General features: G+C 47.6%; 44 protein-coding genes, 2 tRNA genes and 1 rRNA gene. 35 read left to right on the forward strand and 12 right to left on the reverse strand.

The window, feature by feature from the left end; all coding sequences use genetic code 11:
• Positions 1–136: 136 nt before the first annotated feature.
• The 4 genes from rrf to KNP74_RS14040 all read left to right on the forward strand — a co-directional run bounded on the left by rrf (position 137) and on the right by KNP74_RS14040 (position 2,973).
• Positions 137–252: ribosomal RNA gene (rrf, locus tag KNP74_RS14025) — 5S ribosomal RNA — on the forward strand.
• A gap of 109 nt (positions 253–361) precedes the next feature.
• Positions 362–1,234 carry a GNAT family N-acetyltransferase gene (locus KNP74_RS14030; protein WP_214764620.1) on the forward strand — a complete coding sequence of 291 codons (873 nt, stop codon included), beginning with the start codon at positions 362–364 and terminating at the stop codon, positions 1,232–1,234.
• A complete protein-coding gene (locus KNP74_RS14035; RefSeq protein WP_214764621.1) occupies positions 1,227–2,165 on the forward strand; it encodes a coiled-coil domain-containing protein in 939 nt (312 codons plus the stop codon). Before KNP74_RS14030 ends, KNP74_RS14035 begins: the two co-directional genes overlap by 8 nt.
• Before the next feature lie 160 nt (positions 2,166–2,325).
• Positions 2,326–2,973, forward strand: a complete 648-nt coding sequence (locus KNP74_RS14040; protein ID WP_214764623.1) for a uridine kinase family protein — start codon at positions 2,326–2,328, stop codon at positions 2,971–2,973.
• On the opposite strand, the gene KNP74_RS14045 is transcribed toward KNP74_RS14040, so the two are convergent.
• Positions 2,968–3,747: a sporulation protein gene (locus KNP74_RS14045; protein WP_214764624.1), complete on the reverse strand. Its 780-nt coding sequence runs from the start codon at positions 3,745–3,747 to the stop codon at positions 2,968–2,970. The genes KNP74_RS14040 and KNP74_RS14045 overlap by 6 nt on opposite strands.
• 139 nt (positions 3,748–3,886) lie before the next feature.
• Between KNP74_RS14045 and KNP74_RS14050 the strand changes: the two genes are divergently transcribed.
• The 7 genes from KNP74_RS14050 (at position 3,887) to KNP74_RS14080 (ending at position 7,327) form a co-directional block, all read left to right on the forward strand.
• Positions 3,887–3,963, forward strand: a tRNA-Met gene (locus tag KNP74_RS14050).
• 25 nt (positions 3,964–3,988) lie between these two features.
• Positions 3,989–4,065, forward strand: a tRNA-Met gene (locus tag KNP74_RS14055).
• A gap of 105 nt (positions 4,066–4,170) precedes the next feature.
• Positions 4,171–4,620: a tRNA (adenosine(37)-N6)-threonylcarbamoyltransferase complex ATPase subunit type 1 TsaE gene (gene tsaE / locus KNP74_RS14060; protein WP_214764625.1), complete on the forward strand. Its 450-nt coding sequence runs from the start codon at positions 4,171–4,173 to the stop codon at positions 4,618–4,620.
• A complete protein-coding gene (gene tsaB / locus KNP74_RS14065; RefSeq protein WP_214764626.1) occupies positions 4,617–5,273 on the forward strand; it encodes a tRNA (adenosine(37)-N6)-threonylcarbamoyltransferase complex dimerization subunit type 1 TsaB in 657 nt (218 codons plus the stop codon). Before tsaE ends, tsaB begins: the two co-directional genes overlap by 4 nt.
• Complete coding sequence (gene rimI, locus KNP74_RS14070) at positions 5,266–5,751, forward strand: ribosomal protein S18-alanine N-acetyltransferase (RefSeq protein ID WP_214764627.1); 486 nt, start codon at positions 5,266–5,268, stop codon at positions 5,749–5,751. Before tsaB ends, rimI begins: the two co-directional genes overlap by 8 nt.
• Positions 5,723–6,745: a tRNA (adenosine(37)-N6)-threonylcarbamoyltransferase complex transferase subunit TsaD gene (gene tsaD, locus KNP74_RS14075; protein ID WP_214764628.1), complete on the forward strand. Its 1,023-nt coding sequence runs from the start codon at positions 5,723–5,725 to the stop codon at positions 6,743–6,745. Before rimI ends, tsaD begins: the two co-directional genes overlap by 29 nt.
• Before the next feature lie 18 nt (positions 6,746–6,763).
• Complete coding sequence (locus tag KNP74_RS14080) at positions 6,764–7,327, forward strand: hypothetical protein (RefSeq protein ID WP_251130204.1); 564 nt, start codon at positions 6,764–6,766, stop codon at positions 7,325–7,327.
• 50 nt (positions 7,328–7,377) lie between these two features.
• On the opposite strand, the gene KNP74_RS14085 is transcribed toward KNP74_RS14080, so the two are convergent.
• Positions 7,378–7,785 (reverse strand): hypothetical protein, encoded by a 408-nt coding sequence (locus KNP74_RS14085; RefSeq protein ID WP_251129721.1) that lies wholly within the window; start codon positions 7,783–7,785, stop codon positions 7,378–7,380.
• On the reverse strand, positions 7,782–9,683 hold the full coding sequence (locus tag KNP74_RS14090) for an ABC-F family ATP-binding cassette domain-containing protein (protein ID WP_214764629.1): 1,902 nt from the start codon (positions 9,681–9,683) through the stop codon (positions 7,782–7,784). The genes KNP74_RS14085 and KNP74_RS14090 overlap by 4 nt, the downstream gene beginning before the upstream one ends.
• A 149-nt stretch (positions 9,684–9,832) precedes the next feature.
• On the opposite strand from KNP74_RS14090, the gene KNP74_RS14095 reads away from it, so the two are divergent.
• The 6 genes from KNP74_RS14095 (at position 9,833) to KNP74_RS14120 (ending at position 16,218) form a co-directional block, all read left to right on the forward strand.
• A complete protein-coding gene (locus tag KNP74_RS14095) occupies positions 9,833–10,489 on the forward strand; it encodes a redox-sensing transcriptional repressor Rex (protein ID WP_029596207.1) in 657 nt (218 codons plus the stop codon).
• Positions 10,489–10,707, forward strand: a complete 219-nt coding sequence (locus KNP74_RS14100; RefSeq protein WP_034781411.1) for a twin-arginine translocase TatA/TatE family subunit — start codon at positions 10,489–10,491, stop codon at positions 10,705–10,707. The genes KNP74_RS14095 and KNP74_RS14100 overlap by 1 nt, the downstream gene beginning before the upstream one ends.
• A gap of 3 nt (positions 10,708–10,710) precedes the next feature.
• Positions 10,711–11,499: a twin-arginine translocase subunit TatC gene (tatC, locus tag KNP74_RS14105; protein ID WP_034781413.1), complete on the forward strand. Its 789-nt coding sequence runs from the start codon at positions 10,711–10,713 to the stop codon at positions 11,497–11,499.
• 140 nt (positions 11,500–11,639) lie between these two features.
• A complete protein-coding gene (locus KNP74_RS14110) occupies positions 11,640–14,279 on the forward strand; it encodes a hypothetical protein (RefSeq protein ID WP_214764631.1) in 2,640 nt (879 codons plus the stop codon).
• 106 nt (positions 14,280–14,385) lie between these two features.
• On the forward strand, positions 14,386–14,679 hold the full coding sequence (locus tag KNP74_RS14115) for a YesK family protein (protein WP_214764632.1): 294 nt from the start codon (positions 14,386–14,388) through the stop codon (positions 14,677–14,679).
• Positions 14,680–14,871: 192 nt separating this feature from the next.
• Positions 14,872–16,218: an FAD-dependent oxidoreductase gene (locus KNP74_RS14120; RefSeq protein ID WP_128124273.1), complete on the forward strand. Its 1,347-nt coding sequence runs from the start codon at positions 14,872–14,874 to the stop codon at positions 16,216–16,218.
• Positions 16,219–16,250: 32 nt separating this feature from the next.
• Here the strand turns inward: KNP74_RS14120 and KNP74_RS14125 are convergent, their stop codons facing one another.
• Positions 16,251–16,433 (reverse strand): PspC domain-containing protein, encoded by a 183-nt coding sequence (locus tag KNP74_RS14125; protein ID WP_214764633.1) that lies wholly within the window; start codon positions 16,431–16,433, stop codon positions 16,251–16,253.
• Positions 16,434–16,605: 172 nt separating this feature from the next.
• Here KNP74_RS14125 and KNP74_RS14130 point away from each other — a divergent pair, with 172 nt between their 5' ends.
• Positions 16,606–17,802: a cation:proton antiporter gene (locus tag KNP74_RS14130; RefSeq protein WP_214764634.1), complete on the forward strand. Its 1,197-nt coding sequence runs from the start codon at positions 16,606–16,608 to the stop codon at positions 17,800–17,802.
• Between the two features lie 90 nt (positions 17,803–17,892).
• Here the strand turns inward: KNP74_RS14130 and KNP74_RS14135 are convergent, their stop codons facing one another.
• Complete coding sequence (locus KNP74_RS14135) at positions 17,893–18,828, reverse strand: ABC transporter substrate-binding protein (protein ID WP_214764635.1); 936 nt, start codon at positions 18,826–18,828, stop codon at positions 17,893–17,895.
• 128 nt (positions 18,829–18,956) lie between these two features.
• On the opposite strand from KNP74_RS14135, the gene KNP74_RS14140 reads away from it, so the two are divergent.
• From KNP74_RS14140 to KNP74_RS14160, 5 genes are all read left to right on the forward strand, one after another.
• Positions 18,957–19,934 carry a FecCD family ABC transporter permease gene (locus tag KNP74_RS14140; RefSeq protein WP_251130205.1) on the forward strand — a complete coding sequence of 326 codons (978 nt, stop codon included), beginning with the start codon at positions 18,957–18,959 and terminating at the stop codon, positions 19,932–19,934.
• Entirely contained in the window at positions 19,931–20,977 is a 1,047-nt protein-coding gene (locus KNP74_RS14145; RefSeq protein ID WP_214764637.1) for a FecCD family ABC transporter permease, read from the forward strand. The genes KNP74_RS14140 and KNP74_RS14145 overlap by 4 nt, the downstream gene beginning before the upstream one ends.
• Positions 20,974–21,786 (forward strand): ABC transporter ATP-binding protein, encoded by an 813-nt coding sequence (locus tag KNP74_RS14150; RefSeq protein WP_214764638.1) that lies wholly within the window; start codon positions 20,974–20,976, stop codon positions 21,784–21,786. Before KNP74_RS14145 ends, KNP74_RS14150 begins: the two co-directional genes overlap by 4 nt.
• 90 nt (positions 21,787–21,876) lie before the next feature.
• Complete coding sequence (locus KNP74_RS14155) at positions 21,877–22,350, forward strand: hypothetical protein (RefSeq protein WP_214764639.1); 474 nt, start codon at positions 21,877–21,879, stop codon at positions 22,348–22,350.
• 16 nt (positions 22,351–22,366) lie between these two features.
• Entirely contained in the window at positions 22,367–22,951 is a 585-nt protein-coding gene (locus KNP74_RS14160; RefSeq protein ID WP_214764640.1) for an NADPH-dependent F420 reductase, read from the forward strand.
• Positions 22,952–22,990: 39 nt separating this feature from the next.
• Here KNP74_RS14160 and KNP74_RS14165 read toward each other — a convergent pair whose 3' ends face one another.
• Positions 22,991–23,350, reverse strand: coding sequence for a TM2 domain-containing protein (locus KNP74_RS14165; RefSeq protein ID WP_034781421.1), 360 nt, complete (start codon positions 23,348–23,350; stop codon positions 22,991–22,993).
• Positions 23,351–23,467: 117 nt separating this feature from the next.
• On the opposite strand from KNP74_RS14165, the gene KNP74_RS14170 reads away from it, so the two are divergent.
• From KNP74_RS14170 to bsh, 3 genes are all read left to right on the forward strand, one after another.
• Positions 23,468–23,626: a hypothetical protein gene (locus KNP74_RS14170; protein ID WP_029596201.1), complete on the forward strand. Its 159-nt coding sequence runs from the start codon at positions 23,468–23,470 to the stop codon at positions 23,624–23,626.
• Complete coding sequence (locus KNP74_RS14175; protein ID WP_214764641.1) at positions 23,623–24,027, forward strand: hypothetical protein; 405 nt, start codon at positions 23,623–23,625, stop codon at positions 24,025–24,027. The genes KNP74_RS14170 and KNP74_RS14175 overlap by 4 nt, the downstream gene beginning before the upstream one ends.
• 118 nt (positions 24,028–24,145) lie before the next feature.
• Positions 24,146–25,120, forward strand: coding sequence for a choloylglycine hydrolase (gene bsh, locus KNP74_RS14180; RefSeq protein WP_214764642.1), 975 nt, complete (start codon positions 24,146–24,148; stop codon positions 25,118–25,120).
• Positions 25,121–25,153: 33 nt separating this feature from the next.
• Here the strand turns inward: bsh and KNP74_RS14185 are convergent, their stop codons facing one another.
• The 4 genes from KNP74_RS14185 to KNP74_RS14200 all read right to left on the reverse strand — a co-directional run bounded on the left by KNP74_RS14185 (position 25,154) and on the right by KNP74_RS14200 (position 26,962).
• Complete coding sequence (locus KNP74_RS14185) at positions 25,154–25,432, reverse strand: hypothetical protein (protein ID WP_214764643.1); 279 nt, start codon at positions 25,430–25,432, stop codon at positions 25,154–25,156.
• A 92-nt stretch (positions 25,433–25,524) separates the two neighbouring features.
• Positions 25,525–25,956 (reverse strand): hypothetical protein, encoded by a 432-nt coding sequence (locus KNP74_RS14190; RefSeq protein WP_214756781.1) that lies wholly within the window; start codon positions 25,954–25,956, stop codon positions 25,525–25,527.
• Between the two features lie 129 nt (positions 25,957–26,085).
• Positions 26,086–26,295, reverse strand: coding sequence for a YdiK family protein (locus KNP74_RS14195; RefSeq protein ID WP_131472784.1), 210 nt, complete (start codon positions 26,293–26,295; stop codon positions 26,086–26,088).
• Positions 26,296–26,311: 16 nt separating this feature from the next.
• Positions 26,312–26,962: a CPBP family intramembrane glutamic endopeptidase gene (locus KNP74_RS14200; protein ID WP_214764645.1), complete on the reverse strand. Its 651-nt coding sequence runs from the start codon at positions 26,960–26,962 to the stop codon at positions 26,312–26,314.
• A gap of 258 nt (positions 26,963–27,220) precedes the next feature.
• On the opposite strand from KNP74_RS14200, the gene groES reads away from it, so the two are divergent.
• The 6 genes from groES to KNP74_RS14230 all read left to right on the forward strand — a co-directional run bounded on the left by groES (position 27,221) and on the right by KNP74_RS14230 (position 36,288).
• Entirely contained in the window at positions 27,221–27,505 is a 285-nt protein-coding gene (groES, locus tag KNP74_RS14205; RefSeq protein ID WP_021065365.1) for a co-chaperone GroES, read from the forward strand.
• A gap of 43 nt (positions 27,506–27,548) precedes the next feature.
• Positions 27,549–29,189: a chaperonin GroEL gene (groL, locus tag KNP74_RS14210; protein WP_214764647.1), complete on the forward strand. Its 1,641-nt coding sequence runs from the start codon at positions 27,549–27,551 to the stop codon at positions 29,187–29,189.
• 211 nt (positions 29,190–29,400) lie between these two features.
• Entirely contained in the window at positions 29,401–29,691 is a 291-nt protein-coding gene (locus tag KNP74_RS14215; RefSeq protein WP_214720087.1) for a hypothetical protein, read from the forward strand.
• A 283-nt stretch (positions 29,692–29,974) separates the two neighbouring features.
• Positions 29,975–31,987 (forward strand): type I restriction-modification system subunit M, encoded by a 2,013-nt coding sequence (locus tag KNP74_RS14220; RefSeq protein WP_214764648.1) that lies wholly within the window; start codon positions 29,975–29,977, stop codon positions 31,985–31,987.
• Entirely contained in the window at positions 31,984–33,282 is a 1,299-nt protein-coding gene (locus KNP74_RS14225) for a restriction endonuclease subunit S (RefSeq protein WP_251130206.1), read from the forward strand. Before KNP74_RS14220 ends, KNP74_RS14225 begins: the two co-directional genes overlap by 4 nt.
• A 15-nt stretch (positions 33,283–33,297) precedes the next feature.
• Positions 33,298–36,288, forward strand: coding sequence for a type I restriction endonuclease subunit R (locus KNP74_RS14230; protein ID WP_214764649.1), 2,991 nt, complete (start codon positions 33,298–33,300; stop codon positions 36,286–36,288).
• Positions 36,289–36,356: 68 nt separating this feature from the next.
• Here the strand turns inward: KNP74_RS14230 and drmB are convergent, their stop codons facing one another.
• Positions 36,357–38,111, reverse strand: coding sequence for a DUF1998 domain-containing protein (gene drmB, locus KNP74_RS14235; RefSeq protein WP_214764650.1), 1,755 nt, complete (start codon positions 38,109–38,111; stop codon positions 36,357–36,359).
• On the reverse strand, positions 38,098–41,508 hold the full coding sequence (gene drmA / locus KNP74_RS14240) for a DISARM system helicase DrmA (protein WP_214764651.1): 3,411 nt from the start codon (positions 41,506–41,508) through the stop codon (positions 38,098–38,100). The genes drmB and drmA overlap by 14 nt, the downstream gene beginning before the upstream one ends.
• A gap of 65 nt (positions 41,509–41,573) precedes the next feature.
• On the opposite strand from drmA, the gene KNP74_RS14245 reads away from it, so the two are divergent.
• From KNP74_RS14245 to KNP74_RS14255, 3 genes are read left to right on the forward strand one after another with little or no spacing between them, the layout of a single operon-like run.
• Complete coding sequence (locus KNP74_RS14245) at positions 41,574–43,901, forward strand: hypothetical protein (RefSeq protein ID WP_214764652.1); 2,328 nt, start codon at positions 41,574–41,576, stop codon at positions 43,899–43,901.
• 29 nt (positions 43,902–43,930) lie between these two features.
• Positions 43,931–44,629: a CBS domain-containing protein gene (locus tag KNP74_RS14250; protein ID WP_214764653.1), complete on the forward strand. Its 699-nt coding sequence runs from the start codon at positions 43,931–43,933 to the stop codon at positions 44,627–44,629.
• 18 nt (positions 44,630–44,647) lie between these two features.
• The gene (locus KNP74_RS14255; protein ID WP_214764654.1) at positions 44,648–45,718 is read left to right on the forward strand and encodes a hypothetical protein; all 1,071 of its coding nucleotides are present in this window, start codon (positions 44,648–44,650) and stop codon (positions 45,716–45,718) included.
• Positions 45,719–45,788: the final 70 nt, after the last annotated feature.

Raw genomic sequence — 45,788 nt, forward strand, 5'->3', positions numbered from 1 at the left:
AAGTAGTTGGGGGTCTCCCCCTGTGAGGATAGGACGTTGCCAGGCCAACGCGAAGGACGATCAAGCATCCGCTTGGTCGTTCTTTTTTTCATAAAAGTGTTGACGAATGGGATATATAATGCTAATATAAAAATTGTCTAGTGGCGATAGCGAAGTGGTCACACCCGTTCCCATGCCGAACACGGAAGTTAAGTACTTCAGCGCCGAAAGTAGTTGGGGGTCTCCCCCTGTGAGGATAGGACGTTGCTAGGCCAACGCGAAGGACGATCAAGCAGATGCTTGGTCGTCCTTTTTTGTCGTTTCCTTTGAAACTTTTCATCTAATCTTCTCGTATGAAGAGACAGAAGAGGGGGAGTCAAGTATGCAAATCCGTGAAGCGACAGTCTCAGACTACAAGGCGTTCACTGAGGTTTCACGAGCGAGTTTTAAACAAGAGGCAGATCGTCTCCGATTACCATATCGGGACTTAAATATTGAACCACCGGGTTATGATGACGAGGCGATGAGCCTGTATTTGATTGAACAATTGATGTGTTATGTCATCGAACATGAAGGACAAGTCGTCGGGGGAGCCGTCGTGACGTTGACAGGGAAAGATTACGGACGGATTGACCGCATCTTTATTCATCCATACAGACAAGGTAAAGGGATTGGAAAACGGGTACTACAGTCAATCGAGAAGCTTCATCCGACTGTACGAATTTGGGAGTTGGAGACATCAGCAGCCCAACCCCACAATGTGGCATTTTATCGGGCAGTCGGTTACCAATCCGTCTTCGAATCAAGCGAAGAGGTCTGTTTCGTCAAACGAGTAAAGCAACCCGTAGATGAAGCAATCACATTGCGATATGAAGAGCGCTCGATCAAAGGTGCCCAAGCGTATGGAATGGATGCGAGTCAAATCGCCATCACGAATAGTAACGTCTCAGAACTACGGGCCAGCAATTGTAATTTCACGAGGAGCCAATTCCGCAATATTAACTTCAGAGAAACCGAGTTCGACGACTTGAATCTTTCCGGCTCACAATATCGATTCGTCACCATGTACGAGTCAGGACGGGCGACGACGTTCTTCCATACAAACCTGACGAACACGATTATGAAAAACTGTCGGCTTGATGGGGTCCAGATCGAGGATTCATCGATTGACGGCTTAACGATTGATGGGGTACACGTCAAAGACCTGTTAGAACATTATCGAAAAGAAACTGGAGGAATGAAACGTTATGAGTGATCTCTACCAAACCCAACACGACTTACAACAACAGATGGCAGAACGGGACCGACTCGCCCGGAAATTAAAAACACTCGACAAGCAAATTGCCGAACATGAAGCTGTACGAAAGCAACTTCTCAATTCGTTTACGAAAGAACAACGCGATGTCTATGACTTAGATTCATTCTCGCTCGTCAACGCATGGCGTAAACTCAGGGGAACATTCAACGAACAAAAAACGATTGAATTAGAAGAGGCGGCCCGGGCCGAATTGAAGTTACGAGAACACGAGGCAATGGTCGATGAGTTAGGGCTTGAACGTCGTGATTTATATGAAACCTTTGAGAGGTATAACGGGATTGACGCAGAGTGGGAAGCGTTTGTCAAAGAGAAAGAAGCCCACTTGAAGCAAGATCCTGAGGTCAGAGAAGCGTTATATCGACTCACCAATCAACAAGTAGAGACGAATGAGGTGCTTGTTGAATATAAAGAAGCTATCGGTGCTGGACATTCAGCACGGACGGCCATCTCCAAAACACTTAAACATCTCGACAGTGCGAAAGGTTGGTCGACATATGATACCTTCTTTGGAGGGGGCTTGATTGCGACAGCGATGAAACATGATGCCATCGATGCTTCAGAGCGGAAGATGCATGAACTTCAAGCCGCACTCGAGCGATTCTCGCGGGAGTTGGCTGATGTGAAAGGCGTCGTCAGCGGATTACAGATTGAACGCGGATCACTGATCCAGTTCGCTGACTATTTCCTCGACGATATTTTTTCGGAATGGACGATGCACGGACGAATCAACGAGTCACTGGATAAAGTGAACGGGCTCGATCGCGAAATCGCTAAACTAATCGAGAAAATGACAAGAGAAGTCGAACGTTTGGAACGACAACTCGAAGAGATTGAAACAAAACGAAAACAGCTCATCCTCACGCGATGAGCTGTTGGTCATTCTGATTGTTTCTGGACGAAGACGCCAGAGCCGACGTGAGCAAGACGATTCGTTGTGATGGATCAAGCTGTGGATGACAAAATGGACAAGTGGACATTGGATTGGTACACTTCCTTTCTATATGAAGTGTACCAAAAGGGGGATTCAAATGAATGATTTGATCGATTATATCGTCGACGAAGTCGGGCAAGAAAGACATACGGTCATCGGGATTTCGGGACACGGAGGTGCCGGCAAGACGACGTTCGCTGATGCTTTACGTGCGCGTCTCGGGGACGTGAACTATATCAATACCGACCCTTACATCACGGATTCGATGTTACGGAAGAGTGCCATGCTCGACTATACGGTCGACGGTCAAACGCATCACTACAAGATGACGGCCTGTCATCCTTCCGCGCATCACTTGCTGTCACTCGAGCGTGATGTCCGGATGGTACGGGAAGGCATCGGCTTTTATACGATCGACGTTCCGTATCTTGAACGAACTTGGATCGATCCAGCAAAACGAGTTACCATCATCGAAGGGATGAGTGTCGCCTTCCTCGAACCTCACTATTTCGATGTATCGGTCTATTTGTATACGGATAGCGACACTGAGTTCGCCCGTCGTTCTGTCCGAGACATCCAAGAGCGTGGGATGGACCTGGACTACTTGAAAGCCTCGCACGACGAGCGTCGGTTTCAATATGAACTGTTCATGCATCCGCATCGTGAGAAGTTCCAGACGGTCGTCTCGACAAGCGATAATGTTTGGACGATTGAGCGGAGCCCACAAAAAAACCGCTCATCATGAGCGGTGGCTGCGTAACGTTTCTTGGATCCCGATCCCGAGCCGATCTTGTTCGCGCTCGAGTTGGTCCCACGTAAGCGAGCGATGGCGTAACGTGACGTCGTTCGCAATCGATCCAAGTGTGCGTTGCTTCTCGATGTTGTCGAGCCAGTAATAGACGTCGACCCCATCCTCATCGATGCGCCAGAACGATTTGACGACTTCGAACTCGTCGGCCCAGTCGCCGACCGGCTTAAACCCATACTTCTCGACGAATGGATACGGTCGTTCTTCTCCGAGCGGGTCGATGACGTTGCGGACGAACATGAGCTCGAGGCCTGCATGTTCGGTCGCCTCTAACAAGCGTTTCAAAGCGGGGAGCGGTTCGACTTCGACATTCTCGACAACATCGAACCAAACCCGTTTGCCGTCCGTGTCCCAGACGGTCGCTTCCACACTATACGGAGCGCCCGCTGTCGACGGGGCATACATCGTTAAATCAAACGTGAACGGGATATGCTCTTCAGTACCTGGTTCGAGGACGACCGATAGAGGGATTGGGACTTCTTGAAGATCGGCCTCGCGGTTGAACTCATTGCCTTCGAGCGTGATGTCTTTGAAGGTCGTCAAAAAGTTAAGCGTCAACTCTTGCAGCCGCACGACATGTGAAGTGGTGTTCGACACGCGTAACGTTCCATGGACGGTTTCGTTCGGGAGAAACGGTACGGTGTGAAAATAGACGGATGCATCCAGTTCGGAAAAGAACCATTTTTTAAAGCGATTACCCCATTTCGACATGACGGTCGCGCCCCTTTTCTCTAGTAAGTTACACTCCTTATCATGTTCCCGATTCCAATTCTCAAAAAACATTTAGAAAAAGGTTGCATTTTATAACTACTTCACTTATTATAGAGGATGTCGAAACAATTCAAACCATCGCGGGGTGGAGCAGTCTGGTAGCTCGTCGGGCTCATAACCCGAAGGTCGTCGGTTCAAATCCGGCCCCCGCAACCAATTTTTATTTAATTTCATATGTCGTCGCGGGGTGGAGCAGTCTGGTAGCTCGTCGGGCTCATAACCCGAAGGTCGTTGGTTCAAATCCAGCCCCCGCAACCAATTTTTTAAATGAGATAGCGAAACGATGACGTTTCGTGTTTTTTTTTGCGCAAAATTGAGTGTACAATGAGTACGTATCGCTAGAACTACTAAAGGAGAAACATCATGTATACATTGATTACCCACTCCGCGGCCGAGACGCAAGCGGTGGCAGAAAAACTCGCCACGCTCGTCAAAGCCGGGACGGTCATAACGTTGGATGGGGACCTCGGTGCCGGTAAGACGACGTTCACCCAAGGCTTTGGCAAAGGTCTCGGTGTCACGCGTAACGTCAACAGCCCGACGTTCACCATCATGAAACAATACCAAGGGCGCTTGCCGCTCTATCATATGGACGTCTATCGTCTCGAAGACACGGGGGACGATATTGGCCTCGAGGAATACATCAACGGTGATGGTGTCGCTATCGTCGAATGGTCGAACTTGATCGAGTCGTCACTTCCGACGGAACGGCTCGCCATCACAATCGAGCGAATCGGGGACGAGGAACGTCAGTTGACGTTCGCGCCTATCGGCGACACGTACGATGCACTTGTGAAGGAGGTGCTCGCATGAAACAACTCATGATTGACACGTCGACGACACGTCTGTCTGTCGCCTTGAGTGAGCACGGACAAATCCAAGCCGAGGCGACGGTCATGGTCTCGAAAAACCATGCCGTCACGCTCATGCCGATGATCGAACAACTGATGAGCGCGGTCAAATGGACACCGACCGAACTCGAACGCATCGTCGTGACGACGGGACCAGGTTCATACACGGGGATTCGCATCGGTGTCACGACAGCGAAGACGCTCGCCTACACGCTTCAGATCCCGCTCGTTGGGGTCTCGGCGCTCCGTCTTATGGCGGCGGCCCCGAATACGGAGCTCCCAGTCGTCGCGCTCATCGATGCCCGCCGAGGGAATGCCTATATCGGGCATTATCAACAGAACGAGGCCGTCACACCCGACCGTCACGCCTCGGTCGCCGCTTGGCTCGAAGTCAATATCACAGGACCGTTCGTCGTCGTCGGCGACGTGGAGCCGTTCCGTGACGCACTCGCGTCTTACGACTATACCGAAGCACCGGCCGCGCATAGCTACGGCCGGGCGAGCGATCTCGTCGCCTTAGGTGAAGTCACGAATGATGTCCATGCGTTTGAGCCCGAGTATCTTCGTCTCGCTGAAGCGGAAGCGAAATGGCTCGAGGGACAAAACAATGGCTGATATTAAAATCCGGCGCATGACATGGCTCGACGTCGAAGAAGTGACCAAGGTCGAGGAAGCCTCGTTCGCTATTCCGTGGACGAAAGAAGCGTTCATGAACGAGATGCTCAAGAATGATCAGGCCGTCTATTTCGTCGCTGTCCATGAACGTCGCGTCGTCGGATTCGTCGGCGTCTGGCAAATCGTGGACGAGGGACACATCACGAATATCGCCGTCTTGCCAGAATACCGTGGGCAAGGCATCGGCAATCTGCTGTTGACGCAACTCGTTGCATTCGCCCGCTCGAAGTCACTGGCGGCGCTCACGCTCGAAGTGCGCGTCTCGAACATCGGCGCCCAAAAGCTGTATGAACAGTTCGGTTTCGAAAATGCCGGACGCCGGAAACGCTACTATCAAGACAATAATGAAGACGCCTATATCTATTGGGCGAAGTTAGGAAGTGAAACAGATGGACACATCGCTCATCCTCGCGATTGAGTCGAGTTGTGATGAGACGTCGGTCGCGCTCGTGCGTGACGGTAAGACGCTTTTATCGAACGTCGTCTCGTCGCAGATTGAAAGTCATAAACGGTTTGGCGGGGTTGTGCCCGAGGTCGCCTCGCGTCACCACGTCGAACGGATCACCTACGTCATCGATGACGCCCTCAGTGAAGCGGGTGTGACGATGCAAGACGTCGACGCCGTCGCGGTCACGCAAGGGCCGGGTCTTGTCGGTGCACTCCTCGTCGGAATCAGTGCGGCCAAAGCGCTCGCTTTCGCCCATAGCAAACCGCTCATCGGCGTGCATCACATCGCCGGACACATTTACGCGAACGAACTCGTCGAGGAGATGGAGTTCCCGCTCGTCTGTCTCGTCGTATCGGGCGGCCACACGGAGCTCGTCTATATGCCGGAGCACGGTGTGTTCGAAGTCATTGGGGAGACACGTGACGATGCGGCCGGAGAAGCATATGACAAAGTCGCACGGACGCTCAGTCTTCCTTACCCAGGTGGACCTGCTATCGACCGTCTCGCGGCCGATGGAGAAGACACGTACAAGTTCCCGCGGGTTCGGCTTGAAGCGGGAAGTTTCGATTTCAGCTTCAGCGGGCTCAAGTCGTCGGTCATCAACGCCGTCCACAACGCCGAACAGCGCGGGGAGACGGTCATCCCTGAAAACTTGGCGGCCAGCTTCCAAGCGAGCGTCGTCGAAGTGCTCGTCGAGAAAGCGATTCGTGCCGTGAAAGAGAAGGGCGCGAAGCAACTGCTCGTCGCGGGCGGTGTCGCGGCCAACCGTGGACTCCGTGCTGCGCTTCAAGAAGCGACGGACCGTGAAGGGATCCGTCTCGTCATCCCACCGCTCGATCTATGCGGAGACAACGCCGGTATGATCGGGGTCGCGGCCCATCACGCGTATGTGCGCGGCAAGCGCGATACACTGGCGATGAATGCGGTTCCTGGGTTATCCTTAGAAGAGAGCATGACAGTCTAGGGGGAAAATATACAGATGATGAAACGCATAATCATTGGAGGTCTGGTCGTACTGCTCGTCGTCGCGACGTTTTTGCAAGTACGAGAGATTATCCGCGCTTATAATATCGCTTATCAAGAAGAAATCGTGCCGGAAGCGACACGCGTCCGGTCGCTCACGGGAGCGGAATCGCTCGAAGGCATCGGCCGGGTCACGGGTGAGAACACGCTCGTCGAGACGTTGTACGGCTATAAGAGCCTAGACGATCAAGACATCGAGAGCGTCATCGTCGTCGACCGCAACCTCGGCGTTCAGCCGAAAGCGAGCGACGCGTATTACGAGATTGCGCCGGGACGAGAAGCGACCGAAGAAGAGGCGGCGAAGTTCGAGGACATCGTCAACGAGTTTGACGAAGAGCAATTGTTCGCTCAAGTCATCTCGACGCATGAGGCAAAATATGTGACGAACGACGAAGAGGCGCTCACATTCTACAAAGTGTTCGTCCGTGACGTCGATACGAACGAGTACGTGTTTTTTATCACGGAAGACGGCATCAAGCTCGACTTCCACACGCGCGGTTTCCAACCGCTGCGTTATTTCTAAACGTAAAACAGGGAAGCTGACCTCCACAATGGAGTGCGGCTTCCCTGTTTTTATACTTCTGGATGATGTTTCTTTTGTTTATACCACATATTCACTCGGCTCACGACATAGACGATCAAGGCGAGCACCCACATGAGGAGCGTCGACTGATAGAAGTGGCCCCATACCGAGCCGGGCGTGTAAAAGCTGTGCACGGTCACATCGACCGGCCAGACGACGAGGCGGATAAAGAGCGTGCTCATGAGCAGACCGCTCAACAAGCTGATGACAATCCCGCTCCATCTCTGGATGATGAAGCCGATGACGACCGGCAGGAAATAAAACAGGAACGACGGGACGACGGTCGGTTCCCCACGAATCAGTTCGGATACGTACTCCGTCCCGGTCGGCACGATGTAGGCGAGACCGGTCAGGAAGGCGTGCATCCACTCGATTCGCATCGCACGAAATCGCATCATGAATGGAGCTCCTCCCATTCTGCATACAGCGCCGTGATCGATTCTTTCGTCGCATCGGACTCGATCGACAGTTCCTGTGCCCGAGCGAAGTTGTTGAAGACGTCCGGTTCACACAACAGCTGCTCGATTTCCTCGAGCCGGGCCTCGTGTTGCTCAATCGTGAGCTCGATTTCCTCGATCCGTTGTTTCATCCGGCGCTCCTCGCGTTGCTGCTCCTTGTCGGCGCGCTGTTTCTTGACGATGACTTGTTTCGTCTCTTCGCGAGCGAGTCGGGCCAGTTCTTCGAGTTCTTCTTTCTTCTCGACATAGTACGAGTAATCACCGAGGTATTCGTCGATGCCGTTCGGCGTGATCTCCAAGACGCGCGTCGCGAGCCGGTCGATGAAGTAACGGTCGTGGGAGACGAACAAGATCGTGCCCGGGTAGTCGACGAGGGCGTTCTCGAGGATCATCTTCGAGTCGAGGTCCAAGTGGTTCGTCGGCTCATCCAAGATGAGCAAGTTCGGTTGCTCGAGCTTCAACTTGGCGAGCGTCAAGCGGGCCCGCTCTCCACCCGACAGTTCATGGACGCGCTTCATGACGTCGTCACCGCTGAACAAGAACTGACCAAGCAGGCTGCGGACTTCTTGTTCACGCATGAGCGGCCAGTCGTTCCAAATCTCGTCAATGACGCGGTTGGCATCCGACAAGTTCTGTTGCTCCTGGTCGTAGTAGCCGATCTCGACGCCGGTGCCGTAGCGGATGTCACCGGTAAGGGGCGGCTGTTGTTTCGTCAACACTTTCAGGAGCGTTGATTTGCCGACTCCGTTCGGGCCGACGAGGGCGACCGATTCGCCGCGCTGCAATTGGAAGCGGAGCTGTTGGGCGATCGGTTCTTCATAGCCGATGGCAAGATCGCTCGCACTCAATACGTCGTTCCCGCTTTGACGTTTGATTGAGAACGAGAGGACGGCACTGCGCTCATCACCGTCCGGCGCTTCCATACGGTCGACTTTCTCGAGACGTTTGCGGACGCTCTGAGCCCGCTTCGTCGTCGTCGCCCGGGCGATGTTACGCTGGATGAAGTCCTGCATCTTGGCGATCTCTTCTTGTTGGGACTCGAACTGCTTCTTCTCTTGCTCGTAGATGGCGGCCTTCTGTTCGAGATACTTCGTATAGTTGCCGACGAAGCGACGGCTCCGATGGCGTGACAACTCATAAACGACCGAGACGACACGGTCGAGGAAGTAGCGGTCGTGGGAGACGATGAGGACGGCGCCTTTATAGCCACTCAAATACTTCTCGAGCCAGCCGAGCGTCTCGATGTCCAAGTGGTTCGTCGGCTCATCCAAGATGAGCAGGTCTGGACTTTGCAGGAGCATCTTCGCGAGGGCGAGACGTGTCCGTTGTCCACCGGAGAGCGTATCGATACGGCGCTCGAAGTCGTCCGGATAGAAGCGCATCCCGTGAAGCACAGAGCGGATCGTCGCCTCGTATTGATAGCCGCCGCGGTCTTTGAACGTATGTTGTTCTTCATCGTAAGACGACAGCAGGCGCTCATAGGCGGCCGGGTCGTTCAAGATGCGTTCAGAACCCATGTCTTGTTCCATACGGCGGAGCGTCTTCTCCTGTTCGATCAAATCGGTGAAGACGGTGAGCATCTCGTTCCACATCGTCTCGTTCGACTCTAACCCTGAATCTTGGGCGAGATAGCCGATCGTGACATCTTTCGGCTTCATGATGTCGCCCGAGTCGTAGTTGTATTCCCCGGCGATGACTTTGAGCAATGTCGATTTGCCCGCGCCGTTCCGGCCGACGAGGGCGACGCGTTCGCCTTCTTGAATTTCGAGTTTGACGTTCTCTAAAATCGGCTCGACGCCGAATGATTTCGATAAGTTATTGACTTGCAGTAGGATCAAGTGAAAAAACCCCTTTCTCTCTATTTAGTATACTTTATTTCTTCCCCATTTCAGGTATATTCATTGAGTGGTCATGTGAATTCGTTTACAATCAAGGTGTATGAAATTAGATTCGTTTGAAACGCGTCGTAAAAAGGAGGCTCTTTCCGTTGAGTCAAAACGAACCAAAGATTCCGCAAGCGACAGCCAAACGGTTGCCACTATACTATCGGTTTATCCAAAGCCTACATTCATCAGGAAAACAGCGTGTCTCTTCTGCTGAACTGAGCGAGGCGGTCAAGGTCGATTCGGCCACGATCCGTCGCGATTTCTCGTACTTCGGTGCGCTCGGTAAAAAGGGATATGGCTATAACGTACAGTATCTGTTAGACTTTTTCCGTAAGACACTGAATCAGGACGAGATTACGAACGTCGCCTTGGTCGGGGTTGGTCATCTCGGGACAGCTTTCGTCAACTATAACTTCCTTAAAAACAATAACACACATATCGTCGTCGGGTTCGACGCAGACGAGACAAAAGTCGGCACGACGATGTCCGGTGTCCCGATTCATCACGTCGATGAGATGGAACAGATTATGAAGCAAAACAAGATTGACGTCGCCATTTTGACGGTGCCGTCTGCCTATGCACAGCCTGTCGCGGATGACTTGGTCCGCTTCGGTATCAAAGGCATCTTGAACTTCACGCCGGCCCGTCTCACGGTGCCGGATACGGTCCGCGTCCATCATATCGACTTGTCGATCGAACTCCAGTCGCTCATTTACTTTATGCAACACTATCCATCTGCTGAGGGGGTCCACCAATAATGGAATTACTATTATCGTCACTCGTCGTCGGTATTCCAGGCGGAGCAAGTCTGTTTGTCATCGCGATTATCGCGCTTATCATCTTCGGGCCGAAGAAATTGCCTGAGTTCGGCCGTGCCGCCGGACAGACGCTCCGTGAGTTCAAAAACGCCACGAGTGGCATGATGAACGAGCATGACGAGAAAGACAAGAAAGAAATTGAGAAGAAAGAGCAGTAAGCGATGAGCCATCAACCTGATCAAGAACGGGCACTGTCCGACCACTTGACAGAGCTGCGGAGACGACTGATGCTGTCGGCATTTGTCGTCTTTGCCTTCTTTTTGATTGCTTTGCCGAGTGTCAAATATGTGCTCGCCTATCTCCAGGCCGACCTCGTCGAACGAGGCCTTGAACTGAACGCCTTTGGGGTCGCGGACCCGCTCATGATTTACTTGAACTTGGCGCTCGTCATCGGGCTCGTCGCGGCTGGTCCGTTTCTACTGTATCAACTGTGGGCGTTTGTCGCACCTGGTCTGCATCCGAACGAGCGGAAAGCGACGCTCGCTTATATTCCGATCATCTTTATCTTGTTCCTCGTCGGTTTAGCGTTTGCCTACTATTGGTTGTTCCCGCTCGTCCTCGATATCTCGACGGACCTCGGGCAAGACCTTGGTCTGACGCAAATCATCGGGGCGTCGAACTACTTCACGTTCTTGCTGCAACTGACCATCCCATTCGGACTGTTATTCCAGTTGCCGGTCGTGACGATGTTCTTGACGCGCATCGGTGTCGTGACTCCGTACTTCCTGTCATCGATTCGGAAGTACGCCTACTTCGCCTTGTTCGTCGTCGCGGCTTTCATTACGCCGCCGGATTTGACGTCGCACCTCATGGTGTCACTGCCGCTCTTCTTCTTGTATGAGATTAGCTTATCAATCTCACGCATCACGTACAGGGGCGTGCTCCGACGTGAGAAAGAGGCGATGGTGAAAGAACAGATGGATTTGATGAAACAAATGAATGAGAAGTGAACACCATGTCATGCGACGTGGTGTTTTTTTGATTTTAGGGCTATTCAATTTTGAAAAAACAACTTAAAATTAGGAGGGTTAAATCAAAAAATGGATTATTTTTGAAAGTTATGCATTCATAAACAGAAATGAGGAGAGTAATGAACAAGTGGTTATGGAGCATGCTCGTGGTGCTCGTCATGATGGTAGCACCGGGAGTTGAAGTCCGAGCAGAAGACTATGCCAAACCGGAAATCATTCCGGCAGGAGAAGTCGTAGGAGATAGTGGGTATGTGTGGCGTTCGGGAGATCCGGAGACGCTAGTTCACATTGAGACCGGTGAGGAATATACGTTACCGATTCGCGTGTCTGCTGCTTATAATATGTATGCCATCGGAGACGGCCGATTTATGTTAAAAGGATGGCCGGAGTGGGTGATGTGGGATATACGTACGAATGTGGCGACAACATTCCCAATCGAAGCAGGAAGTGAGAATCGACTCGTCTCAACGAATATAACAACAGGAATGATGTTATGGGCTGATGACGAAAAGTATATCATCACGTCGACGTCAGGTGATATTCTCGGATCGCTCACGAAAGGCAGCGATCCGGTATACAGTCTGCTCGATGATGGGAACGTCCTCGCGTTCGCCGACGGTCAAGTGACGAAGCGGACGGTTACAGGAGAAGTGCTTGAGACAATCAGTTCCTATTCAGGACAGGTGAGGTGGGCCCGTCACATGAAAGAAGCGAATCAATGGTTCGTGATCAAAAGTGATGACTCGGAGCACATGTTTATTTTCGATTTGGCGACGAAACGATGGATTGAGAAAGATGCGCCAAACGTAAGTAACCTTACGTGGAAAGACGGCACCTACTACTTCATGACGCGAGAAATGTATACGACATTCTATGTCAGTTATAACGTCAGCACGAATGAGTGGAAAGAGGCACCGATTGATGATGCTGACATTCGACAACACGGTCCGTGGTACGTCTTTGGTATGAAGAAGACGGAAGTGTACACGCCGGAGTCTTTATGGAAAGCACCATGGCAACTGAATGTCAATGTGCCGAAAACGACGAATCGCTATGAGGTAGGTCGTCCATATGACGTCAACGGAACGGCCACGCTCGTCGATGGTACGGCCTTACCGATTCCAGCGACTGAGCTGACGGCACGTTTAGCCTATCAAGACGACCCGTTCGTTTGGGAGCAAGGGAAACTGACGTTACAGACGAATGAGTCGTATGACATGATTTTTAAGTGGAACGATTTTGAGCGCCGGTTAGACTTATGGGCATCGAACTATGTGCCGCTCACGCTCGACCCGCCAACCGGTGTCTTAGGTCCGATTAGCGGGAAGACGACACCGAACACGCCGGTGTTTGTCAGTGTGACGAAAAACTTGTATCAATCGAACTCATCGGATTCATTGTTGAACTATCAATCGGCGACGGTCCAATCGGATGAGTCGGGGCGTTACACGTGGCAACCGGCGCGGTGGTTCACACCTGGATCGCGTGTGACTGTGAAAATCGGTAGTGGGTCAGGTGTTTACGCCGATCCGATTGAACTTCAGACGGTCAAAGAAAGTGACGATACTTCATCAAATGGTATCTCGGTTCTGACGAAAACGGTCACTTCAGGTGTCACATTGAAAACGACGCCGAACGCCGCAGTGGATGTGTTGATTCGCAGTGGCAAATACTACGAAATTTCGAACGAGCAGGCAGATGAAGACGGACTCATTTCGATTAAAGAGTTCAATACGATGCCTGTAGACATCGGAACAAAAGTCTACTTTAAATTGAAAGAGGCACCCGCTTCAGCGTTCCGGCTCACAACCGTGGATACAAGAGTGGAACCGCCTGTCTTTACGTGGACTCGGACACCGTTGATGTACGACAAATCCATCAACGTCACATCGAGTACCGATCAAGCCTATCGCATCTATCGAAACGGCACGCATGTGGCGACAACCCGCACGATGCCGTACACGTTCGAGACGCCATTAAAAGAAGGGGAAGTCATCCTCGTCACACGCTCGAACGGCGATGCGACGTACGAACTCACGAAAACAGTTCGTGCGTTCACACCGACGCTCAGTGTGACGGATACGTTGATGACAAAGACACAAGCGACGCTCACGATCAAGAAGACGAGCACGGCGACGGTGCGCTTCTATGTAAATGACAAGCTCGTCTCGGCCAAACGCCTCTCGACGACACGTTACACCGTCCCCGCCAAACCGGGGGATCGTGTTCGCGTCAAAGCATCGGTCGGCTCGAAATCGCGTGACGTCTCGATCCAGTTGCCGAAGACATCGTTGTCGACGCTCTCGATTAACGATGAGAAGTCGCTCTGGGTCGGATATGTGATCCCGAATAGCACGGTGACGTTGAAAAAAGGGTCGACGGTGCTCGCCACAGCAAAAGCGAGCAGCACCGGACGGGTGACGCTCCGCTTCACCCGTCAACCGGTCAATACGACGCTCTCGTTGACGAGCCAAAACGGGACGTTCCGACATGTGCAGACGGTGAAGGTGACGACTGGACCGACACCGACGCTCATAACGACGATTCCATCAAGTGCATCGAAGACACTGAAGGCGACATCGAACGTCGCGTACGGCACATTGACGCTCACGCGGGGATCGACGGTCCTCGCGAAGAAGACGGTGACGGCCACGTCGACAACGCTCAGCTTCACCCCACAAAAGAAAGGAACGAAATTGACACTCCGTCTCGTGACGCCAAAAGGCCGAAGCGTGACGAAGACGATTTATGTTCGTTAACTGAGAAGCCATTCGCGATGATGCGGATGGCTTTTTTTAGAGATGGGGAACAGGGGGAGGACGTGATACGATGGAGCCAATCGAACATAGGTCAGGGGGAGAAGCGATGGCTTGGGAGTACTATGGGGATGAACTCATCATCATCGGCGTGTTGACGACAATTTTGTTGATTGCCGTGCTGAACTTTTTGAAATCGCGATTCAAGCGAAGACTCGTCTTCTCGTTAACGTTGCTCGTCGTGGGATACGTATCGTGTATCATCGGACTCGTCTTCGTCCGCGGGTGGGACGCGCTGGGCTGGATTTTGATTGGCATTAGTCTGTATGTGATCGGTCTCCTCACCTATATCAGCGTCGTTATCTATCACTGGGTCAAAGGGCGACGCACCACAAACTCATAAGTGAACCGTTCCGGTTACGGGACGGTTTTTTTGTTGTCACACATGGAGTTCAAACTTTAGACATAATTACGTGAAAAGTTGAGCAAAGGTATTGTCAAACTGTCTTGTGAAATAGTACACTAATTTCAGAAAGTAAATGTGATATTTATCACAAACACTAACTTGCCTAACACTCAAAGGAGAGACAACCATATGAAAATCGCAGTCATCGGATGTACACACGCAGGAACAGCAGCAGTCAAAGGATTACTCGCCAAGCATGACAATCTCGACATCACGGTGTATGAGCGCAACGACAACGTCAGCTTCCTCTCGTGTGGGATCGCCCTCCACGTCGGCGGTGTCGTCAAACGTGCGGAAGAGCTCTTCTACGCGTCACCGACCGAGCTCGAAGAACTCGGCGCGACGATGCGCATGAAGCACGACGTGTTGAACATCGACACGGAAGCGAAGACAGTCCATGCGAAAAACCTCGACACGGGAGAAGAGGTCTATGACACGTTCGACCGCTTGATCGTCACGACTGGTTCATGGCCGATCGTCCCGACGCTTCCTGGCATCGAGATGACTGGGATTGAACTCTGCAAAAACTATGGCCACGCCCAACGCATCATCGAGCGGGCGAAAGACGCGACGAACATCGCCGTCATCGGTGCCGGCTATATCGGCGTCGAGCTCGTCGAAGCGTTCGAAGTGTACGGCAAACACGTCACGTTCATCGATAGCGCCGACCGCATCTTGAACAAGTACCTCGACAAGTCGTTCACGGATCAACTTGAAGCGGACATGACGTCACGTGGCATCGACCTCGAGCTCGGCCAGACGGTCGAAGCGTTCCGCGGGACAGATGGAAACGTCACGCACGTCGTGACCGATAAAGGTGAGTTCGAGGCTGACCTCGTCATCCTCTGTGTCGGCTTCCGCCCGAACACGGGACTCCTTCAAGGCCAAGTCGACATGCTCGGCAACGGCGCCATCATCGTCGACGAGTATATGCGCACGAGCAACCCGGACGTCTTCGCCGCTGGTGACAGCTGTGCCGTCTATTACAACCCGGCGCGCACACACGCCTACATCCCGCTCGCGACGAATGCCGTCCGCATGGGAACGCTCGTCGCTGAGAACTTGATCGCACCGCGTGTCCGCTATCAAGGGACGCAAGGGACGTCAGGTCTTCGCCTGTATGATTGGAACATCGCCTCATCAGGTCTCACGGAAGAAGCGGCCGGCTTGTTCGGCCTCGACGTCGAGAGCGTCGTGGTTGAAGACGCGTATCGTCCGGAGTTCATGCCGACGGCAGAAAAAGTCGAGTTCAAACTCGTCTATGAAGTCGGCACGCATCGCGTCGTCGGTGGACAAGTTCTCTCGAAAGCGGACATGACGCAAGCGGTCAACACGTTGTCGCTCGCGATCCAAAACGAGATGACGGTCGAAGAGCTCGCCTATGTCGACTTCTTCTTCCAACCGCACTACAACAAGCCATGGCACTTCATCAACAGTGGTGCGCTCGCGGCGATGAAAGATAAAGTCAACGCATAAAAAAACTCGGGAGCCGCGGCTTCCGAGTTTTTTTATAGATAGCGTGGAGCGTCTTTCATCGAGTTGGCGAGAATCGTATAGATGAGGACGTTCCCCGGCACAATCAAAAAGAGCAGACGTACACCGAGGGGCGACAAGTCGAAATACTCGGCGATGCCGCCGCAGACGCCAAAGAGCGATCGGTTCGTGGCGGATTTACGAAGCGGACGTTGCATAAGCATGGCTCCTATCTCAACTGTGATATGAAAATTTTACCATGAATAATAAGACATCGGATACATAGCCACCGATGATTCCTTCTTCCATTATCTAGATTGTTTATTTATTAATCGGAGTGGAATAAAGATTACAGCAATTTATGTTTCGGGAGAGAGGAGAGGTCGGCCGGTGTCGCATCAAATCTTACTACTATTATTGATTGGATACATTGCATATACGATCGATTTAAAGAAGAAATTCTTCCCTGTACCAGTGGTGCTCGTACTGATTGGAATCGCCTTGTCGTTTATTCCGTACTTTTCTTCGCTTCAGTTGTCCAAGCAACTTGTGTTCGATATTTTTCTTCCAGCTCTTCTTTTTACGGCTGCTTATCAGTTTCCTTTAAAACAACTGAAAGACAATTGGGGGATCATCACTACGTTAAGTACAATCGGATTGATGGTGACAGCGTTACTGCTAGGCATATCCATCTACTGGGTGAGCCAGTGGTTTGGCTCTTTTTCATTTACGGCCTCATTGCTGCTTGCGGCAATTTTAATTCCGACCGACCCGGTTTCTGTAACGTCTATCCTTAAAGAGAGCTCAGACATTGAACAAATTGCTGACGTCGTCGAAGGTGAGTCGATGGTGAACGATGGAACTAGCATCGTGCTGTTTACAATTTTTTTGTCGATGTTTCAAACTGGCGAGCAGTTTTCTTTTGCGACATTCGCTGAAGAATTTGTTCTCGTCTCACTCGGAGGAGTGGCGATTGGTTTATTGTTTGGGTGGGTGCTTAGTAAAATCATTCATTTTACGCACCATAAAGAGTACAAAATCATGCTCAGTATTGTGACGGCTTACGGAGGATTTTATGTGGCGGAGATCATCGGCGTCTCCGGAGTATTGGCGACTGTCGTAACTGGAATCCTATTATCCTACGAAATCGAGAAAACAAATGGTGAACATGGAATCAGGAAATCGTTGGACGGCTTTTGGAATATTGTCACACCTACGTTATTATCGATTTTGTTCCTATTGATCGGTATCCAATCTGCGGATTATTTGTTCTTCTCGCAGTGGGGGTTGGCGCTCGTCATTTTTGTGCTTTCTTTGTTGACACGTTTCATCATGCTTTGCGGATCAATTTATGCAGTCCCCGCCTGGAGACATGAATTTCGACCTGATATGATCACGATTACGCTCATTACATGGGCTGGCGTCAAAGGTTCCATGTCGGTAGCGCTCCTTCTTTGGCTAGAAGAGGAGGTGACCGGTCAAGACGGTATATTGGTGTCTTTATCTTTCGCGGTCATTCTCATATCTCTGATTGTTCAAAGTATCGGAATTTATCCGTTAACGAAAGTCTTAGAGAAAAAGAAATAATATTAAGTAAAAACTCATAACAAAAAAGTCATGGCTCAGAAAATATGAACTGAACCATGACTTTTTTATGTGAGTAGTAATATGTCTGCTTTACTTTAAAATATTGACGAGTTCGTCGAGCACTTCGTTGGCTGACAAGACGCCACCCGATGTGTTCCATGTGTCGTCGCTCACTTCGGTCACTTCGCCGGCTTTGACAGCGTCGAGGTCTTTCCAAAGCTGGTTCGACTGCCACTCTTCGGCTGTCTTCGATCCATCCGCTCCACCGTACGTGAAGTAGACGATATGGTCGCCGTCCATCTCTGGGATGCGTTCCATCGTGATCTCTTCAGCGAACTCGGTGCGGTCTTGTGACGCCGGGCGTTTGATGCCGACATCACCCAAGATGACGCCTGAGAAGCTGTCCGTGAAGTAGATGCGTGACGCGCCAGGAAGGAAGCGTACGACCGAAAGCTCTTTGTTCACAGCGTCGCCGAGCTCGGCTTTTGTATCTTCGACGTGCTGCTCGTAGTCAGCCAAAACGTCGTTCCCTTTGTCCTCAAGGTTGAGGGCGTTCGCATAAAGTGCGAAGTTTTCTTGCCAGTCGCCTTTGAGCGTCTCCGACATGACCGTCGGCGCGATGGCGTTCAACTTGTCGTAAATGTTCTCTTGGCGGAGTTTCGTCCCGATGATGAGGTCCGGCTCGAGTTTCGCGATTGCTTCGAGGTTGACCTCGCTCTCCGTCCCGACTTCAGTGACATCTGTCATCTCTGACTCGATGTGCGGGTACCACGGGTCACCGTTCCATGATTTGACGGCACCGATTTGTTTGACGCCGAGGGCGATGAGCGCCTCGGTCCCTTCGTTCGTCAAGACGACGACACGTTTCGGTTCGACTGGTACTTCAGCCGTGCCCATGGCGTGCTTGACCGTGCGCGTCTCTGTTTCTGCCGACTCGTTCGAGTCGCTCGTCTCCTCTGACCCGCCGCAAGCAGCGAGGACGACCGTGAGGCAGAGCGTAAGTAGTGCTACAACAAACTTCTTCATATGAATAAAGTCTCCTCTGTATAGTAAGATTTCCTCCCTGACTATAAGTGATAATGATTCTCACCGTCAACCCCTTTTTCTGACAGCGAGATTTTGCTATGGTAGGAGAGGAAAGAAGTGAGCAAATGATGAAACCATGGATCAAACTATTCGCCTTGATCATCGCGTTACCTATATTGAGTTATATCAGTCTACGGGTCGGGGTCATCCCGGTCGGCCATCAAGACGTGCTCTCGCTCGGAAGCGACAACTCGTCGCAAGCGATGATTGCACTCGAGGACAATCGCATCCCGCGCACCGTCGTCGCGCTTCTCGTCGGAAGCGTCCTCGGTCTCGCCGGGTTACTGTTCCAACTCGTGACCCGTAACCCGCTCGCGTCACCGGACATTTTGGCGGTCAATGCGGGTGCGAGCCTGGCCATCGTCCTCGTGACGCTGTTCGGCTTCAGCAGTATCGCCTCGTTCACATCGGCCGCGCTCGTTGGAGCCTTTATCGCCGGGGTCATCGTCTATCTCCTCAGCGCGAACGGGGGCAACGTCATGTATATGACACTCGCAGGGGCATCGCTCGCGGCACTGTTCAGCTCGTTCACGCAGTCGATTATCGCATACGAGGAAGGCGCACTCGATGAAGTGCTGTTCTGGTTGACAGGATCGGTCGCAGGCCGCTCGCTCGAACTCGTCACGACGTTATTGCCGTGGATGGTTGTCGCGAGTCTCTGCGTCCTCCTCATCAGTAAAGAGCTCGAGACGCTGTCGCTCGGTGACCAGGTTGCCCGGTCACTCGGTCAAAACGTCGGCGTCATCAAGTTTGTCGCCGTCACGCTCGCCGTCGTCTTGTCGGCGTTCGGAGTCGCGCTCGCTGGACCGATTGCCTTTGTCGGCTTGTTGGCACCCCACCTCGCGCGCTATCTGTTCGGCACGGCGTTCTTCGCCCGGCTCGCGGGGAGTGCGCTCCTCGGGAGTGTGTTGCTCTTAGCGGCCGACATCTTCGGACGACTCGTCCTATTCCCACGAGAAGTGACCGTCGGCGTCGTGCTCGCCGTCATCGGGGGCGCCTTCTTCATCTATCTCGTCAGCGCTAGACAAGGAGTCTTTAAATCATGAAATCATATAGTTTTCGAAAAGGTCCGTTCTCGTTCACACTCCGGAGACGGGAAATCGTGCTCGCGGTCGCGCTCATCGCCGGCCTAATTTTCGCCTTCTATTTGGGACTCGCCGTCGGGGACACGTTTTTGACCCCGTGGTCGCTCGGGGCGCTGTTCCTCGGTTCGGGTGACGCGTTCGCGGAGCTCGTCGTCTTCGAGTTTAGAATGCCACGCGTCCTCATGGCCATCACGGCCGGGGCGTGTCTCGCGGTCAGCGGGCACTTGTTGCAGCTCACTATCAAGAATGAACTCGCCTCGCCGGAGATTTTCGGCATCGTCGGCGGGGCCGGGGTGGCGACGGCGACGTTCTTCACCGTCTTCACGGATGAGCGGACGAACCAACTGTCCGTCCCGCTCGCCTATATCCCGTTCGCCTCGTTCGTCGGTGCGCTCACGGTCGGTGCGTTCTTGTTTTATCTATTGAAACGGGGAGTCCCGCCGGTCCGACTCGCGTTGATTGGGATCGGGATCAGCATCTTCTCGCAAGGAATCGTCCAGTTCATGATGCTCGCCTCCAACGTGTACCGGAAGAACGATATCCAGCAATGGCTCACCGGTACGGTCTATGCGGCGACATGGAATCAACTGAAAATCATGGTGCCGCTCGCGATTCTGTTCTTGCTCGCCGCCTTCTTGATTGAACGGCACGTCCGCCCGCTCCACATTAGCGAGGCGGTCGCGACGAGCATCGGTGTGCCGGTCCGGGGGACACAGCGGGGCACACTCTTGTTGTCTTGCCTGCTAGCTGGAATCGGGGTCGCGTTCGTCGGAGCGATCGGCTTCGTCGGACTGATGGCCCCGCACATCGCCCGCCAAGGCTTGAAGCTGCCGTACATTTGGGCGACGTTACTCGTCGGGGCGACGATTGTCGTCTTGGCGGACGTGCTCGCGCGGACAATCTTTTATCCGTATGAACTGCGGACCGGTGTCATGACGGCCGTTATCGGTGCGCCGTACTTCTTCTATTTACTTCGCCGGATGATGAAAGGAAGCATGAGATGAACACATTTGATTTACACCAAGTCGCCATCGGCTATGAACAGAAGATTGTGCTCGACGACTTGACGTTCTCGATTCCGCACGGCAAAATCACCGTGCTATTGGGGGCGAACGGATGCGGCAAGTCGACGCTGTTGTCGACGCTCGCCCGGCAACGGGACGCGCTAGGCGGGACGATCGCCTTCCGTGACAAACCGCTTACTACGTATCGGGCGAAAGAGGCGGCCCGGCTCATGGCGTTCATGCCGCAAGTGAACGTCGCGCCGGACGGACTGACCGTCGAACAGCTCGTCCGTTTCGGCCGTTATCCGTATCAGACGTTCTTCAAGCGCTATTCGGAAGATGACGAACGGGCCGTCGAGCGGGCGCTCGCCTTCACGGACACGGTCTCGCTACGGGACACGCTCGTCAGCAACTTATCGGGTGGGCAGAAGCAACGCGTCTGGATCGCGCTCGCTTTGGCCCAAGAGTCGGAGACGATTCTCCTCGACGAGCCGACGACGTATCTCGACATGTCGCACCAAATTGAAATCCTCGACTTGATGTACCGGTTGAACCGGTTAGAGGGGAAGACGATCATCATGGTGCTCCACGACTTGCATCTCGCCTGTCGCTACGCCGACCATGTCATCGCGCTCGCCGGTGGGAACGTCTATCGAGAGGGCAGTCCGAACGATGTCGTCGATGAGGCGTTCATGCAGGACGTCTTCGGTTTGAAAGTTGTCGTGACGGAAGACCCGCTCTATGGCACGCCGCTCTGCATCCCGTATTCGCATTACGAACTGAATGAGAAACGGCCACCCACGACCTAGTCCTCGGACTAGGTTTTTTTTCGCCTGAAGCCGGGGAAGTGGTAAGAGAAAGCTGATGTGTCACCTGGTCCTGTCAAAAGAGGAGCCAAAATGGCCAAGAAGGAAAAACAACCGTACCATATCGTCACGTTCACGTTTCCAGAGGAGTCCATCTCGTATCAAGCGTTCAGCAAGTTGAAGAAGTACCACGCCGAAGGGCTCGTCGGGTTCGAACAACTCGTCGTCATCAAACGTGAGGACAATGGCGCCTTCTCGTTCGAGGACGCCGTCCAACTGACGCCGACGAACAAGTCGACGAAAGGCGCCTTGATCGGGGTGGCCGTCGGGATTCTCGGTGGGCCGTTCGGAATCCTGTTCGGGACGCTCACGGGGGGACTCATCGGAGGAACGAAAGACTTGAAACACGTCCAGAGCGTTCAAGAGACGTTCAAGCGGACGGTGGGGAATATCGAGCCCGGACAGACCGGGGTGATGGCGATTGGGGAGGAGTTCGATCACTCGGTGCTCGATGGACTGGTGGCTGAACTTGGCGGCACGGTGACACGGACAGACGAAGAACTGTGAAGGGGAGTCGAACTACATGAAGATTGGTATTTTAGGGGCCGGAAAAGTCGGACGGACGCTCGGGCGCAAGTTCGAGGACGTCGGCTATGACGTGTTGTACGGGACACGGTCAGAACGGGAAGGGACGATGTCGCTCCAAGAAGTGGCATCGAATGCGCAAATCCTCTTATTGACGACACCGTTCGCGGCGGCCGTCGATTTGATTCAATCGCTCCGGGACTTGGACGACAAAATTGTCATCGATGTGACGAATCCGATTGCCAAAGAGTTCGATTCCATCGAGCGGCCGGAAGGGAAATCAGGGGCCGAACATCTGCAGGAACTTGCGCCGCACGTCCGCATCGTCAAGGCGTTCAATCAGACCGGTGTCGAGAACTTGGAGAACCCGAACATGTCGATGATGTTCATCGCCGGAGACGAGCAAGAGTCGGTTCGAGCCGTCCAAGACCTTGCCTCGAAGATTGGTTTCGACGCCCATACGCTCCGTCATTTGAAGCTGGCGCGTGAGCTCGAATCACTCGCCTGGCTATGGATTCATTATGCGACGAAAGAACGGAAACACCGGAACTTTGCCTTCTATTTGAAAGAGAATAGCTTCTAACAGAAAAGACGGTCACGCGTTGGCGTGACCGTCTGGTCGTTAAAAGGCAGCTTGACGCTCAGAGCGAGTCTTCAACGACTCGATTGTCTCGCGTTCGATGGCTTCGACTTCGCGTTGTTGCCAGCCTGGCATGAGGAACGCGTCGACGAGCGCCCAAATGCCGGCGACGAACAGCCCGATAAAACCAATCAATACAACCGTAAGGACGATTGAACCGACCGTGAGAGCAAGCATCGCGAGGGCGCTCCCGGTTTTCTTGAAGTAGAAGCGGTGAGCACCAAATCCGCCGAGGAAAAACCAAAGCAAGTACGCGACGACGAGATTGCGTTTCTTTTTCTCGACTTCGCTGTTGACGAGGAGCATTTCCTCCGTCGATAAATCGGTACGTGAATAATTCATGATAGGATGTGCCTTCTTTCCGAGAATTGATATAATGAATGCAGACTTTATTGTACCGGGAAACGGATGAATTCCCATGATTTTCTATTTATTTTTTTGGAAGTGAGGAATGAACCAATGGGTTTTGCGATTGTGACGTTCATCGTCGCGTTTATTCACGTCATCGCGGGAGCGGTCGTGTTACATAAATATCCGCAATATAAGTCGATCGCCATCAGTGTGATCGTACTCGGTTTCTTATATGGTGTGTTGACGGTCGGGTTTATTGTGTTATGAAAAAATCACTGTGGCCCCGTGCATCACTCAAGCAAAGGGATAAACTGAAGCTCGGAATGTTCGCCATGCTCGGGTTTGTGATTGGTGATATTTGGTTTGGCGAGGTGCCGGATACGACCGTCATGATGTCCGCGCTGTTCTTTTATGCGTGGCGTCGAGACATCGCGTTTGCCCACGATGAAAAAGTCGGTCAAGCCATTGGACGTGAGGCGAATGAGCTCGCTTTACGTATCGTCATCGTCACTTTAATCATTGCTTCCTTCGTGTCGTTCTTCGTCGACACAATGAGTTATCCGCTTGAATCATTTGTATATTTTACCTTGGCGTTCGTGTTCGGATTGAAAGGGATTGGCCTCTGGTTCTTTATGCCGGAAACAACGGTCGAGACCGAAATGAAATAAAACGAAGAACGATGTGGCACACGCCTCATCGTTTTTTCTTATGGTTGATGTCAGACGATAACGTGAATAGGACAAAGAGTGCTGTTATTGTCTGCATTGGATCGGAAGGAGTTTTGTTATGTGTACAGCAATCACGTACGCTCCGCACGCCCACTACTTCGGCAGAAACTTAGACCTGAACGTGTCCTATCACGAGCAAGTGACGATCACGCCCCGAAACTATCCGTTTAACTTCAGACGGATGGGCGAGAACGTTAACCATTACGCGATGATCGGGATGGCGACCGTCGTGGAAGACTATCCGCTCTATTACGAGGCGACGAATGAGAAGGGACTGAGCATGGCAGGGCTGAACTTCCCGGGGAATGCCGTGTTCAAGCCGGAAGTCGACGGACGAGACAACGTCTCCCCGTTCGAGTTCATCCCGTGGATCCTCGGCCAGTGCGCGACAATCGAGGAAGTGAAAGAGCGACTGGCGGCGATTCATCTGATCAATCTCAATTTTAGCGACGCGCTCCCGCTTCATCCGCTACACTGGATCATCGCCGACAAGGATACTTCGATTGTTGTAGAGCCGATGACGGACGGGTTGCGCGTGTACGACAATCCAGTCGGGGTCTTGACGAATAATCCATCTTTTGAATACCAGCTGTTCAATCTGAACGATTATCGCCACGTCTCGACGAAACTGCCGGCTAATACGTTCGCGCCGACATTGAACCTCGATGCCTATTGTCTCGGATTAGGCGGGCAAGGCTTGCCGGGTGACTTATCGTCGACGTCGCGTTTCGTCCGGGCAACGTTCGCTACCTGCAACTCGGTCTGCGAACCGACCGAGGCGTCCGCGGTCGGACAATTTTTCAAACTGTTGGATACGGTGATGCAAACACGTGGCTTGAACGAGGCCGAGGACGGGACGTATGAGTACACCATCTATTCCTCATGCTGTAACGTCGATGATGGTATCTATTACTATCGGACGTATGACAACAACCAAATCACGGCCGTGTCACTGTTCCATGAACCGTTAGAAAGTGAGCAATTGATTGCGTATCGGCTACAACACCACCAACAGATTCATTATGAGAATTGAGAACAGCCCTCTTCGCGCGAAGGGGGCTGTGTTTTACAGTGTGCCGTTATAGAGCGGGGCCTCATCGTCCGTGCTGATGACTTTCAGGTGACGCTCGTCTTTTACATAGACGCTCTTATAGGCGACACCTTCACCTGCATAGAACAAGATGACACGGTTGCCGTCGTTGTCCGTCTCGACTTTCGGTTCATACTGTGCGATCTCAATCGTCTCTTCGAGCACGCCATACTCGTCGTATGTAGACAGGTCGTCTTTGTTGGAGCAGGCGACGAGAAACAGGGAAGCGACCAGCGCGAGAACTGCTTTCTTCATCGTATCTCTCCTTATTTGATAGTTAACCTATCAAATATAACGCAGATTGATATCTTTTTCAAAAGAGAGCCAGGATGAGTCAGAGCGGGTGGTTATGCGCCGATGACTAAAACGACACGTCCTTCTTCCAACGCAAGTGACTTGATGTTGCCGACTTTCACTTTTTGGAGCGGGCCGATCGCACTCAAGTCGAGCGTCAACGTTCGAGCATCGTAAGTGATATAAGGGGAGTGGTTTAAAAATTTGTCGTTGAAGATTTCTTTATCCGTAGGCTCGACCTTCACGACAGTGAACACAATTTTTCGCCCGTGGATCTCTTTTGGCACCAATGTCAGTTTCATCCGAACATCTTTCGAGAAGAAAGCGACCCCGACTTTCTTTGACCCTGCTAAAATCAATTGTCCGTTTGTGATCTCGACGGTCACATCCGACAGCTCGGGGATTTTTGGACTTATGAACGATTGAAGTTTGGACGCCTCGAGTGGGACTGTGACCGCTACGTTATTCATCATCTTCTTAAACATACCACCAACTCCCTTTACCATTTTTATACTTCTCTAAATGATTAATACCTTTATTTTACAATCTTGAATCCTTTGTTTGGGAGAAAGTGATCCATAAGAAAAGACCAAGCTGCGCGCTTGGTCTTTTCGTTAGGCCGATTTATCGTTGTTCTCTTTTTTGGCTTTTCGGGCAAGTGTTAAAATCTGATACACCTTGAAGAAGTCATACGCGGCTACGGCGATGATGAAGTACGTCCAGAAGCTGAAGCCATACTCCTGCACCGAGTAGTAGGCGAGGACGGTGAACAGAATCCCGAACGAGAGACTGAACAAAAACATAACTTTTAAGTGTCGCGGCATCAATGCCACCTCATTTCTACATTAAGAATAATACGACCATGACGAGCGCGTTGTTGAACGCGTGAATCGCAATCGGTACAATCAAGCGACGCGTCTTGGCGTATGCGACCGTGAAGGCGAAGCTCATCGCCACGTAAACGAGAATCTTGTTGTCACCGTGGATGAGCGCGAACAAGAGCGAGCTGACCGCGAACGCGATCCAGAACCCGAAGCGGGCGCTCAAGTTGCCGAACAAGATATGACGGAACAGAATCTCTTCCATGATCGGTCCGAGCAAGACGACCGAGAGCGTCATGACCGGGACGAGACGGACGATATCCGCGATTTGCTCGGTGTTCTGTGACCCCATGACGTCACCTGAGATCCACGTCTCAATCAAGTTGGCGACGATGACGAGCCCGTATTGCATGAGAATCCCGAGTCCGATCCATTTGACCGTATCGTTCAAGTTCGACTGGATGCCTTGCTGTTTATATAGCTTCAAGTCGGGCCACAGCAAGAAGAGCGAGATGATGATCGTCAAACTGAACCCGATGGCGAACCAAAGCCCGGTTGCTGTCGGCGTGATCCATTCGGGACGTACACCGCTAATCAATACCGGAAAGAATTGAACAAACGCATACAACAGAATCGGGATGATATGCCGGAGCCGAATGTTAGGCGCCATCGAAAAACGGGTATTTATCGATTGGTTTGAGTTTAGTGTAGCCAATTCAACACGTCCTTATTCCTAAGAGTCAACGTTCCTTTTAACCATTGTATCAAATAAGGTCTCTTGACCGCGAGTGGAAGCATTTTTTTGATGTTCCCGCTTGCATTTTCAGTCGTCTCATACTACACTAATCAGTGTTAGCACTCCTTTTTGATGAGTGCTAAAACTTACGATTCAACGATACATCATTCATATTCGGAGGAGGTTTTTTCTATGTTAAAACCACTAGGCGATCGCGTCATCATCGAAGTCGTGGAGAAAGAAGAAAAGACGATCGGAGGCATCGTGCTTCCTGACACGGCGAAAGAGAAGCCGCAACAAGGACGCGTCCTCGCAGTCGGTACAGGCCGCGTCACGGACCAAGGTGAGCGAATCGCGCTCGACGTCAAAGAAAATGATTTGGTCATCTACTCGAAGTACGCGGGTACCGAAGTGAAGCATGAAGGCAAAGAATACTTAATCGTTCGAGAGAGCGACATTCTCGCAATCGTAGGCTAAGACTCACCATTTTTCAAAAATCTTGTTTAGGGGGAAATGAACAATGGCAAAAGAAATCAAATTCTCAGAAGACGCACGTCATGCGATGCTTCGCGGTGTCGACGCACTCGCTGACGCGGTAAAAGTAACAATCGGACCGAAAGGACGTAACGTTGTCCTTGAGAAAAAGTTCGGCTCACCGCTCATCACGAATGACGGCGTGACGATCGCGAAAGAAATCGAACTCGAAGACCACTTCGAAAACATGGGCGCGAAGCTCGTTGCTGAAGTCGCCTCGAAGACGAACGAAGTCGCAGGGGACGGTACGACTACGGCGACAGTCCTCGCTCAAGCGATGATTCGTGAAGGTCTCAAAAACGTGACGGCGGGCGCGAACCCGATGATTCTCCGTAAAGGAATCGACAAAGCGGTTCGTCGTTCACTCGAAGAGCTAAAAGAGATCTCGAAACCGATCGAGTCGAAAGAAGCGATCGCCCAAGTCGCGGCCATCTCGGCAGCAGACGAAGAAGTCGGCGAGTTGATCGCTGAAGCGATGGAACGCGTCGGTAACGACGGCGTCATCACGATTGAAGAATCACGCGGCTTCACGACTGAACTCGACGTCGTCGAAGGGATGCAGTTCGACCGTGGCTACTTGTCACCATACATGATCTCAGATTCAGATAAGATGGAAGCGGTACTCGACAACCCGTACATCTTGATCACAGACAAGAAGATTTCAAACATCCAAGAAATCATCCCAGTGCTCGAGCAAGTCGTGCAACAAGGGAAACCAATCTTGATTGTCGCAGAAGACATTGAAGGCGATGCGCTCGCGACACTCGTCTTGAACAAGCTCCGTGGTACGTTCAACGCGGTCGCGGTCAAGGCACCAGGCTTCGGCGATCGTCGTAAAGCGATGCTCGAAGACCTCGCAACGCTCACGGGCGGCCAAGTCATTACAGAAGACCTCGGCCTCGAGCTCAAGTCGGCATCACTTCAACAGCTCGGACGCGCTTCAAAAGTCGTCGTCACGAAAGACACAACGACAGTCGTCGAAGGTGCTGGAGACGAAGCGGCCATCAAAGGACGCGTTCAAACGATTCGTAACCAAATCGAAGAGACATCGTCTGACTTCGACCGTGAAAAACTCCAAGAGCGTCTCGCGAAACTCGCAGGTGGCGTAGCCGTCGTCAAAGTTGGTGCAGCGACAGAGACAGAGCTCAAAGAACGCAAGCTCCGCATCGAAGACGCACTCAACGCGACACGCGCAGCCGTCGAAGAAGGCATCGTCGCAGGTGGTGGTACGGCGTTCATCAACGTCATCCCAGCGGTTCGTGCGTTGCTTGCAGAAGTGACAGCGGATGAAGCGACAGGTGTGAAACTCGTCCTCCGTGCCCTCGAAGCACCGGTCCGTCAAATCGCGGAAAACGCGGGTGAAGAAGGTTCGGTCATCGTCGAGAAGCTTAAAAACGAGTCGGTCGGCATCGGCTACAACGCCGCGACTGGCGAGTACGTCGACATGATCGCACACGGGATCGTCGACCCGGCGAAAGTGACGCGCTCAGCGCTTCAAAATGCAGCATCCGTATCAGCCATGTTCCTCACAACGGAAGCGGTCATCGCAGACAAGCCAGAACCAGCAGGCGCTGGCGGCGGCATGCCTGACATGGGTGGAATGGGTGGAATGGGCGGCATGATGTAAGTCTATTCTTAATAGTTGAAGGGAGAAGCTTGAACTATAGAGCTTCTCCTTTTTTTATTGTGTCTGTTAAAACTATATTGAATGAGATATTTATATTCAATAAATAATTGATTTTTAGTTATTAAACATTCAAAATTAGTAGTGTACTTGCGGTAATATTCAATGTTGATCTCAACACTATCTGAATGCTTTTTATGAGAGGAATGGTAAAATGAAACGAGAAGAAGTTTTAGCCGCTCTGCAAGCAGGGGAATTTGATGGTATTAGTCATACTTATCAGCCTTACGGTACTAGTTTTGATAATAATAGCTACCAGTTAGAAATGAATGTATCATATGGAACTATTGAATTAACGAAGACTGCAACTGGAAAAACATTTGATGGGAAAGAAAATGAGCGGTTTGAACAAAGTCGAATTGAAAGTTTAAATGGTTATGATGCAGTAGATTTTATTGAAAAACGGCCGTACTATTTTTCTCAAAGAAGACCAGATTTGTTTTAAGAAATAAATGTTTATTTAATTGAAGGGTTTTGAAGTTATTAATCAATTCAAGAATTATCCTAAGAGAGATATTAAAAATGAGTATTGTCGAATCTTTGACAATACTCATTTTTAATAGAATTTTCAATCGGAAATTGATAAATGACACTGCGAAAGAAGAATATTGATGCTACAAGATGACTGCTTCTGATCTATAATTAATATGAGTAATTTTCCAGAAAAATAGAAAACAATAGATTTATAAAAGACAGATTTTTAATAAATATAGAATGAGGTATTTAAAATGATTAATTTTCAAGACAAAGTAAGTTTTATTTGGTCAATCGCAGAGGTTTTACGTGGACCATACAAACCAGAAGACTATGGGAAAATTGTACTGCCATTAGCCGTATTACGTCGATTTGACTGTGTGTTAGAAAGTACAAAAGAAGAAGTATTAGCGAAAGCTGATAAATTTTTATCAATGAGTGAAGAGGCTCGCGAACCAATTTTGAATCGCGTCTCTAAGCAAAATTTTCATAATACGAGTAAATATGACTTTAATAAGTTATTAACAGATTCAGATAATATCGCTGACAACTTACGCGATTACATAAACGGCTTTTCGAAAGTGGCGCGAGACATTATGGATCATTTTGATTTTGATCGCCAAATCGATAAGTTGGATCAAAATAACTTACTATACTTAACCATTAAACGCTTCAGCGAAATCGACTTACATCCTGAAACGGTTTCGAACATTGAAATGGGTTATGTATTTGAGGAACTAATCCGTCGATTTAATGAGAATGCAGAAGCCGGGGACCATTATACGCCTCGGGAAGTGATTACCTTAATGACCCATCTATTGTTCTTACATGACGATGCAAGTGTCCTAACCAAGCCGGGTTTAACACAAACGTTGTACGACTGTGCTGCTGGGACTGGCGGAATGGGGTCTGTAGCTCAAGATTATCTATCAAGTCAAAACCCTACGGCGCACTTAGAATTTTTCGGACAAGAAATCAATCCAGAATCATATGCGATTTGTAAAGCTGACTTACTCATTAAAGGGGAAGACGCACGAAATATTCGTTTAGGAAACACATTGTCAAACGACCAGTTCTCCCGTGAAAAATTTGATTATCTCATTTCAAATCCTCCATATGGGGTAGATTGGAAATCCTATGAGAAACCAATCAAAGAAGAACATGCGCAACAAGGCTTCAATGGACGGTTCGGTCCAGGCACACCTCGCACGAGTGATGGGCAACTACTATTTTTAATGCATTTATTATCGAAAATGAAGCCTGTAACCCCTGAAAATCCACAAGGTTCACGTTTGGCCATTATTATGAACGGATCTCCATTATTTACAGGTGATGCGGGTTCTGGTGAAAGTGAAATTCGGAAATATGTACTGGAAAATGACTTAGTAGAAGGAATCGTAGCGCTACCAAATGATCTATTCTACAACACAGGTATCGCAACGTATATTTGGATTTTAACGAATAAAAAAGCACCTCTTCATAAAGGAAAGGTACGTTTAGTTAATGCGGTAGACTTCTCGAAAAAAATGAAAAAGTCTATGGGTAGCAAGCGTAACGAAATTACGGAAGAGCAAATCAATGAGATTGTACGTTTATACGGGGATGCGCAGCCACATGAAAACGTAAAGATTTTTGATAATGAAGACTTTGGTTATGCGAAAATTACAGTAGAGCGTCCATTACGCCTAAACTTCCAAGTAAATGAAGAACGCTTAGCACGTGTTGTTGAAGAAAAAGGATTTGTGAACTTAGCAACGTCGAAGAAAAAAGGCGATGCAGGTCACTTTGAGGTCGAAGAAGGTAAGAAATTACAAACGCAAATTTTGTATGTGTTACGCACATTAGCGAGCGATACAGTATATAAAAATCGTGGCGAGTTTACGAAAATATTAAAAGATGCTTTAAAACAAGCTAATATTACAATTGGTGCGCTTGTATTAAAAGCTATTTTAGCGGGACTTTCTGAAAAAGATGAAACGGCTGATGTATGTATGAAAAACAAAACAGATATCGAGCCTGATTCAGATTTACGTGATACAGAAATCGTTCCATTAAAAGAAAATATTGAAGAATATTTTGTACGTGAGGTATTACCACATGTCCCTGATGCATGGATTGACGAATCTAAAACAAAAATCGGTTACGAAATTCCTTTCACTCGCCAGTTCTATAAATACACACCACTACGCAGCTCAGCAGAAATTATGAATGAAATTCGTGCTTTAGAAGTGGAGATTGTCAAGCAGTTGAAGAAGGTGATGGAATGAAAGTTTATTCTGTTGTAAAAGATAGTGAAATTGAGTGGATGGGTACAATTCCAGAACATTGGGAAGTTAAAAAGTTAAAGTTATTAGGTGAGGCTATAACGGGTTTAACTTATAGCCCAAATGATGTTGTTAATAAAGGTGAAGGGATATTAGTTTTAAGGGCATCAAATATCCAAAATAACCAAATAAAATTCGAGAATAATGTTTATGTAGATACGCAAATCCCTTTTAAGTTAATCACTAGAAAAAACGATATTCTTATTTGTTCTAGAAATGGGAGTAGAAAACTAATAGGTAAAGCTGCATTAATTGATAATCAAAGTGAAGGTATATCTTTTGGAGCATTTACTACGGTGTTTAGAAGTGATTTATCAGAATATTTATTTTACGTGTTCCTGTCTCCAATATTTGAATTTCAGATAGGAACATTTTTAACATCAACAATTAATCAATTAACGATTGGGAATTTAAATAGTCTTCAAATACCTGTACCTAGTAAAAGAGAACAAAAATCTATTGTTAATTATTTAAAAGTAAAAACTAAAGAGATTGACTTACTATTAAATCAAAAGCAACTTTTGATATCCTTGCTTGAACAACAACGTCAATCAATCATTACAGAAGCGGTAACAAAAGGTTTAAATCCTAATGTGAAAATGAAAGATTCAGGTGTTGAGTGGATTGGTGAGATTCCTGAACATTGGGATGTAAATAAAATTAAATTTAAATTTGATATTAGAAAATTCATTCAACCGTCTGAAAATCCTACTGTACTCTCTTTAACACAACGTGGATTAAAGATTAAAGATTTAAAAGATTTTTCAGGGCAACATGCTGAATCATATGATAAGTATCAAAAAGTAGAATTTAAAGATTATGTTATGAATGGAATGGACTTATTAACGGGATATGTGGATTGTTCACCATTTGAAGGAGTAACAAGCCCTGATTATCGAGTATTTCGTATAAAAGATAATACTGAGTGCCATGATTATTATCTAAGATATTTTCAAATGTGTTATTTTACTAAGATTTTTTATGGGCATGGTCAAGGTGTATCAAATTTTGGTCGATGGAGATTACAAACAGATGTATTTAAGGAATTTCCAATTCCTGTTCCTCCAAAAAATGAACAATTTGAAGTTAGCAAATATTTAAAAACTAAAGAAAGTGAAATAGATAAGTCGCTGGAATTAATAAAATTAGATATTGAAAAACTAAAAGAATACCGCCAAGCCCTAATTTACGAAGCAGTTACAGGCAAGATTGATGTACGTGATATGGAACTTGATTAAGTGAGGTGAGTTGTCATGGCAATGGATACTTCGGAAAAAGGGTTTGAATCGAATATTGAAACTGAGTTAATTGAAAATGGCTATAAAAAGCGTGTACTGGAAGGTGACGCAAGTGTCGCTTTTAAGCAGCATGCTATCGACGTAGAGGAACTATTTGCATTTTTAGAGGATACGCAGGAAAAACGTATGCGTACGCTTGAGAAGTCGTATGGTCCTTCTTACAAAGAAGAAGTGTTAAAACGTATCAAAGATCAATTGCATAAGCAAGGGTTAGTCGAATGTTTACGGAAGGGCATCAAAGACCGCGGGGTGACGTTGCAATTAGCCTACAATAAGCCACCAACGGATATGAATAAGACATTGAACGAGCAATATCAATTGAATCGTTTCAATGTGTCTCGCCAAGTCTATTACAGCGACAAGCATAACAACAGTTTAGACATGGTCTTGTTCCTAAATGGTCTACCACTTGTCGTGATGGAACTAAAGAATCCACTTACGAATCAAACGGTTGAGCATGCGATGAAACAGTTAAAGGATGATCGAAATCCTCGGGAACAACTCTTCCGTTTTAATGAGCGGGTTGCTGTTTATTTTGCTGTTGATCCAGACGAAGTATTCATGACAACAAAGCTCGATAAAGGGAAGACCTACTTCTTACCTTTTAACAAAGGCAATCTAGGGGGCAAAGGAAACCCTTTACCTCAGGACAGCAATTATCGGACACATTATTTGTGGGATGACATTTTAGCACCTGATAGTCTCCTTGATATCCTTTATCGTTTCATTTTCGTGAAGAAAGATGAAATCAAAGATTCAAACGGTGAGACCATTGGAGAGCGCCAAATGCTCATCTTCCCTCGTTTTCATCAATTGGATGCAGTGCGTAAAATTGAGACAGATGTATCTCGTCATCTCGTTGGTCGTAACTATTTAATCCAACACTCTGCTGGTTCCGGGAAAACGAACTCGATTTCATGGCTCGCCCATCGATTGGCGAAATTACATAACGAGAACAACGAATCGATTTTTAGTAGCGTCATCGTTATTACAGATCGTCGCGTCTTAGACAAACAGTTGCAAGATGCAGTTTATCAGTTGGAGCATAGAGCGGGAATGGTTGAGCCGATTGATAAAAACTCTGACCAACTTGCACGCGCGATTAACAATGAGACACGCATCATCATTACAACGCTTCAAAAGTTCCCGTTCGTTTTAGAGAAAGTGGCAGGTCTGGAACGTAAAAAGTATGCAGTAATCATTGATGAAGCGCACTCCTCACAAGGGGGCAAAGCATCGACCGCTCTGACGAACGTCTTATCCGATAAGACATTAGAAGCAGCTTACGAAGAAGATCGGGTTGCCGAAGACAATTTGGATGACGTCGATGAGAAAATCGTTGAAGCAATCATGAAGAGTGGAAAACAAGATAACGTATCATTCTTCGCGTTTACCGCTACCCCGAAACCAAAGACGCTAGAAAAATTCGGCACAGTTGGTCCAGACGGTAAACCAGCGGCTTTCCATCAGTACACGATGCGCCAGGCAATCGAAGAAGGATTTATTCTAGATGTCCTCGAGAATTACACGACGTACAAGACGTTTTGGAAGATTGCGAAGACCGTAGACGATGATCCAGAAGTCTCACAAAAACAAGCAACGAAGAAATTGGCTCAATACGTCTCCCTGCACCCGCACAGTATTGCGCAGAAGACAGAAATTATCGTCGAGCACTATCGAAATTTCGTACAACGTAAAATCGGAGGCAGAGCCAAAGCGATGGTAGTAACGGCTAGCCGTTTACACGCCGTACGCTACAAAGTCGCCTTTGATCGTTATATTAATGAAATGGGTTACAATGATTTGAAAACGGTAGTAGCGTTTTCTGGGACCGTTCAAGACGGCGGAATCAATTATACGGAGCCGGACATGAACCAGTTCTCAGAAAGGGAACTACCTGAAAAGTTTAACTCCGATGAATATAAGGTCTTGCTAGTGGCGGAAAAATATCAAACTGGATTTGATGAACCACTCCTCCACACGATGTATGTAGATAAACCGTTAAGCGGTATTAAAGCGGTTCAGACTCTATCTCGTTTGAACCGGACTTGCCCAGGTAAAGATGATACATTCGTGCTAGATTTTGTGAATGACCCAGAAGATATTCAAGCATCGTTCCAACCATATTATGAATCGACTAGTTTATCCGAAGTGACTGACCCGAACATCTTGTATGACATGCAGGCTGAAATAGAACCATATCAATTATTCACGGCCGAAGAAGTGCAAAGGGTCAACGAACTTGAAGTGACAGGCGGAGCGAACAAGTCTGCAAAAGCTCAGATTGAGTTGAATGCGATTCTGGATAAAGGTGTAGACCGATTTAAAAACCTTTCAGATGAAGAACAGTATGCATTTAAACAAGTAGCCACTAAGTTTGCACGGACTTACGGATTCATTTTACAAGTCATCACCTTCATCGATTTAGACTTACACAAGTTGTATATTTATCTGACGTATTTACTGCGTAAATTACCTCGAGGTCGAGATGACAAAGATGTTTACTTGGCCGATGATGTGACGCTTGAATACTATCGCAACCAAAAAGTGTTTGAAGGCGGCATCGAGCTTGAGAAAACAGGTGGATACGATTTAACTCCTCAAAAGCATGGGATAGGTGGCTCGGGAGATGACGAGAAAGTCCGCTTATCAAGTATATTAGACAAGTTAAATGAACGCTTTGGCACACAATTCACTGAAACTGACTTTCTTTCTCGTGAGCAAGTAAAAGAAGATATGTTAAATAGTGAAGATATTCGTGAAAAGGCAAAGAACAATACAAAAGAGAACTTTAAATTCGCATTCGAGAAGACGTTCATTAACTTCGTCATTGATCGGATGAGTAGCAATGAAGAGTTTTTCCTGAAAATCCTAGAGAACGATGAGTTTAAAACCGTGATTATGGAAGACATGATGAATGAAGTGTATGGGGAAGTGAATAACTAAAAAATGGTGCGAAGACTTCTGTAAAGTCTTCGCACCATTTTTGTGTCTTTCTTTTTACTAACGGCGGGTTATATGTCAAAGAATGCGAGATGATCATCCGATAACTTTGGATGAAGTGTCCGCCGATCTAACAGTTCATTGTTCCATTCACAAGACGTCTCACTTAAGAACAGACAGCAATGGCATGCTGCAGCTTTTCGGTCTTGGCCACCTTCAAGGCAAGTCGGGTCTGATGAGCAGTACTCCGTTAATTCAATGGCACGCTTTAACATCAATGACATCTTCTCTGGTTTGGTAAGTTCAATCAATCCACCTAAACTGCTTTCAGAATCACCCTCGGCCGTATGGATTAACACAGAGGCAGCGCCATTCTCAAAATATAACCGCTCCCGCAAGGAGGTAGAAGAATACCCACTCGTTTCAGCAAACGCTCGAATTAAGGCATGAGCAAATGTATGGAGCAAGATATGACGTGGATATAATTCGATTTCGACTTGGCCTCGCTTAACGCGTTTTCGTTGGAATCTTGCCAGCTGACCTTCAAAAATACGTTTTACAGAGTCACGACTTTCCCATTCTTCAATCATCTCTGGATTCAATTCAATAAATATTCCTTCACCAAAGATTTCGATTCCTGGATACCAATTTGTATGATTTTTAAAGATGGAGATACCATCTCCTGCTTTGCGTTCGACGAATGAATCTGCGTACTTCAAACGATTAAAACTAGTTAACGCACGGACTTCACGCATCAAATCCACACGTGTGATGTGACTGATATAGTCTGTCCACTCTTCAGGAACAGTCACCCGCTCGGCTTGGCAATCTTGTTCTTGGAGCGGTGCAGTTTTTGTATGTTTCCATGCACTGAGCTCTCGTTGTTTGATAGAACCAAAAGCAAGGTCCTCCAGTTGCCGATTAGAATCCAAGTAATGAATACCTTTTTGAATATCATTCTCCGTCCAATCTCCGTCACTCAATAATCCTTTCAACATGACCGTTTTTTGGTCTGAGGAAAAGTTTGGCCATGTATTTTTAAATAACTCATACTTTTTATCGATTTCTTGATAGATCGCTTCAGGACTTGCTGTTTTGAGTGGTAACGTAATCACGCTTTGAACATTTGGAATGTGTAATTTTGTCTCTCCACGCAAAGACACTGTCATTTCCGCATCACACACCTCAGCTTGATGATTTAAAATCCAAGGTTTAGTTCCTGAACATGTCTTACCTGTAACACGTTCAAGTTCTCCCTTTTCTTTTATCCTTGCCAGAGAAACAGGAGGCGTGGAACAGTTGGTACATTGAATTCGCATCGTTTTGTAAGAACTCGATAGCGTGCCTTTATCAGTTATCAGACGTAAACGGGGCTTATCACAAATATCATGTCCTTGATGTGCCCACTTCACCCATGGAAAATCACTAATATGCCCCTTTCGACAGGCGGTCACAAAACGCATCGGTGCATACTTCACTCCAAGAGGTTGACATTTTGGGTTCGTGCAAAATGTACGTCTCGGTTGATCTGTCATAAATCCGCAATTCGGACAGAAGCGCCAGATCGGAAATCGTGATACTTTCGTGCGAATTGCTTCAGGGTTGCTGTTCAGTAGGCGGATCGGCTTCTGGTTGAAAGCACTCATCACAGCGTCATGGTCTTCTTCTCGAACTTTATTATATCCAAATTTCCATTGATCCACTGCGTTTGTGATAAAACTACCGTCTGGCAAATCAACGATAGCTCCTGGACCGAAGTGATGAAGTAATTGTGCCGCACGAATCGAACCTCGTTGATAAGAATGCTTTGAATCACCAGCTGTCATAGCGATTGACCTCCTCTTCAACTTTAATTTCAGGCTCTACACTGCGCAAAGAAGTCAGCGCAAACATCGCATCGTGAGTATAAGGGGTTTCTTCAAAGTACTTCAGTAAATGATGTGAAGTATTCATCGGTCTACCATTTACGATTTTTTGTCGATAGGCTAGTTCATGGTTAGTGCGATTAGCGAGTGACTCCCACGTGTCTAACACCTCACTGACAAGATGACGAGTTTCTGTTTCTGAACAATCATAAACAGACTTAGCTCGAGCGACAAAGCGATCAATCATCGTCACGTCTATAGCATTCAAATCAAATTGACCTGCGCTATTGGATTTCGAAATAGAAGGCGAGGTTGTCGTTTGACGAATTAATCCCACGAGAACACCAGTGATACCGCGCTTTAATGCACCTTTAGAGAAGGGTGTCACGCTCGTAGGTTCGACGTATTGATAGAACGACTGATGGAAAGATTTGAACTGCTCAAAGTGGAACAAATCGCGAGTACGTTGTGGGTTCAGAATTGTCACGACAAGGCCGGGATGCTGACGGCCAACCCGGCTTGTGGCTTGGATGTATTCAGCAGTCGTCTTCGGTTGACCATGGACGACCATCAAACCGAGACGGTTGACGTCAACTCCTACAGAAATCATGTTCGTACACAGGACGGCATCCAATACTTCATCATTCTCAAACGTTCGTTCCATCCGAGCTAACAATTCAGGAATTTCCTGTGCTTTTTTGCGACTCGTCAACTCTTCGAAATCGAGTAATGGGTCTTCAATTTCATTCGCTTGAAGATACGTCCGAATCTCATCATAAAACATCGTATTCGTACCGGCCAATTCACGAATTGTATTGAAATACCCAACAACGGTCCAATACGGATCGAGTTCAGCCTTCTTCTCTTGTTTTCGTGTCGCGGCAATCAATGCTCCGTATATGTTCACAGTATGGATTTTCATACTGACCCCCGGCGAAGAAATACCTACATAAAGACGACCTGGTTTCTGATCAATCGGTACTGTTTTTGAAAAAAATGAGTCATCAGGTGATTGAATATAAACTGGGAATTGGTTTGCCGGACGGTCATAAAGACCTCGAATTTGAGATTCAGCCCCACTGATGGTAGCGGTAGAAGCAACTATTTTTGGTTTTGATTCGCCAAATCCCATGAGCTCATCAATCACGAACTCATATAACCCTGTTAGAGAACCAAGCGGACCGTTTAAAAGGTGCAACTCATCTTGGATAACAAGATCCGCAGGCGGTAGCCAAGCTTTTTGCCGTGGCAAATCTTGTGTCGGAGAGTCGTCTATGAATTTGTTGTCGGAAGCTCGATAGGATGATTTACGACCGAACAATTCTCCAATCCGTGGTTGCCAAGCGATTTGTGCTAATTTATCGACGGTCCCGATGACGAGCGACGGCAAATGATCGTAAATGGCCTCGTCAATCGTATACGCTGGGATGCCGCTGTGGAATGTACATCTTGTCTTCGAACATTTGATTGTCGCTTTAGCTCGATTGACCGAATAGTTTTGTACAGTCAATTTCTCCCCACACCAAGGACAATGGCTAAGTTGCATCGGGTTACCGACTTCTCCGTTTTCAAGGGGTTCGTTGCTTGCTAGTTTTTGAAGCGCGATTTTTGCATCATCGTAATTGTTTGGCGTGGATGCGCTACCGATCCAAAGTCCAATCGAGAACGGTACGGTGCCTAAGTCTACTAATTGAAGATCAGGTATCTGCTTCGAATAAGCATCTTCGTGTCGACGAATTGCTTCCATTGCGCAAATAAGAAGCGTCGCTCGCTGGAACTGTTGAATGGTCAGTAGACGGAGTGTATAGCGCATCATGACACTCATGCCACCGTAACTCATTGGCTCGTTTACATCATTCTTTAAGCGCCGAACAAACATCACGAATGCTGCTAGGCCAAGGTAAGCTTCCGTTTTACCTCCACCGGTCGGGAACCATAGCAAATCGACAAGCTGACGGTCTTCATGTTGCTTGTCAAAACTGCTAGGTAAATTCATGAGGATAAAAGCTAACTGGAACAGACGCCATTCGCTTTTGACCGGTTCAAAATCGTATTGTTCTGTTTCTTTATATATCGAGGCCTGAATCCCTTGCTCGCGTTGAACGTGCATCGCTAAGTTCGAGAGTCTGAAACCCGTCCATGCCTTGTCGTTCGTCTCCAAAAGACGAATTCCATCGTATATACGCGAACATGTTTCTCTCGCTTGTTCAACTTGTTGTGAAAGCAAGGGTTGATCACTTTCGCTAAGTCCGTCCCGCTTCGCTGACTCATCCTCGATCCATTCCATATAAGCATCTGGTAATTTTTTTAATCGAGAAATGACTTCAGCTTTAGGCTGTTTAGCCAGATCCAACATATTGAACGACGTGTCCGTCAAACGTTGATGCTCAACTAGAGGCACTTCTTCTTTTGGCAACCATGTCGTGGTGAAGTAGTAGGTTGTGTCATCTACAGACCAATCTGTACCGATTTGGTGACCGATAATAGGAACAGTCCGTTCGCGATATAAGAAATTGATTAAGTTGTTCACCCCGTAAGCAGGCCGTGGAACAATGGACTGTTTATTGATGCTAAATGACAGTTGAGGTTGAAAGATAATCTCCTCTTGTCTCGGAAAACGATTAGTTGAACTTAAGTCCAAGCTGTGAACGAGATAAAGACTGATGTCTAAGCCAGATTTCCCTGGACGTACGTACCATTTTAAGAGCAGATTCGAATCTGAGTCGATTGACAGTTCACCACTTTGGTTTAAATCCAGTGAGACGATTTTTGAGAACGGCTTCCGTTTGTAATAAAAAGAGGTATCTTCTTCTACAGACTCATAACGTGCCCAATTGATGTGACAAGTTAGTGGGGTAATATCATTTAAAATAAAGCTGACACCCAAGCTTGAATTACGAAATTGATCTTGAGAAATGATGATTTCTTCGATGGCTTCACCTTCAACGGTAACGCCTTCAACTTCATTTAAAGGTTGATCTGTCTCTTCTTCGTGAATGACGTTTGATGAGGCCCCGTATGGAAAGATCCGACCGGTCAAATAGTATGAACTTGGTGCCGCTTTGAGCGTTTCATGTTCACCATTTTGTGGTCCTATCAGTCTTTTTTCTAGGTTCTCAACGAGTTCGGTGCGCTGTTTAGGTGTAAAGGCTTTAGATTGTGTGGTTTGCTTCTCCTGACTTGTTAATTGGAGAACGTCCTTATTCATTTGGACTTTTGTTTGATGAGCTAAAATCTGTCGAAGTTGTCGCAAATCGATGAACTCATCTTCAAGCAAATCTAAAGCCTCATCAATCGAGGCCTGGTGATTATCTTTACCTGATAAAAAATTAACTAGGCGCTGGATAATATCATTCATTGTTTTGCCCCTTTCTTATATAATTTAATTGTAAAACATTTGAATATAAGGGGCGAGGGGAAATGATGGAATCTTCAGGTGTAGTCTCTTCAAATATTAGTTATATTCAGTTGGCATTTAACTCACTTCACACCGATGTATTGACGCGAGAAAAACTAATAGAGTATTTGATGATGATTTGGGATTCGGGACGGGGTTGTAAGAGGGAAGATGCTGTTCGAATCTTAGATTCAGCATTAGGAGCTAAATCTCCATCGTTAATCAGTGATGGAGAGTGTGTTAGACGTGAAAATAGTCCCTCTCCACGATTTGATTCGATAGAAAAAGAGCTACGTCAAAACCGAGAACCGGTTTTAATGACGAAAGAATTAAATCGTTTAACAACAGCTTTATATAAAGATTCTCGATTTATTGTCTTGAATGGCAAACATGGACGTAAAGATGCGCAATATATTATCTTGAGCGAATGGCAACTATTAAATGACTTGGTTCATCGCTATATGTACAAGAATAAACTTGAGAACATCGTCAGACATGATGTGATTGCACGAGTAAAATCTTACTATGACATACAAGAATCTAACGTCTTATTTTTCCCGAAAGTAGATTCTCGTTTCAAGACATCTTATCAACGGATTAGTTTAAATGATTATGATAATCCACCAATGGATTACAACATCACCGTTTCACCAGATATTCTAGAAGAAATTGAAGAACAGAAAGGTGCCATTATTGAGCACTTGAAACGGAATCGCGAAACACCGATTAAAATTCGAGAAATTATTCAAAAGTATTTTCGGAAACAGCCATATGAAAATATATTCTCTGCTTATTACGAAGGATTGAGACAAGTTTTAAAGGTGGAACGAAATATTGTTATTTCTCAGAATACGATTATTTATGATGATTCCAAACCCAAAGAACTAGATCTCACCTCAAATAAAACGCGTGGGAAAACAATTATTTCTCCAATCCCATCATTACGAGTGAAGCAGACTACAGAAGTGGCTGAACCTGCTAAACGGGAACGTTCGGCCAACAGCCGTATAACGATTCGCTTATCTACAATCGAAAGAAGAAACTCTATATTTCAGGTGCCTGGTGAGTTGGCGAAGTATTTTGCCAGTGGGCAGCTGGAAGTTTTAAATCAGTTACGTCCATATATCCTAACTATGAACTCGAAAGGCCAAGCGGGAAGCCACAGTTTTAGTGATTTTCTTTTTGAACATCGGATTAAACCGGGACAAAAGATGATATTCGAGGATCTGCAGGAAGGAAAAGCGACTGTCAGAGTGGCTCCGTATCTACCAGAGGATATGCGAGAAGCTGAGCGGCTCAATCGAATACAAGAACTCGATCCATCCATCGAACATCCGAGCGCACGTTCACTCTTAGTAAACTATTTATTGAAACAGAAATCTCCCGTTTCTGTGGATAAGTTAATTGAAGAGGTTCAACAGCATTATCCATATTCACCGAAAACGGTCGAGTCGATTCTGTACAAACATCCCTACTTTATTCAAGATACGCTTCACACATGGCGCTTTGAGCCTGGTCTTTGGAATACGCGTCAAGAATCCAATAGTTTGCTAAATATGAACGAAGAATTGATTCAAATCTGGGGAGATTTAATACCATTCATATATGAAGGCAGTAACGTACCAGCTCCACATTTCATCCCACAAGAAGTCGAAGATGTTCGTGTCATTGTGTGGGGTGGTCTATCCCCGCTTAACCGCACACAAGAACTTGAGTACCGAGAAGGTGGAATGCTCCTTAACCCTACGTCAATCAATCAGATTTTAGACGAGGAGCAGTTTTTGACATGGACATCACTCATATATGAACGAGGAAAAAATAGTTCGACAACAAGACATGCTTTTGATCAAAAAATCGAACGTTTCTTTCGACTAGCTGGAGTTAAAACGAATGTACTAGCAGTCCCTACTTTCCCAGCTTTACGGTTACCTCATCGATTGAAGTGTTCCCGATTAACAAAATCAATCTTGAACGGTAGCCATCCAGAAAGTACGCATTTAGCGCCGTTGTTATTTGAACAGTATCGGATAATGATGCGGTTTATTAACGAGCATAAGGCGCATGTCGTTGTTTTGAATTTCGATGAGACGGAGTACGCTTACTTTCTCTATGCGATGCTTGGATACTCTGAACCGATTGAACGTAAGGCGCTCACTGAATTATTAGAAGGTCGACAAATGCCAATTCGAGAAGATAAGCGTGTGTTGTGGAATTGGAGCGAGTCTACAAAACCATTCTTTAATCTAGGTAACGTAGCATTTGAGCGGAATTATCAATTGGCTAGCGAGTTGTTCAAATTGTATGACGGAGAGGCATGGAAAACTGTTAAGCAAGAAGAGTTTGTGGTGCGTTGAGATAAGGTTTTCAAACATGGAGGTATCTCATGAAAAACTCTATTACTTTTTTAGATCGGTTTCATCGCATTGAGACAATGTTACGTCAGCAGCTAAAACAGGAAGAGCACATCTCCTTCTCCTATCTTGTGGATCAGGCGGCTAAACAAAATCCCTTAATTCGACAAAAAGCGGAGCGGCTCAAAAGTTTTGGACGCTTGCGCAACGCCATTCAACATGGGAGCGGATTGAATGGTGAATCGATTGCAGAACCTCACGAAAAAATTGTGAACGAGATTATTGAAATCGAAGAGAAGTTACGTTCTCCGAAGCGAATGAATACCTTCTTCTGTGACGTCTATTCATTGAATGAAACGGATTCGATGAGTAAAATGCTCCAGTTTGTTCATCAATTCCAATACTCTCAATTTCCTGTTTTTAATTCAGACGGAGAATTTATTTCGCTTGTAACTGAAAGCGGAATTACGAATTGGCTGGCGTCAAAAATGAAGGATGATCTCATTTCATTCGAAGAAAACAGAGTGAGTGATCTTCTTTCCGTTGATGAACTTGCTAGGACGTATCGCTTTGTTTCGAGAAGAAATACCATTTATGAAGCAAAAGATTACTTTTTACAGGCCGCAAATAAAGGCCAAAAGTTAGAAGCTTTGTTGATTACGGAATCTGGGAAGTCGAATCAAGCGTTATTGGGGATTGTCACACATTGGGATTTAGCGAAATTTGATTAAATGAAAGGGGGCGAACTTTTGGCTAAATACAAAAAGTCTATTATTCGAAAAATTCCTATTCATTATGTAGAAGATCAACTAGCAGTAAATATTGGAATTGGAACGGTTAGCATCTGTTTTACAAATATGACTGAAAGTAGAGTTATTAACAATCAGTTATTCCATATAGCGACTCTTGATAAAGTGACATTGCATCGTTCGAATATGTTTCAAATATTAATTTCCCATGAGGAACGATTCATTGAGATGGAAGTACGTTTCAATCCAGACGAACTGAAGAAAAAGATGAGGTTTGGCATTTCCGAATCGAAGCATGAAACGCCATATAAAATTCACTTTCGGAATAAAGAACACAAAGAGGAATTAGTCCCTCAGGTGCTAAAACGTGATACGAATGTAACATCTATTGACGCCCAAATAGAAAATCTTATCCAAACCTTCGCAGATACCGGACGCTTTACTCTCATTGAGAGGGAGTTGGACGACTTATTAGGTAAACGGAAATCATTAAATAAACAGAAGGGAAGACTGAATCACTTTTTAAAACTATTACAAGTCATCCATTACTCGGGTGATACATCCTTTAACACATGGGTGATCAAAAACTTTAATGTGATACGGAATTTACCAGATTCGCATAAAGAGATTCATCCAATTGTCTATTTTAGAATCATCCGTTTTTACTTTTCATGTTTTTCAAAACAACAGTATAAAAGAAAATTCAATCAAAGTAGTCGAATTGCTGCCGAACAAGATGCCATTAGTTTTTACGGACGAATGCTCGGATTAAAATTGCCGTATCGGGCTGTTACTCCATATGGGATGCTCTTAAAAGACTGGGACCGAAAAGAGTTTAACGGTCGTATGCTAGACAAAATGTTGAGTTATTTGCAATTAACGAATCGAGAAACAGTGGTCATTGAAAATATGATTCAAAATACCTTCTATAAAAAAGTCCCACTTCAACTAAATGAAAAAAGTGAATTAGCTGCTTATGGATATATTAAGGTCACATCCATTTCCATGAAAAAGCGTAGAGAAATTTTAGTCAGAAAATGTATTCCTGAATTAGTGTGTAATGCAAAATAGGAGTGCAGAAGTGTGCAACGGAAACGTACACAACTCTGCACTCCTATTTTAGAAAAGAAAAAGGACTTGC

The sequence above is a fragment of the Exiguobacterium sp. s141 genome, assembly GCF_018618085.1.
Taxonomy (GTDB): Bacteria; Bacillota; Bacilli; order Exiguobacteriales; family Exiguobacteriaceae; genus Exiguobacterium; species Exiguobacterium mexicanum_A.

Bases quoted from the DNA above. Each gene is read 5' to 3' on its own strand.
- KNP74_RS14030 (WP_214764620.1), top strand. From the start codon at position 362: ATGCAAATCCGTGAAGCGACAGTCTCAGACTACAAGGCGTTCACTGAG.
- KNP74_RS14035 (WP_214764621.1), top strand. From the start codon at position 1,227: ATGAGTGATCTCTACCAAACCCAACACGACTTACAACAACAGATGGCA.
- KNP74_RS14040 (WP_214764623.1), top strand. From the start codon at position 2,326: ATGAATGATTTGATCGATTATATCGTCGACGAAGTCGGGCAAGAAAGA.
- KNP74_RS14045 (WP_214764624.1), bottom strand. From the start codon at position 3,747: ATGTCGAAATGGGGTAATCGCTTTAAAAAATGGTTCTTTTCCGAACTG.
- tsaE (WP_214764625.1), top strand. From the start codon at position 4,171: ATGTATACATTGATTACCCACTCCGCGGCCGAGACGCAAGCGGTGGCA.
- tsaB (WP_214764626.1), top strand. From the start codon at position 4,617: ATGAAACAACTCATGATTGACACGTCGACGACACGTCTGTCTGTCGCC.
- rimI (WP_214764627.1), top strand. From the start codon at position 5,266: ATGGCTGATATTAAAATCCGGCGCATGACATGGCTCGACGTCGAAGAA.
- tsaD (WP_214764628.1), top strand. From the start codon at position 5,723: ATGGACACATCGCTCATCCTCGCGATTGAGTCGAGTTGTGATGAGACG.
- KNP74_RS14080 (WP_251130204.1), top strand. From the start codon at position 6,764: ATGAAACGCATAATCATTGGAGGTCTGGTCGTACTGCTCGTCGTCGCG.
- KNP74_RS14085 (WP_251129721.1), bottom strand. From the start codon at position 7,785: ATGATGCGATTTCGTGCGATGCGAATCGAGTGGATGCACGCCTTCCTG.
- KNP74_RS14100 (WP_034781411.1), top strand. From the start codon at position 10,489: ATGGAATTACTATTATCGTCACTCGTCGTCGGTATTCCAGGCGGAGCA.
- tatC (WP_034781413.1), top strand. From the start codon at position 10,711: ATGAGCCATCAACCTGATCAAGAACGGGCACTGTCCGACCACTTGACA.
- KNP74_RS14110 (WP_214764631.1), top strand. From the start codon at position 11,640: ATGAACAAGTGGTTATGGAGCATGCTCGTGGTGCTCGTCATGATGGTA.
- KNP74_RS14115 (WP_214764632.1), top strand. From the start codon at position 14,386: ATGGCTTGGGAGTACTATGGGGATGAACTCATCATCATCGGCGTGTTG.
- KNP74_RS14120 (WP_128124273.1), top strand. From the start codon at position 14,872: ATGAAAATCGCAGTCATCGGATGTACACACGCAGGAACAGCAGCAGTC.
- KNP74_RS14125 (WP_214764633.1), bottom strand. From the start codon at position 16,433: ATGCAACGTCCGCTTCGTAAATCCGCCACGAACCGATCGCTCTTTGGC.
- KNP74_RS14135 (WP_214764635.1), bottom strand. From the start codon at position 18,828: ATGAAGAAGTTTGTTGTAGCACTACTTACGCTCTGCCTCACGGTCGTC.
- KNP74_RS14140 (WP_251130205.1), top strand. From the start codon at position 18,957: ATGAAACCATGGATCAAACTATTCGCCTTGATCATCGCGTTACCTATA.
- KNP74_RS14145 (WP_214764637.1), top strand. From the start codon at position 19,931: ATGAAATCATATAGTTTTCGAAAAGGTCCGTTCTCGTTCACACTCCGG.
- KNP74_RS14150 (WP_214764638.1), top strand. From the start codon at position 20,974: ATGAACACATTTGATTTACACCAAGTCGCCATCGGCTATGAACAGAAG.
- KNP74_RS14155 (WP_214764639.1), top strand. From the start codon at position 21,877: ATGGCCAAGAAGGAAAAACAACCGTACCATATCGTCACGTTCACGTTT.
- KNP74_RS14160 (WP_214764640.1), top strand. From the start codon at position 22,367: ATGAAGATTGGTATTTTAGGGGCCGGAAAAGTCGGACGGACGCTCGGG.
- KNP74_RS14165 (WP_034781421.1), bottom strand. From the start codon at position 23,350: ATGAATTATTCACGTACCGATTTATCGACGGAGGAAATGCTCCTCGTC.
- KNP74_RS14170 (WP_029596201.1), top strand. From the start codon at position 23,468: ATGGGTTTTGCGATTGTGACGTTCATCGTCGCGTTTATTCACGTCATC.
- KNP74_RS14175 (WP_214764641.1), top strand. From the start codon at position 23,623: ATGAAAAAATCACTGTGGCCCCGTGCATCACTCAAGCAAAGGGATAAA.
- bsh (WP_214764642.1), top strand. From the start codon at position 24,146: ATGTGTACAGCAATCACGTACGCTCCGCACGCCCACTACTTCGGCAGA.
- KNP74_RS14185 (WP_214764643.1), bottom strand. From the start codon at position 25,432: ATGAAGAAAGCAGTTCTCGCGCTGGTCGCTTCCCTGTTTCTCGTCGCC.
- KNP74_RS14190 (WP_214756781.1), bottom strand. From the start codon at position 25,956: ATGTTTAAGAAGATGATGAATAACGTAGCGGTCACAGTCCCACTCGAG.
- KNP74_RS14195 (WP_131472784.1), bottom strand. From the start codon at position 26,295: ATGCCGCGACACTTAAAAGTTATGTTTTTGTTCAGTCTCTCGTTCGGG.
- KNP74_RS14200 (WP_214764645.1), bottom strand. From the start codon at position 26,962: ATGGCGCCTAACATTCGGCTCCGGCATATCATCCCGATTCTGTTGTAT.
- groES (WP_021065365.1), top strand. From the start codon at position 27,221: ATGTTAAAACCACTAGGCGATCGCGTCATCATCGAAGTCGTGGAGAAA.
- groL (WP_214764647.1), top strand. From the start codon at position 27,549: ATGGCAAAAGAAATCAAATTCTCAGAAGACGCACGTCATGCGATGCTT.
- KNP74_RS14215 (WP_214720087.1), top strand. From the start codon at position 29,401: ATGAAACGAGAAGAAGTTTTAGCCGCTCTGCAAGCAGGGGAATTTGAT.
- KNP74_RS14220 (WP_214764648.1), top strand. From the start codon at position 29,975: ATGATTAATTTTCAAGACAAAGTAAGTTTTATTTGGTCAATCGCAGAG.
- KNP74_RS14225 (WP_251130206.1), top strand. From the start codon at position 31,984: ATGAAAGTTTATTCTGTTGTAAAAGATAGTGAAATTGAGTGGATGGGT.
- KNP74_RS14230 (WP_214764649.1), top strand. From the start codon at position 33,298: ATGGCAATGGATACTTCGGAAAAAGGGTTTGAATCGAATATTGAAACT.
- drmB (WP_214764650.1), bottom strand. From the start codon at position 38,111: ATGACAGCTGGTGATTCAAAGCATTCTTATCAACGAGGTTCGATTCGT.
- drmA (WP_214764651.1), bottom strand. From the start codon at position 41,508: ATGAATGATATTATCCAGCGCCTAGTTAATTTTTTATCAGGTAAAGAT.
- KNP74_RS14245 (WP_214764652.1), top strand. From the start codon at position 41,574: ATGGAATCTTCAGGTGTAGTCTCTTCAAATATTAGTTATATTCAGTTG.
- KNP74_RS14250 (WP_214764653.1), top strand. From the start codon at position 43,931: ATGAAAAACTCTATTACTTTTTTAGATCGGTTTCATCGCATTGAGACA.